Raw genomic sequence first — 56951 nt, forward strand, 5'->3', positions numbered from 1 at the left:
ATCTCCTTCGGCGACGGCTCCTATTCGCAGCCGGCCTGGTCGCCGCGCGGCGACTACATTGCGTTCACCAAGCGCCGCGCCGGCGGCTTCGCCATCGGCATCATGAAGCCGGACGGCTCGGGCGAGCGCATCCTGACGGAGGGCTTCCACAACGAGAGCCCGACCTGGGCCCCCAACGGCCAGTACATCCTGTTCTTCCGCGATCCCGGCGGACAGGCCGGCGGCAAGCTCTACATGGTCGACATCACCGGCCGCGTGGAGCAGCCCGTCTCGACTCCGTCCTTCGCGTCCGACCCGACTTGGTCGCCGCTCCTGAGCGAGGCACGGTAGAGGAAAGCAACGGAATGACGGACGGGGCGCCTCGGGGCGCCCCGCTTCGTTTCGGCGGGTCAGGCGCCGCGCGGCGCCGCCGTGCCGGTGCTCACCTCGTCCTTGTGGCCCTTCAGCTTGAAGGCGAGGACCAGGAGCGTGATGCCGAAGACCAGCGCGTACGCGCCGAGCCACCAGGTCAGCACCACGGCGCCGACGAGCGGGGCGATGAGAAGCGCAACGCCGAACAGCACTGACACGATGCCGCTGAAGATCAGCCAGCCGCGGCCGTAGGCCGGATCGAGCTTGAAGGCCGCCACGACCATCAGGACGCCGGTGATCAGGGACCACACGGCCATGAGGGTGATGAAGAACACCACCGTCAGGCCCGGCCAGATGAAGGCCACGATGCCGGCCAGGATGTCGACGATGCCCTCCAGCACCAGGAGGCCCCACCGCTGGTGGTTCGAGGCCGCCCTCACGGCGGCCACGATCGCGAAGATACCGTCGACCAGCATGTAGGCCGAGAAGAACAGCACGAAGGACAGGAGCGTCGCCCCCGGCCAGAAGAACGCCACGAGGGCGAACAGGATGGCGAAGACGCCGCGCAGGGCAATCGCCCACCAGTTCTGCGCCAGGAGGGCGCTCATCGCCTGGGCGCGGTCGAAGGATTCACGAGGATACGAAGTGCCTGTAGCCATGGTCCTCTCCCTTCAGGGGCAACTGCTGCCCCAGCGTTAAAGGCATATATTCCAACGCCCTGGCTTGGAAGAGGGTTCTCCTATTCGGCGGGAGACACCTTGTTCTCCTTGGCCTGGGCTAGTCTTCGCCTCAGCTCCAGCTTGCGCCGCCGCAGGCGGACCCGGCGCTTGAGCCGGAAGGCCCGGATCAGGAGCGCCATGCCGAACCAAGCGAGTCCGATGACGATCGGCGACACGACCAGGACGGGGAAGAGGGTGATGAGGACGGCGAGCGCCAGAAGCGCGAAGCCGATGATGGCGACGCTGCTGGCCTCCGTCGCGGTGAGCGAGCGGGAGCCGACCGCCTTGCCGATGCTGCCGCTGAGCGCCAGGGCGCCGGCCGCGATCCGGCGCACGCCGCCCCTCTTGTGGCGCCGGGTCCGTCGCGAGCGCATGTTCTTGGCCTGCCGCCGTCGGGACTGCCAGCCGGGGACGATCTCGGTCGCGTTGGCGAGGTCCTCCAGGTACATGGCCTCCATGGCCTCGCCGAAGGTCGGGTCCTCGACCACCACGTCGAGCTCCCAGTTGGTAGCCCAGCTGGCGAGGTTGAGGTTCGTCGAGCCGACCCGGGCCCAGCGCCCGTCCGCGACCGCGGTCTTGGCGTGGAGCATGGACCCGTTCCACTCGTAGACCCGGATGCCGGCCTCGATCAGGGAGCGGTAGCCCGCCCGGACCACCGGCTGAAGGGCCGGCACGTCGCTCGATCCCGGCACGAGGAGCCGCACGTCCACCCCGTCGCGGGCCGCCTCCGCCAGCGCCTGCACGTAGGAGGTGGTGGCGACGAAATAAGCGTCCGTGAGCCAGAGGTTGCGCTGGGCGGTGGCGGCGATGAACTGGTCGAGCCGGTAGGCGCGGAACATGCCCGGCTGGCCGGAGATCACCCGCGCCGGGACGTCGCCGGCGGTCGGGATCCGGGCCGCGTCGGCGATCTCGTCGCGCGGCAGGGGAGGGCCGGCGATGGCCCAGCTTTCGGCGAAGGCCATGTCGAGATCGGCCACAACCGGCCCTTTGAGCGAAAGGCCGGTGTCGCGCCAGGGCTCGGCCTCCTTCCCGTCCCAGCTGTCCGAGATGCACAGGCCGGACACGAAGCCGATCCGGCCGTCCACGGTAATGAGCTTGCGGTGGTTGCGCCGGATCCAGAACGGATTCGTCAGGCGCGGCGGGTTGAAGACCCGCACCTCGATTCCCGCCTGCCGCAGCCGCCGCCAGAAGGGCGGCAGCGCCCGCCAGGCCGACCCGAGCCAGTCGTAGAGCACCTTCACCGTCACGCCCGCCCGGGCGCGCTCGATCAGGGCCTCGGCGAAGAGGCGGCCCGTATCGTCGTTGGCGATGATGAAGTTCTCGAAGTGGATGACCCGTTCGGCCGACGATATGGCCTGGAGCCAGGCCGGGTAGTTTTCCTTGGAATCGCGCAGGAGCGCGACGGCGTTGCCGAGGCGCAGGTCGCTGTCGGCGATGCGCGCGAAGGCGCGCTCCAGGCGGAAGTCGCCGGAGCCGTGGGGGCGGTGTCTGCCCAGGGACGCGAGTTGAGCGGTTGTGGTGTCCATGACCTGTTAACGCGCGAGGCGGCCTTTCGGCCATCCCAATGTCAAGCTAGCGCCATCCCGCTCCGGAAGCGAGCTTGGCCGCCACCTCTTTGCCTCATTCACTCCCGATTAACCTTGAGACCAAGTTCTCCTACTTGGTGTCGATTCACCTTGTTCTTCAACCCTCCATCAAGGTTGACGGAACCCTCCCTTAACCATCGCCCAGTATAGAAAGACACAACGTTCGGCAGACGTATGTGTAAGGAGTATTGCCATGATGACATTGCGCGCCGTCAAATTCGCGGCCGCCATCGTCCTCGCCCTCGGGGCGGCGGCGTGTTCGTCCAACAAGGATGGTATGGCCGATGGCGCCGCGGGCGCCGGCGGCTTCGGGGCCGGTGGGCCGGCGACCCCGGGCAGCGCCCAGGACTTCGTGGTCAATGTGGGCGACCGCGTCTTCTTCGAGACCGACCAGACAGACCTCACCCCCACGGCCGTGGCGATTCTCGACAAGCAGGCCCAGTGGCTGAGCCGCTACGCCAACTACACCTTCATCATCGAAGGCCATGCGGACGAGCGCGGCACCCGCGAGTACAACTTCTCGCTCTCCGCCCGCCGCGCCCAGAACGTCCGCGACTACCTCGTGTCGCGCGGCGTCAGCGCCTCGCGCCTGCGCACAGTGTCCTACGGCAAGGAGCGCCCGGTGGCGGTCTGCAACGACATCTCCTGCTGGTCGCAGAACCGCCGCGCCGTCACGGTCCTCAATGCAGGTGCCGGAGCGTAAGGCCGGCACCGGACTTCGGTGGAGACAGTCGGGCGCCGCCACATTATCGCCGTGGCGGCGCTTATGTGTTATCGGCACGGTCGCTTAAGGGGCCTCAACGGTATCCATGATGTTTCGTCGTCTCTTTGTCTGCTTCGCCTTCGTCACGGCCTTGGCCGCTCCCGCCGCCGCGCAGGACGCCGCCGATGCCATCGTGCGCATCAACCGGCTCGAGAGCCAGTTCCGGCAGATGTCGGGACAGATCGAGCAGCTTCAGTTCGAGAACCGCCAGCTCAAGGAGCAGCTCCGCAAGTTCCAGGAGGACGTGGAGTACCGCTTCCAGGAAAGCCGCGGCGGCTCCGGCTCCAGGGCGGCTCCGCCGCCCGCCACGACCACGCCGCGCCCGGCGCAGCCGCAGCCTCAGGCCACGCCGCAGCTCCAGCGGCGCAGTGATGTCTTCGATCCGTCGGAGGCACCGGATGCTCCCGGCGCCCCGCGTCCGCTCGGGACCACCGCTCCCTCGGTCCCGCTGGCTTCTGCCGATTCCGTGAGCCCGATGCCGATGCCCAGCGGCGCCATCGACGGCATCGGCGAGCTGATCGAGGAAGAGGAGGGGGCCGGCGGCGCTCCGCTCGACCTCGCCCCGGCGAGCCGCACGGCCGCGATCCCGCAGGCGCCCGCCGCCGTCGCTCCCCGCCCGGCTCCCAGCGTGGCGGCCACCAGCGTCGGGGATCCCCGCTCCGATTACGAGACCGCCTATGCCTATCTCACGCAGCGTCAGTACGACGAGGCCGAGATGGGTTTTCGCCGTTTTCTCCAGTCCAACCCGCGCGACAAGCTGGTGCCGGAGGCCTCCTACTGGCTCGGCGAGACCTACCTCCAGCGCGGCCGCTACCGCGAGGCGGCCGAGCAGTTCCTGAACGTCACGACGGATCATCCCAACGCCGCCCGGGCGCCTGACGCGCTTCTGAAGCTCGGCGTCTCCCTCAACGGGTTGGGCGCCCGCGACCGCGCCTGCGCCGTCTATGCGGAAATCGACCGGAAGTACCCCCAGGCATCGGCCCAGGTGCGGCAGGGGCTCGAGCGCGAGCAGAAGCGCGCCAAATGCGCGTGAGCGGACCGCTCGCGAGCCGCCGCTGACGCGTGACCTTACCTCCACAGTCACCCTCTTCCTTTTCCGGCGAGACGCTGGACCGGCTTTTTTCGTCTCTTGAGGAAGCCACGGCCGTCATGGTGGCCGTGTCCGGCGGCCCCGACTCGATGGCCCTGATGCATCTCCTGGCGCGCTGGCGCGCTGCTCGGTCCGGGCCTCCCCTCGTCACCGCCACCGTCGATCACGGCCTGCGTCCCGAATCAGCCGACGAGGCGCACCTCGTCGCCCGTGAGGCGGCCGCCTTGGGTCTGGCGCACCGGACCCTCGTCTGGACGGGGGCGAAGCCCGCCACCGGCCTGCAGGAGGCGGCCCGTGAGGCGCGATACGGGCTTCTGGTGGAACTCGCCCGAAGTGAAGGGGCATCCCACCTGGTGACGGCCCATACCCTCGATGACCAGGCCGAGACGGTCCTGATGCGCATGGCGCGCGGGTCCGGCCTCGCCGGGCTCGCGGGCATGCGGGCCGAAAGGGAACTGGACGGCCTCATCCATGCGCGCCCGCTCCTGGCCTGTCCCAAATCGGAACTCGTGGGGCTCTGCGAGTGGGAGGGGTGGGCTTTCGTGACCGATCCGTCGAACCAGAACGAGCTCTTCGCCCGGGTCCGCTGGCGGCGGATCATGCCGGCCCTCGCCGAGGAGGGCCTGACGGCGGAGCGCCTCGCGCGCCTCGCCGAGCGGGCCGCCCGGGCCGAGGAGGCGCTCGACGCCAAGGCCGCGGACGCCCTGGTGCTCGCGGGCGCCGAGCGGGAGGGGGAGGAGCTCGGCTTCGATGCGGGCCGGCTCGCCCGGGAGCCGTTCGAGATTGCCCTGCGCATGCTGTCTCTGGCCCTCGCGGGGATCGGATTGTCGCTCGATTCCAGCCGCCTGCACCGGCTGGAGGTCTGCACCCGCCGCCTTCGGGAGGCTGCCAGGGACGGGGAAGCCCTCCGCCTCAGCATCGCGGGTGCGCTCGTGCAACTGGACCGAAGCCGGCGGCTCGCGATCCGGCCGGAGCCGCCGCGCCGGCGGGGACGTTAACGGATTTCCTTAGCTAAATGCCTCAATCCGACGCCCCATGCCCGCCTCATTCCCTTGGCAAGGGTGAACGGTGTGCCTACATTGAGTTTAGCCGCGTGAGGGATGGCCTCGCGCTCAATCTCCCTCTGGGGCAGAATCTGATCCGATGAATTCAAATTTCCGCAACTTCGCCTTGTGGGTGGTCATCTTTCTCCTGGTGCTGGCGCTCGTGACACTGTTCCAGAGCCCCGGCCATCGGAGCGGCGGCGGCGACATTGCCTATAGCCAGCTTCTGAGCGAGGCGGATGCCGGGCGCATCTCCAACGTCGTCATCTCCGGCCCGGAGATCAGCGGCACCTATACGGACGGCCGAAGCTTCACGACCTATGCGCCGAACGACCCGATGCTGGTGTCGAAGCTGCAGCAGAAGGGCGTCCAGATCACCGCCCGTCCGCAATCCGATTCCACCCCGTGGTTCATCGCCGTGCTGATGAACATCCTGCCGATCGCCCTGTTCATCGGCGCCTGGGTGTTCCTGTCGCGGCAGATGCAGAACGGCGCCGGCCGCGCGATGGGCTTCGGCAAGTCGAAGGCCAAGCTCCTGACCGAGGCGCATGGCCGCGTGACCTTCGAGGACGTGGCCGGCATCGACGAGGCCAAGGAAGACCTCCAGGAGGTCGTCGAGTTCCTGCGCGACCCGCAGAAGTTCCAGCGCCTCGGCGGCCGGATCCCGCGCGGCGTGCTGCTCGTCGGCCCTCCCGGCACGGGTAAGACCCTGACGGCCCGCGCGGTCGCCGGCGAGGCCAACGTGCCGTTCTTCACTATCTCGGGCTCGGATTTCGTCGAGATGTTCGTGGGCGTGGGCGCGTCCCGCGTGCGCGACATGTTCGATCAGGCCAAGAAGAACGCTCCCTGCATCATCTTCATCGACGAGATCGACGCGGTCGGCCGCCATCGCGGCGCGGGCTTAGGCGGCGGCAACGACGAGCGCGAGCAGACCCTCAACCAGCTCCTGGTGGAGATGGACGGCTTCGAGGCCAACGAGGGCGTGATCATCATCGCGGCCACCAACCGGCCTGACGTGCTCGACCCGGCGCTCCTGCGCCCGGGCCGCTTCGACCGCCAGATCGTCGTCCCCAACCCGGACGTGGTCGGCCGCGAGAAGATCCTGCGCGTCCACGTCCGCAAGGTGCCGCTGGCTCCCGACGTGGACCTGAAGGTCATCGCCCGCGGCACCCCCGGCTTCTCGGGCGCGGACCTGATGAACCTCGTCAACGAGGCGGCGCTGCTGGCGGCGCGGCGCGGCAAGCGCATCGTCACCATGCAGGAGTTCGAGGACGCCAAGGACAAGGTCATGATGGGCGCGGAGCGCCGCACCCTGGTCATGACCGACGACGAGAAGCGCCTGACGGCCTATCACGAGGCCGGCCACGCCATCGTGGCCCTGAACGTGCCGGCGACCGATCCGGTCCACAAGGCCACGATCATCCCGCGCGGCCGCGCGCTCGGCATGGTCATGCAGCTGCCCGAGCGGGACAAGCTGTCCATGTCCTACGAGCAGATGACCTCGCGGCTTGCCATCATGATGGGCGGCCGCATCGCCGAGGAGATGATCTTCGGCCACGACAAGGTCACCTCGGGCGCCCAGTCCGACATCGAGCAGGCGACCCGTCTCGCCCGCATGATGGTCACCCGCTGGGGCTTCTCGCCGGAGCTGGGCACGGTCGCCTACGGCGAGAACCAGGAGGAGGTGTTCCTCGGCATGTCCATGGGACGCCAGCAGAACATCTCCGAGGCCACCGCCCAGAAGATCGACTCCGAGGTCCGCCGCCTGGTGGAGGCCGGCCTCAACGACGCCCGCCGGATCCTGACCGAGAAGGCCCACGACCTCGAGGCTCTGGCCAAGGGCCTGCTCGAGTACGAGACCCTGACCGGCGACGAGATCCGCAACCTGCTCGACGGCCAGCCGCCGATCCGGGATTCGGGCGAGACGGTCACCCCGGTGCGCGGCTCCGCCGTGCCCACCGCGGGCCGCGGTCGCCCGCGGGAGACGGATGGTGGCATGGAGCCCCAGCCGCAGGCTTAAGGAGGCCTTAAAGGAAAGTTCAAGACGCCCGCCCGCAAGGCGGGCGTTTTTCTTGGCTTACCTCCAGTTTTCATTTCAATCCGGCCGACGCCTTTGGCATTGTAACAATCGCTCATCACTTGTGATGGAGCCCATCGCCCTCGAAGCCTTGACCCGATCCGGCGGGATTGCTTTGAGATTACCAAAGCGCAAGCGGCGCTACGGAATGCGGAGACACGACTCGTGCGAAAATACTTTGGGACTGACGGCATCCGCGGCCGGGCCAACGGCGTCATCACGCCGGATCTCGCCATGAAGGTGGGCCAGGCCGCCGGGCTTCTCTTCCAGCGCGGCGAGCACCGGCACCGGGTCATCATCGGCAAGGACACCCGGCTGTCCGGCTACATGATCGAGAACGCCCTCGTGGCAGGCTTCACCTCGGTCGGCATGGACGTGCTGCTCCTCGGCCCGATGCCGACTCCGGCGGTCGCCATGCTGACCCGCTCCATGCGCTGCGACCTCGGCGTCATGATCTCGGCCTCGCACAACCCTTACGAGGACAACGGCATCAAGCTGTTCGGCCCCGACGGGTTCAAGCTCAACGACGACGTCGAGATGGAGATCGAGGCGCTGATCGACTCCGACCTGACGCAGCGCCTGTCCGGCTCCGCGAAGCTCGGCCGAGCCAAGCGCATCGAGAGCGCCGACGCCCGCTACATCGAGTTCGCCAAGCGGACCCTGCCGCGCCAGCTCGACCTGGAGGGCATGCGGGTCGTGGTCGATTGCGCCAACGGGGCCGGGTACAAGGTCGCGCCGGAGGCTCTCTGGGAGCTGGGCGCCGACGTGATCTCCCTCGGCGTGGAGCCGAACGGCTTCAACATCAACCAGGACGTGGGCTCGACGGCTCCGGACGCCCTGGTGCGGAAGGTGCGGGAGGTCCGGGCCGACGTGGGCATCGCCCTCGACGGCGACGCCGACCGCGTCCTGATCGTGGACGAGAAGGGCCAGAAGGTCGACGGCGACCAGCTCATGGGCGTCGTGGCCCGCTCCTGGAAGGACGACGGCCGCCTGACCCAGTCCGGCATCGTCGCCACCATCATGTCCAATCTGGGCCTCGAACGGTATCTCGGCGGCCTCGGCCTCAACCTCGTGCGCACGGCGGTCGGCGACCGATACGTGCTCGAGCACATGCGCGCCCACGGCTTCAACCTCGGCGGCGAGCAGTCCGGCCACATCATCATGTCGGACTACACCACGACCGGCGACGGCCTGATCGCGGCCCTCCAGCTGCTGGCGGTGGTGAAGCGCTGCGAGCGCCCCGTCTCGGAGGTGTGCCACTGCTTCGAACCCCTGCCGCAGGTGCTCAAGAACGTGCGCTACAAGTCCGGCAAGCCGCTGCAGGAAACCTCCGTGGTCCAGGCGATCGAGGCCGGTCGCGAGCGGCTCGGCGCTCATGGCCGCCTCATCATCCGCCCGTCGGGCACGGAGCCGGTCATCCGCGTGATGGGCGAGGGCGACGACGGCGACCTCGTCAACCGGGTGGTGGACGACGTGGTGGAGGCGGTCACCCGCGCGGCGAGCCAGAGCGCGGCGCCCGCGGCCATCAAGGGCGCCGCCTGACCTCCCATCGGTCTTCCTGAAAGCGAAAGGCGCGGGTTTCCTTCCCGCGCCTTTCGCTTTAGAAGGCCACGGCGCAGCCCTGCGGCCGGCGGCGCGTCATGCCTCGCGCCAGCGGTACTCGAGCGTCTCTCGGAATGCGAAGCGGTTCAGGTGATCCTCGATGACCTTCTGCATCCGGATCCGTGTTTCCTCGTCCGGGACGCTCAGCCTGATGGTGAGCCGGTCCGGCTCCGCCGACAGCTCGGCCTTGCGGTTCTCGTCGAACGGAATGGTGCTTGCGGTCTCGTCGTAGGTTACGTCGAACTTGTGCGACCAGTGCTTGCTGAGCTGCTGCAGATAGCGGCTGGCGTGCTGCGTCGGCACGCCCGCTTCGGATACGATCACGGGCTTTCTCCTTGAAGGCGGAGGCGGCATGGCCGAGGCTCCCGCTGCCCGATGCCGCCCCACGCAGGATTTTATAGGCCGTGCTGCGCCAGCATGCCCAGGGCTTCTGTGTGGGACCAGCCATGCAGCCGCCCTGGTCATAAAGCGATAAGGATAAGAATTAAGCTTAACGTTCTCTTCACACCCATAAGATACGAAATATCGTGTCCGCCGTGCTCATGGCGGCTTGGGTCCTTTCGAGTGGAGTAGAACGCCCATGAAAACGATCAAGATCGCGGTCCTGAGCGGTCTTCTCACCGCATCCGCCTCGGCTGCCGCTGTCGCGGCCGACCTGTCCTCCCGATCCGTCTTCTCGCCGGCGCCCGTGCTGAGGGCGAGCCGGAACACGACCGAAACCTGGTACCTGCGCGGCGACATCGGCTACGTGGCGCCGAAGCGTCCGGAAGCGGATTTCTCCGCCGGCCCCCTGACCGGCGACTTCATCCGCGAGAGCCTCGACAACAGCGCCCGCGTCGGCGCGGGCGTCGGCTATCGCTTCCACCAGAACGTCCGCGCGGACGTCACGGTCGACTACTTCAACTCCCGCTTCAAGGGCGTCGCCCCGACGCCCACCTTCGCGGCCGCATTGATCGCCGACAAGGGCCTGTTCCAGTCCACCGCCGTCATGGCGAACGGCTATATCGACCTCCCGACGGGCGCAGGCATCACGCCCTATATCGGCGCGGGCCTCGGCATGGCGCACAACGTCTTCTCCGACTACTCGCGGATCACGTACGACGCCGCGACTGGCACCGAGACGTTGCAGCGCCTCACCGGCAGCGACGACAACCGCTTCGCCTGGGCGCTCATGGCCGGCCTCGGCGTCAAGCTGTCCTCGAACTTCTCCCTCGACCTCGGCTACCGCTACCTCAGCGTCGGCGACATCAAGACCCGCGCCTTCGATCTCGGGGCCGGAGCCGACATCGAATCCATCGGCACGCACGAGGTGCGGGTCGGCGTCCGCTACGGGCTGTGACCGTGACGGCCGGCGGCGGCCGGCGCGAGGCTCCTGGGGGAGCCTGCGTCGGCGCCCGCGCTGCCCGGCCGGGGAAACGGGACGTTAAGGTTAACGCTCTCTTCATCGGCCGCGACTATACCCGATGGGCCCCGGGCCTCGGTCCGAAGCCTCTGAATGAAGAAGTGTGTTTTTGATGGATCTCGTCAGGATAACCGTCGCCGCCGCCTTCGTGACCGCCGCGCTTCCGGCCATGGCGGCGGATCTCGACGATCTCCTGCCTCCGGCACCCGTGCTGGACGAGGAGGCTCCGGCGAGCTGGTACCTGCGCGGGGATATCGGCGCCGTGCGCCGCGAGACCCGTGAGGCCGACATCTTTGCGGCGCCGTTCGTCGGCCGGTTCACGCAGGACGGCATCGCCGACAGCGGCCTAGTCGGCGCAGGCATCGGCTACCGCTTCAGCCCGATGCTGCGCATGGACGTGACGCTCGACCACCGCTTCGACGCCCGCTTCAGGGGCGCTGCGGCGGCGCCCGTTTTCGCCGGCGGTTCGTTCCTCGACCGGGGACGCCTGCAATCCTCGACCCTTCTGCTGAACGCCTACGTGGATCTGGGGACGTGGAACGGCCTCACGCCTTACTTCGGAGCAGGCGTCGGCGTCGCGCGCTCCACCCTGTCACGCTACGCCCGCATTACGACCGATCCGGCCGGCGCCGTCACGGCCTGGGAGCCGATCGCCGGCGACAGCGACAGCAGCTTCGCCTGGGCACTGATGGCCGGTCTCGGCTACGAGGTGTTGCCGGGCCTCGCGCTCGATGTCGGCTACCGCTTCGTCGGGCTCGGCACGGTGAAGACCCGCCACCATGGCCTCGGCAGCGGGGCCGAACTCGGGCAGGTCGGCGCCCACGAGGTGCGGCTCGGCCTGCGCTACATGTTCGATTGAAACCTGACGCAAGCCTCAGCCAAGCTTCCGGTTGAGCGTTAACCATCCCTTCACTAAATTCCTTGGCGAATCAGCCAGGAGGGATCGGTGCCAGGAATTGTCAGCCTCGAGAATCGCCTCCCCGCGCTTTGGCAGACGAGCCCGGCCCCGCAGGTGGGCGTTTCCGCAGAGCCCGCGCCGGTCGTTGCCGGGCCCGAGCGGACCGAGCCGCTCGGCCAGCCCGTCAACCTTGCGATCGGCCACATCCTCATGAATGCCGAGAGCCTGATCGCCTCCGTGACCGGCCTGAAGCCGCAGCAGGTGCATCTCAGCGTCAATCTCGCGCGCTACGAATTCTAGCGTCAGGCTCAGCCCTCAGGCCTCTTCCTCATCTGCCAGCTTGTCCAGCACCTTCTCGGGCGCCACGTGCCGCTCGAGCTCCTGGAGGCTCGGGTCGTGGGCTTCCTTGATGCCCAGCCGGTCCGCAATGGCGATAGTCAGCGACAGCAGCCGCGTGATCTCGTGCTCCGACAGGAGATTGGTCTGGAGGTCGAGCTCGGCCCGCTTCTCCGACTCGGCCGCCGCCCGGTTCTGGCTGATCAGCACGAAGGTCGACAGGAAGATCGCCTCGACGGAGGCCACCGTCGCGAGGATCACGAAGGTGGGATCGAACGGTTCGACCCCGGGAACGAACCCGACATTGACGGTGATCCAGACCGCGACCAGCGCCGCATGCAGATAGACGAAGATCATGCTGCCGGAGAACCGCGTGATCGCGTTGGCGAGGCGCTCCTGGAAGCCCGCCTGCCGCTCCTTCTCCTGCCGCTTCTGCCGGAGCACCTCGATGTTGCGGTCCAGCACCGTCGCAAAGCTGCCCGGCTTCAGGGCGCCCGTGCTCGGCGTCTCCTTCGCGGAATCGGGGTAAGGCTCGTTCCGGATCTCTCTCACGCGACCTGTCCATGGGCGTTGCGTCGGAGTCTTCCAACGCTCCGCTTGGCCGGGAGTTCACCGGACCGATGTCGCAGGCCCGGCGGGCAGGGGAGGGGCCCACGCCGCCTCGCGGCTACTCCGCCGGATGGGGCGGCGGCGCGTGCTTCTCGCCGTGGGGGGCGAAGCCCGTCTGGGCCCGCATCTTGTCGATCAGCTCGCTCACATAGGTGGCGGGCTTGGTGTAGCCGCCGATGAGGAGGTAGATCGACGGCACCACGAGCACCGTGAGCAGGGTCGAGAGCGTCACGCCGCCCACGATCACCGACCCGATGGCGTTGCGGGCCTCGGCGCCGGCGCCGGTCGACCAGGCCAGCGGGATCGCGCCGCCGATCATGGCGATCGACGTCATGAGGATCGGGCGCAGGCGCAGCACCGAGGCCTCGATCACCGCATCGCGCACCGAATAGCCGCGCTCGCGCAGCTGGTTCGAGAACTCCACGATCAGGATGCCGTTCTTGGTCATCAGGCCGATGAGCAGGATCATGCCGATCTGGCTGTAGATGTTCAGCGACTGTCCCGTGAGCGCCAGCGCCGCCAGGCCGCCGGTGACCGCCAGCGGCACCGTCAGCATGATGATGAACGGGTTGATCCAGCTCTCGAACTGCGCCGCGAGCACCAGGAACACCACGAGCAGCGCCATGCCGAACGTGATGTAGATGGCGTTCGACGAGTCGCGGAAGTCCTTCGACTGGCCCGTATAGCCGATGCGCGCCTCGGCCGGCAGGTTGTCCCGCACGATCTGCTCGAGGGTGTCGAGCGCCTGGCCGATGGAGATGTCGGGCCGCAGGGCCGACTGGATCGTGATCGAGCGCAGGCGGTCGAAGCGGTTCAGCGTCTGCGGCGCGGCGGATTCGACGAGGCTCACGAAGGACGAGAGCGGAACGAGCTCGCCGTTCGCGGCGCGGATGAAGGTGTTCGTGAGGTCGTTCGGGGAGGCGCGGTCCTCGGCGCGCCCGCGGACGATCACCGGATATTCCTCGCCGCGGTTGACGAAGGTCGAGATCTCGGTCTCACCGAACATCAGCTCGAGCGTCCGGCCGATCTCCTCGATCGAGACCCCGATGTCGGCGGCGCGCTGCCGGTCGATCCGCACGCGGATGTCGGGCTGGGATTCCTTGTAATCGGAGTCCATGTTGATGAAGTAGCCCGTCTCCTGGGCCTTCTGCATCACGATATCGCGCCATTCGCGAAGGGTGTTGTAGTCGGGTCCGCCGAGCACGAACTGAACCGGCTGGCCCGTGCCGCGCTGGCCGAGGGATCCCGGATTGATCGGGAAGGCGCGGGCGCCCGGGAAGCTGGTGATCTTCCCGTAGAGCTCCTGGGTCAGCTGCTGCTGCTTCATGGTGCGCTTTTCCCACGGAACGAGACGCACGATGATCATGCCCGCATTGACTGGCGAGGGCCGGGCGAAGCCGGGAGCCACCTGGCTCGTGATCGAAGCAACGATGCCGCGCTCCTGATAGGGCAGGAGCTGCTGCTCGACCTCCTTCACCCGCTCGCGGGTGTAGTCGAGGCTCGCGCCTTCGGGCGCGTCGATGCGGATGAGGATGGCGCCGCGGTCTTCGGTCGGGGCGAACTCCTTCGGCAGCGTCTGGAACAGCCCGTAGGCCGAGAGGGACACGACGACGCCCATGGCGAGGATCACGAGCGGCGCCTTGAGGGCCCAGGACAGGATCCGGCGGTAGACGTTGTTCATGCCGTTGAAGAACGGCTCCGTCATGGTCTGGATGCGGCCGTGGGCCGGCACCATCAGCTTCGAGCACAGCATCGGCGTGAGCGTGCGGGCAACGACGCCGGAGAAGAAGATCGCGGCCGCCAGCGTGATGGCGAACTCGCGGAACAGGCGGCCCGTATTGCCGGTCATGAAGGCGAGCGGCACGAACACCGCCATGAGGGTGGCGGTCGTCGCAATGACCGCGAAGCCGATCTCGCGCGCGCCGTCGAAGGAGGCGAGCAGCGGCGGCTGGCCTTCCTCGATGCGGCGGTGGACGTTCTCGATCTCTACGATCGCGTCGTCCACCACGATGCCGATGGCGAGCACGATGGCGAGCAGGGTCAGCACGTTGATGGAGGCGCCGAAATAGGCCATCACCATGAAGGCCGCGATGATGGAGACCGGGATCGCCACCATGGCCACGATGGTCGAACGCCAGTCGCGCAGGAAGACCAGGATCACCAGGATCACGAGAACGAGACCCTCGATCAGGGTCTTCAGCACGCCGTGGATCGAGGCGCTGATGAACTGGCTCTCGTCGTAGGAGACCTCGGCCGTGGTTCCGGGAGGCAGGGAGGATTTCAGGTTCTCCAGCTCCTCGCGGACGCCGTCCGCCACCGCGAGCGTGTTAGCCGTGGACTGGCGCACGATGCCCAGACCGATGGCGGTCTTGCCGGATTCGTAGAACTCGAAGCGGGTGTCCTCGGCGCCGACTTCGATCTTGGCCACTTCGCCGAGGCGCACGAGATAGCCGTTCTTGTTCGAGACGATGACCTGCTCGAAGTCCTGCGGCGTGGAGAGGCGGGAATCCGTCTTGACGGTGAACTCGCGCTGCGCGGATTCGATGCGCCCGCCCGGCAGCTCCACGTTCTGGCGCTTGATGGCGCTCTCCACGTCCTGGACCGTCAGGCCGCGCGCGGCCAGCGCCGAACGGTCGATCCAGATACGCATGGCATAGCGCCGCTCGCCGCCGAGATACACGTTCGCGACCCCCGGCACCGTGGACAGGCGGTCGACATAGACGCGCTTGAGGAAGTCGCTGAGCTCCAGCGCGTCGTAGGTCGACGACGTGACGCTGATCCACATGATGGCGGAGGCGTCGTTGTCCACCTTCCGGATCACCGGCTGGTCGGCGCCGTCCGGCAGGCGGCCCACCACGCGGAAGACCGCGTCGCGCACGTCGGAGGTCGCGGCCTCCGGATCTCGCGAGACGTTGAACTCGATCGACACCGACGAGCGGTCGTTCTGGCTCTGCGAGCGGATCTGCTCGATGCCCTCGATGCCGGCGACCGCGCCCTCGATGACCTCGGTGACCCGGCTCTCGATGACCTCGTTCGAGGCGCCGCGATAGATGGTCGAGACCGACACGACCGGACGGTCGACGCTCGGATATTCGCGCACCGGCAGGTTGATGACCGATGCGAGGCCGCCCACGATCAGCAGCAGGCTGACCACGACGGCGAAGACGGGGCGACGGATGAAGAGGTCGGAAACCTGCATGACTGCTCAGCTCTTGAAAGCCGGTTGAAACGAAAAGCTCCCGCCGTGGCGGGAGAGAAATCAGTTGCGCTCGGCCGCGACAGCGCTGCCGATGGCCTGCGGCAGGTTGAGCGAGCTGCGCGAGGGCTGCTCCCGGTTCGCCGCCGGCGCGGGCTGCTGTGCGGGGGCGCCGGTGCCGACCGGCCGGGCGTTGACCTCGGCTCCCGGACGCACGCGCTGGACGCCGAGCACCACGATGGTCTCGCCGGGCTGCAGGCCCTCCACGACCTCGACCTTGCCGTTCTGGCGCTGGCCGATGCGGATCACGCGGCGCTCCACCTTGCTGTCCTTCACCGGATAGACGAGCTGGCGAAGGCCTTCGCTGACGATGGCCTCTTCGGGGATGAGGACCGCATCGTCCTTCGTGGTCACCTCGAGGCCGACCGACAGGAACATGCCGGGCTTGAGCGCCTCGTCCGGGTTCGGGAACTCGGCCGTCAGCTTGACGGTCCGGGTCGCGACATCGACGCGCGGATCGATGGTGGCGACCGTGCCCTGGAAGCGGCGACCCTGATAGGCCGCCGAGCTGGCGTTCACCACCTGGCCGGGCTTGAGCCGGCCGAGCAGGTTCTCGGGCACCGCGAAGTCGAGCCTGACCTTCGAGAGGTCGTCGAGGGACGTGATCCGGGTGCCGGGAGAGATGTAGGCGCCGAGCGAGACCGAGCGGGTGCCGACCCGGCCGGCGAACGGGGCCCGGATGGTGAGCTCCTCGAGCCGCGCCTCGGCGCCGCGGCGCTGGGCCTGGGCGGATGCGATTGAGCCTTCGAGCGACTTCATCTGAGCCGTCAGGTCTTCCACCTGGGCTGTCGTGCCGGCGCCGGTGCGGCTCAGGGCCTGGGCGCGTTCCAGCTTGATGGCGACCTCGTTCCTGAGCGCCACGGCGCGATTGGCCTCGGCGATGGCCTGCTCGATCTCGGCCTTGCGCTCGGCGGCGTCGAGTTGCACGAGAGCGTCGCCCGCCTTGACCTTCTGGCCCTCCTCGAACCCGATCTCGGTGATCAGGCCCGCAGTCTTCGCCGTCACGGTGATCGATTCGAAGGCCCGCACCGTGCCGACCGCATCGCGGGTCTCCACGATCCGGCCCGTCTTCACAGTATCGACCTCGACCGTCGCCGGACCCGAGGGACCGCGTCCGCGGGCCGGGCCCGCAGCCTTCGCGGCTGGTTGGGCGAAATAGGAGCCGACCACCGGTGCCTTCGCCAGGTAACCGCCCTGATAAGCGTACCAGCCGCCGAACCCTGCTGCCCCCAGCACGGCAATGACGGCAAGCTGACCAGACACACGCATGCTCGCTCCTTGAAGCCCTACAAAATTCCGGAGGTTTCCTAGCACAATATAGGCCAGGCGCACGGACCATACTGCAAGGAACACGATGTTTTGTATTACGATTTCGTAATCTGCCGCGGATACTTCGGACAGTGGTGATGACGACGAAGTCATCCTGCCCAAGGGGAAGTCATCTTGACCGCCTCCGGTTCCTCGGGCATACCGGTCGGCGGGAGACCCCTCCCCACCGAGGGGCGCCCATCTGGAAGGATGGACTAACATGACAGAGATGCCCGCCGCGCGCCCCCGCGCGCCTTTCTTTTCGTCCGGCCCCTGCGCGAAGCGCCCCGGATGGTCCCTGCAAAACCTGAAGACCGAATCCCTGGGCCGCTCACATCGCGCGAAGCTCGGCAAGGCGCGCCTGAAGCTGGCGATCGACCTCACCCGTGAGGTGCTCGACGTCCCGGCGGATTACCGTATCGGCATCGTGCCCGCCTCGGACACCGGCGCGGTCGAGATGGCCCTGTGGTCGATGCTCGGCGCCCGTCCGGTCGACATGCTCGCGTGGGAGAGCTTCGGCGAGGGCTGGGTCACCGACGTGGTCAAGCAGCTCAAGCTCGACGACGCCCGCGTCATCACGGCTCCCTACGGCGAGCTTCCCGACCTGGCCCAGGTCGACACCAAGAACCGCGACGTGGTCTTCACCTGGAACGGCACCACCTCCGGCGTGCGCGTGCCGAATGCCGACTGGATCGCGGCCGACCGCGAAGGCCTGACCATCTGCGACGCCACCTCGGCGGCCTTCGCGCAGAAGCTCGACTTCTCCAAGCTCGACGTGGTCACCTTCTCCTGGCAGAAGGTGCTCGGCGGCGAAGCCGCGCACGGCATGCTCATCCTGTCGCCCCGCGCCGTGGAGCGCCTCGAGACCTACAAGCCGAACTGGCCGCTGCCGAAGATCTTCCGCATGACCAAGGGCGGCAAGCTCATCGAGGGCATCTTCCAGGGCGAGACCATCAACACCCCGTCCATGCTGGCAGTCGAGGACTACATCGACGCGCTCGAATGGGCGAAGTCCATCGGCGGCCTGAGCGCCCTGGTGGCCAAGGCCGACGCCAACGCCAAGCTCGTCCTCGACTGGGTCGCCAAGACCCCGTGGATCGCTAACCTCGCCCAGAACCCGGCCACCGCCTCCAACACCAGCGTGTGCCTCGTGATCGCCGACCCGGACGTGGTCGCCAAGGGGCCCGAGGCCGTGGCGCAGGTCGCCAAGGGCATCACGGCGGCTCTGGAGAAGGAAGGCGTGGCCCTCGACATCGGCGCCTATCGCGATGCGCCTCCCGGCCTGCGCATCTGGTGCGGCGCCACCGTCGAGCGGTCCGACCTTCAGGCTCTGACGCCTTGGCTCGACTGGGCCTTCGCGCAGGAAAAGGCGAAGCTCGCGAAAGCGGCTTGATGCTCTCGTTCCCTCCCCCTTGCGGGGAGGGCCAGGGTGGAGGTCGCAAAGCCAGAGCGCGACCGGAGCCACCCTCGCAGAGACGAGCTGCAAGCGCCCGTCCTGCACGCTTCACCCTTTGACGTCTCACCCGGTGGGGCCACCCCCACCCCCGACCCCTCCCCGCAAGGGGGAGGGGAGCTCAAGGTGCAACCATGCCCGCTCCCCGCGTACTCATTTCGGACGCCCTTTCGCCCGCCGCCGTACAGATCTTCAAGGACCGCGGCATCAAGGTCGACTTCCAGCCGGATCTCGGCAAGGACAAGGACAAGCTCGCCGCCGTCATCGGCCAGTATGACGGCCTCGCGATCCGCTCGGCCACCAAGGTGACGGCCAAGATCCTCGAGCAGGCCCAGAACCTGAAGGTGATCGGCCGCGCCGGCATCGGCGTCGACAACGTCGAGATCCCGGCCGCCACGGCCAAGGGCATCATCGTGATGAACACGCCCTTCGGCAACTCGATCACCACCGCCGAGCACGCCATCGCCATGATGTTCGCGCTCGCCCGCCAGATCCCTCAGGCGGACGCCTCGACCCAGGCCGGCAAGTGGGAGAAGAATCGCTTCATGGGCGTCGAGCTGACCGGCAAGGTGCTCGGCGTCATCGGCTGCGGCAACATCGGGTCGATCGTGGCCGATCGCGGCATCGGCCTGCGCATGAAGGTCGTCGCCTACGATCCCTTCCTGTCGCCGGAGCGCGCCATCGAGATCGGCGTCGAGAAGGTCGAGCTCGACGAGCTCCTGCGCCGCGCGGACGTCATCACGCTCCATGTGCCGATGACGGAGAAGACCAGGAACGTCCTGTCGGCGGAGAACATCGCAAAGACCAAGAAGGGCGTGCGCATCATCAACTGCGCCCGCGGCGGCCTCGTGGACGAGAACGCCCTGCGCGCGGCGCTCGATTCCGGCCACGTGGCCGGCGCCGCCTTCGACGTGTTCAGCGAGGAGCCCGCGACCACCAACCCGCTCTTCGGCCATCCGAACGTGGTCTGCACGCCGCATCTCGGCGCTTCGACCTCGGAGGCGCAGGAGAACGTGGCGCTCCAGGTCGCCGAGCAGATGTCGGACTACCTGCTCCAGGGCGCGATCCAGAACGCCGTGAACTTCCCGTCGATCACGGCGGAAGAGGCCCCGCGCCTGAAGCCGTTCGTGGCGCTCGCCGACAAGCTCGGCTCCTTCCTCGGCCAGCTCACGGAAGCGCCGATCAAGGGCATCCGCATCGAGTACGAGGGCGACGTCGCGGAGATGAACACCCGCGCGCTCACCTCGGCGGCCGTCACCGGCGTGCTGCGTCCCTTCCTGCAGGACATCAACATGGTGTCGGCGCCCGTGGTGGCCCGCGAGCGCGGCATCACGGTGGAAGAGGTCAAGCGCGAGCGCGCCGCACGCGACTACGAGAGCTTCATCCGCATCGTGGTCGACGCCGAGGACATGTCGCGCCACGCCGGCGGCACCGTGTTCCAGGACGGCAAGCCGCGCGTCACCGAGATCCGCGACATCGCGGTCGATGCCGAGTTCGCGCCGAACATGATCTACGTCCGCAACGACGACAAGCCGGGCTTCATCGGCCGCTTTGGCACCCTGCTCGGCGAGTCGGGCGTGAACGTCGCGACCTTCGCGCTCGGCCGCGACAAGCCCGGCGGCGACGCGATCTGCTTCGTGTCGGTCGACGAGCCGGTGACGGACGATCTCCTGCGCAAGATCGAGGAGATCCCGCAGGTCAAGCGCGCCCGCGCCGTGCGCTTCTAGTGGCAGAGAGGCCCGCCATGCCGTCAGCTCCCTCGCAGCGCTTCGTCCTAACGCTCGCCTGCGCGAACCGCCCGGGGATCGTCGCCGCGGTGGCGGGCCACCTGTCGCAGGCGGGCCTCAACATCCTCGACGCCCAGCAATACGACGACACGCAGACGGATCGCTTCTTCATGCGCGTCGTGTTCGATCCCGTCGCCGGCGAGGTCGCGCTCGACGACCTCAAGCGCGATTTCCTGCCGCTCGCGGACCGCTTCGGCATGGTCTGGACCTTAAGCGATCCAGGCACGCCGCGCCGGGTCATGCTGATGGTCTCCCGGTTCGACCATTGCCTGGCCGATCTCCTCTACCGCTGGCGCATCGGCGAGCTCGCCTTCGAGCCCGTCGGCGTCATCGCCAACCACCCGGCCGAGACCTACGGCCATGTGGGCCTCGGCGACATCCCGTTCCACCATCTGCCCGTGACGCGCGACACCAAGCTCGAGCAGGAGGCGAAGGTCTGGGAGATCATCCGCGACTCGGGCGCCGAGCTCGTGGTGCTGGCCCGCTACATGCAGGTGCTCTCCGACGGGCTCACCGCGAAGCTCGCGGGACGCTGCATCAACATCCATCACTCGTTCCTGCCGGGCTTCAAGGGCGCCAAGCCCTACCACCAGGCCCATGCGCGCGGCGTGAAGCTTATCGGCGCGACGGCCCATTATGTGACCTCCGACCTCGACGAGGGCCCGATCATCGCCCAGGACGTGGAGCCGATCACCCATCGCGACACCCCCGACGACCTGGTGCGCAAGGGCCGCGACATCGAGCGCCGGGTGCTCGCCCGCGCGGTGCGGCACCACCTCGAGGACCGGATCATCCTGAACGGCTCGAAGACGGTGGTGTTCGCGGATTAACGCTTCCGCTCCGCCAGCCAGATCCCCCCGAGCACGAGGCCCAGGCCGAGCGCGTGGTAGAACGCGAAGGGCTCGCCGAGCAGGACCACGGCCAGCAGCGCGCCGAAGACCGGCACGAGGTTCACGAACAGCCCCGCCCGCGCCGGTCCGATCAGCTCGACGCCGCGGATGAAGAAGATCTGCGCCACGAGCGAGGGCAGGAGGCCCACATAGAGCAGGACGAGCCAGCCCTTCGGGGTCGGCCATTGCACGGTCCCGGTCGCGATCTCGAAGGCGAGCAGCGGGATCGACGACAGGAAGGCCACGATCGCGAGCGCCGTGAAGAAGACGAGTCCCGAGACCGCAGGGCGCCGGCGCAGGGCAAGCGTGTAGCCCGCATAGAACACGCAGGCGATGAGCGTCCACACGTCGCCGATGTTGAGCGCCAGCGCCCGCAGGACCTCCCAGCTTCCCTTCACCGACACGAGGACGACCCCGAGCAGGGTCACGACCATGCCGAGCACCTGCAGGGGCACGACCCGCACGCCGAAGAGCAGCACCATACCGATCAGGACGAGCACCGGGATGGAGCCCTGGAAGATCGTGAGGTTGACGGCGCTGGTGTGGTGGGCGGCCACGTAGAAGAGCCCGTTGAAAGCCGTGAAGCCGAAGATGCCCATGAGCACCGTGCTGAGCCACTTCTCCTTCAGGACGGGCCATTCTGCCACGAGCTGGCCGCCGGTCAGGGGCGCCATGACAGCGACCACGATCACCCACCGCATGGCGGTGAGCGCCATGGGCGAGATCTCCCCGACCGCGAGCCGCCCGGCGATGGCGTTCCCGCCCCAGAACAGCGCCGTGAGGCTGAGCAGCAGGTAGGCCTTGCCGAACAGCCACCCCCAGAGCGATTGCACGATTTTCATGGGGCGCAGACCTCACAGCGCTTGCCGCCGGCCGCGGTTCGGGTAAACCGGCGCCGAGCAGAGGCGGGGAAAGCTATGGCCTTAAGGTTCCTGGTGGTCGAGGGCAATACGCGTGGTGCAAGGCAGGCCCACAAGGACGGCTATGGTCTCATGCCGTCCGAGTCCTATGCGGCGGTGCTCCAGGACATCGCCGCCGACGCGGTCTGCGACCTCGCCTTCCCGGCCGACGAGGGCGCCAACCTGCCGGATGCGGCCGGGCTCGAATCCTATGACGGCATCGTGCTGACCGGCTCCCATCTCAACATCTACGACCGCACGCCCGAGATCCTGCGCCAGATCGACCTCATGCGGGCGATCTACGCCTCCGGCACGCCCGCCTTCGGCTCCTGCTGGGGCCTCCAGGTGGCGGCCGTGGCGGCGGACGGCGACGTGCGGGCGAACCCGCTCGGGCGCGAGGTCGGCTTCGCGCGCCGGCTCACGCCGACGGAGGCCGGGCGCGTGCATCCGATGCTGGAGGGCCGCCCCGGCGCCTACGATGCGCCGGCGATCCACCTCGATATGGTGACGGTGACGCCGGGCGACACCACGATCCTGTCCACCAATGCGGTCTCGGCCGTGCAGGCGGCGGAGATCCGCCGCGACGGCGGCGTGTTCTGGGGGGTGCAGTACCATCCCGAATTCAGCCTCGGCGAACTCGCCGTGATCCTCGGGCGGCGGACCGGGATCCTCGTCGAGGAGGGATTCTGCCGGACGCCGGAGGAGGCGGTTGCCTATGCGACCGACCTGAAGCGTCTGCACGAGCGGCCGGACGACGTCGCCCTGGCCTGGCGTCACGGCGTCGATGCGGAGGTGCTCGATCCGGTGCGCCGAACCCGGGAGATCCGCAACTTCGTCGAGCACCGGGTGCGGCCGGAGAAGAGCGCCCGCGGACGGGCGTGACCCTCAGTTGCGCAGGCCCGGAGCCTCCTGGCCCGTGCGCGCGACGTACTCGGTGTAGCCGCCGCCATATTGATGGATGCCGTCGGGCGTGAGCTCGAGGACGCGGTTCGACAGGGCCGCGAGGAAGTGGCGGTCGTGCGAGACGAAGAGCATGGTGCCCTCGTAGCGCGAGAGCGCCTCGATCAGCATCTCCTTCGTGGCCATGTCCAGGTGGTTCGTCGGCTCGTCGAGCACGAGGAAGTTCGGCGGGTCGTAGAGCATCCGGGCCATCACGAGCCGCGCCTTCTCGCCGCCGGACAGCACGCGGCACTTCTTCTCCGCGTCGTCGCCCGAGAACCCGAAGCACCCGGCGAGCGTGCGCAGGGAGCCCTGGCCCGCCTGCGGGAACGCGTCCTCCAACCACTGGAACACGGTGCGGTCGCCGTCGAGCATCTCCATGGCGTGCTGGGCGAAGTAGCCCATCTTCACGCTGCCGCCGACCGCCACCGTGCCGTCGTCGGGCTCGGTGGCGCCCGCCACCAGCTTCAGCAGCGTCGATTTGCCGGCGCCGTTGATACCCATGACGCACCAGCGCTCCTTCCGGCGCACCGCGAAGTCCAGGCCCTCGTAGATGCTGCGGCTGCCATAGCGCTTGTGGACCTTCTTCAGGCTGACCACGTCCTCGCCCGAGCGCGGCGCGGGCTGGAACTCGAACGCCACCGACTGACGGCGCCGGGGCGGTTCGACCCGGTCGATCTTCTCCAGCTTCTTCACCCGGCTCTGCACCTGGGCGGCGTGCGAGGCGCGCGCCTTGAAGCGTTCGATGAACTTGATCTCCTTGGCGAGCATGGCCTGCTGCCGCTCGAACTGCGCCTGCTGCTGCTTTTCGTTCAGCGCGCGCTGCTGCTCGTAAAACTCGTAGTCGCCCGAATAGGTCGTGAGCGTGCCGCCGTCGATCTCGATGATCTTGTTGACGATGCGGTTCATGAAGGCGCGGTCGTGCGAGGTCATGAGCAGCGCGCCGTCATAGCCCTTCAGGAACGACTCGAGCCAAATCATGCTCTCGAGGTCGAGGTGGTTGCTCGGCTCGTCGAGGAGCATCACGTCCGGGCGCATCAGGAGGATGCGGGCGAGCGCCACGCGCATCTTCCAGCCGCCCGAAAGGGCGCCCACGTCGCCGTCCATCATCTCCTGGCTGAAGCCGAGGCCTGCGAGCACCTCGCGCGCCCGCCCGTCGAGGGAATAGCCGTCGAGCTCCTCGTAGCGCGCCTGCACCTCGCCGTAACGTTCGATGATCCGGTCGAGGTCGTCGGCCTTGTCGGGGTCGACCATGGCGGCCTCGAGCGCGCGCAGCTCGGCCGCCACCTCGCTCACGGGGCCTGCCCCGTCCATCACCTCGGCGACCGCGCTGCGGCCTTCCATCTCGCCGACGTCCTGGCTGAAATACCCGATGGTGACGCCGCGATCGACCGAGACCTGGCCCTCGTCCGGCTGCTCGTCACGGGTGATCATCCGGAACAGGGTGGTCTTGCCGGCGCCGTTGGGTCCCACGAGCCCGATCTTCTCTTCCTTCTGGAGAGTGGCGGAGGCCTCGAGGAAGAGGATGCGATGGCTGTTCTGCTTGCTGACGTTCTCGACGCGAATCATGGGCCTTGTGCCTGAGGGGGTTGCGGCGGCCTTATGGCATGACAAGGGCCCGGCGGCGAGCGCCCCGGTCAGGACAGGCGGACGCAGTGCGACGCCTTCTTGTCGATCGCCGATGACGGCCCGGAGGGGCCGGGGATTTCAGGGGGAGGGCAGGAGATCGCCGCCGGCGTCGGTGGCCAGGGGCAGGGCGATCTCTCGACTGCCGGATGAGGGAATTGGCGCCCCGAGGCCGGCTTGCCCTAAGGGCAGGGCCGGTATCTCGAGGATCTTGCGTTGCCGGGCGGCGCACGTCGCGTGCGCCTCCGGCTTGCGACCGGCTAGCCGATCTGATCGAGGATGATCGCGCGGATTTCCTCGCGGGTCAGGCCGCTGGACAGCGGCTGCCACGGCGTGGGGGCCTTGCGCGACGGCTTCTTCGGCAAAGGCTGCAGCAGCATCTTTACCGGCTTCTTCTGAGTGATGGTTTGCATGATGTCCTTCAGCGGCTTCGGTCCCGGACCGCGCGGCTGTTGTTTGTTGTTGAGGTCGTCGAACGCGGAGCAAACGACGAATGCGCCGGGAGGTTCCACGGCAAGCGAACTTTCAAGGTGCGGAGAGCAGGCTCGGCGCTCGATCAGGAGCTGTGCTGGAGCAGGCCGAACATATCGGTTGGCTGAATGCAATATGGCCGAAGTGACCCGACATTGCAAGGATAAAACTGCAAAAGCGAAAATAAAACCGCGTGTTTTGATGAATTCCGGATGATTTTTCCTTCGAACATCCATTGGATTTTTTGTTGTTTTCGCTCGGAATTTTCAGGTCGTGGGAAAGTTTTTGGCTCGTTCGGCCTTGTCTTTGCCTTTTTCAGGGCTTACATCACCTTCATCGACATTTGGCCGGACAATCGGGCCGTTACGCCTTGGCACGCCAGGCGCACGTTCAGACGCTCTTCCCAAACATCGACGAACCGAGGATGCGGTCGCGCTTCTGCGCGCCTTCGCCCTCACGTGCACTGATGCAAAGACAAGGACTATCCCCATGAACACGGGCACCGTGAAATTCTACAACGACCAAAAGGGCTTCGGCTTCATCCAGCCGGACAACGGCGACAAGGACGTGTTCGTCCATGCCACGGCCCTCGAGCGCGCCGGCATCCGCGGCCTCCGCGAAGGCCAGAAGGTCTCCTTCGACACCGCCGAAGACCGCCGCAGCGGCAAGGTCGCCGTCAACAACATCCAGACGGTCTAATGATGTTGGGCGCGTAACATAAGCGCTCGATGCGAAGCCGCTCCCGGGTGGGGCGGCTTTTTCTTTTCAGACTGCCATCGACGGATGGCGAACCGGCGAGGACGCGATGTACACGTTTCGAAAAGCCGCTCCGGCACGATCGGTGATGTTCCTCGTGAGCTATGACGATGCCCGCACGGCCTATCTCTGGGTCGACAATCCCGTCCAGGCGGGCGACACCCGGGCGGTCGACCTGATCGCTCGCGCCCAGCAGGAACAAGGCACGCTGCCCAGAGGCAAGATCACCAGCATCAGGCGTATCCGGTGATCGTCTCGCGCGCGGGTTGACGAGCGCAAAGAGGCTCAACGCCGTTCAGGCCCTTTCCGAGCTCGGCATTCCGTCCGTTCACGCAAACGCCAAGGAGATCGACCCATGTCTCACAAGTTCAAGGTCCGGCAGATGGTCCGGATGAAGCAGCCGGCTCATTTCGAAGCCCGGACGAGCTCCGACGGCGTCTACGAGATCGTGCGCCTCATGCCGTCCGACGAGACCGGCGAGCCGTCATATCGCATCAAGTCCGCCACCACCGAGAGAGCCGTCCGGGAGAGCGAGATCAGGGCCACCTGAGGGGCTCCGTGAACGGCGTTCCGCGCATTTCCCGAGGTCCGTCGCCGACAGCGCGGCGAGCCGAATTTTCCCATCAGCCAGAAAGGACATCCCGTGCAGGTTTTCGTCAGAGAGAACAACGTCGACCAAGCTCTTCGCGCGCTTAAGAAGAAGATGCAGCGCGAGGGCATCTTCCGCGAGATGAAGGCGCGGCGCGCCTATGAGAAGCCGTCTGAGAAGAAGACCCGCGAGAAGGCGGAAGCCGTGCGGCGCGCCCGCAAGCTCGCCCGCAAACAGGCCATCCGCGAGGGCTTGATCGCAGCCCCGAAGCGCCCCGCACGCCCGGGCCGCGGCGGTCCCGTCCGCGCCCCCCGTCCCGCCGCTGCGGCGCCGGCCGCCGAATAAGCTCATTCCGCCTCGTGCGGAGTGGTGGGCAATCGAGGTGCCTCGCCGTGGCAGCGACCATGTTTTGATTCCTGTTTCGTCCTTGACGGTTGCTACAAGCTAGTGGTGGAAATCTGACACTAGCATCCACCCGTAAGGGCAAAACGAGGAGACAGCTCATGGCCGTGAGGCGCATCGTTGCCAACTTGTCAGTCGACCGGATCGATGCCGCAAAGGCCTTCTATGGCGACGTGCTTGGGATGGACGTTGCTATGGACCTCGGGTGGATCACGACGTTTGCGGCTGATGGCAGCATGACGCCGCAGATCAGCGTGATGACCGAGGGCGGGTCGGGAACGCCCGTGCCCGACGTCTCCATAGAGGTCGATGATCTACCCGACGTTCATCGGAAGATGCAGGCCGCAGGGTTCAATATCGAGTACGGCCCGGCGACTGAGCCGTGGGGTGTAACGCGCTTCTACGTCCGTGATCCGTTCGGGCGCCTGGTCAACATTTTAGTCCATCGATAGCGAGTGCAATCACGGCACCAAGCGCTGCGCCCCTCACCTCAGGGAGAGGCGGGGGCGTGGCGTCAATCTCGCCCGTCATCCCAGCTTCGCGACGCAGGCTCAGAATGACGGCGGGTGTTTTTCTGTTCTCGTTTTGTTCTTAATACTCGTGCCAAGCTGGGCTATATCGTGTCTGTCCGGTCCCCGAGGGCGCGCTCGGGAGGCGTCGTGATCCGTGGGGCCGGACACAGTCCCGCGGCAGCCGGTACGCAGCCGCGTTCGACAGGAGGCCCGGACTTAAGCCTTGGGACCGGAGCCGGTCGCAGACCCGGCCGCCCACGGGGCGGCGTCCGTCTGCGGCGCCTCTCGGACCAGCGCTGCCTGTTACGCCTGAAAGAACCGTGCGAAGGGCCATCCGGCTCTTCACCTCACCCACCACCCTTCGAGCCGGATCGCCTCTCGCCCCCCTCGACTGCTCCAGGTCGGCCGCCAACGGGCCCCGGGCCCGCTCACCCGTGATCTTTGCCAGCCCACCTGTGTCATCCTGGCGGTCCGCAGGACCGGGACGGGGATCCGCCTCCAGCCCGGTGCATGGGGCTTGCCATACCTTTGTGCCGATCGTCGTGTGAACATCCCCGCGAGACCATGGGTCATGCCGCGATCGGACGTGCGGAAAAGGCGTCTTCGTCCTTGACCTCGCGCTTCCGATCCACCATGAGGGTTTGCAAGGTTTTTCCCCAGCCCTGGCCTTGCGCCAGGGCTTTTTCATGTGAGGCTAGAGCGATGGCGAACGTGGTTGTCGTAGGCGCCCAATGGGGCGACGAGGGCAAGGGCAAGATCGTCGATTGGCTGTCCGAACAGGCGGACGTGGTCGTGCGGTTCCAGGGCGGGCACAATGCCGGCCACACCCTCGTGATCGGCGGCAAGGTCTACAAGCTGTCGCTCCTGCCGTCGGGCGTCGTGCGCCCGGGCAAGCTCTCCGTCATCGGCAACGGCGTCGTGCTCGATCCGCATGCGCTGGCCAGCGAGGTCGAGCGCCTGAGCGAGCAGGGCGTGTCCATCACCCGCGACAACCTGCGCGTCGCCGAGAACGCCACGCTGATCCTGTCGATCCACCGCGAGCTCGATGCGCTGCGCGAGAGCGGCAGCGCCGGCACCAAGATCGGCACCACCAAGCGCGGCATCGGCCCGGCCTACGAGGACAAGGCGGGACGCCGCGCGATCCGCCTCATGGACCTCGCCGATCTCGCGTCGCTGCGGGACAAGATCGACCGGCTGCTCACGCACCACAACGCGCTGCGTCGCGGCTTCGGCCTCGACGAGTTCTCTCCGGAAGCCATCTACGAGGAGCTCGCCTCCGTGGCCCCGAAGGTGCTGCCCTACATGGATGCGGTGTGGCGCCTGCTCGATGAGGAGCGCCGCGCCGGCAAACGGATCCTGTTCGAAGGCGCCCAAGGCGCGCTGCTCGACGTGGACCACGGCACCTACCCGTTCGTCACCTCCTCGAACACGGTGGCCGGCCAGGCCGCGACCGGCTCCGGCCTCGGCCCGGGCGCAGTGGGCTACGTGCTCGGCATCGCCAAGGCCTACACCACCCGCGTCGGCGAGGGGCCGTTCCCGACCGAGCTCTTCGACGAGACTGGCGAGCTGATCGGCCAGAAGGGCAAGGAGTTCGGCGTCGTCACGGGCCGTAAGCGCCGCTGCGGCTGGTTCGACGCGACCCTCGTGCGCCAGACGGTCCGCACCTCCGGCATCGACGGCATCGCGCTCACCAAGCTCGACATCCTCGACGGCTTCGAGACCATCAAGATCGGCGTCGGCTACAAGCTCGACGGCCAGACCATCGACTACTTCCCGGCGAGCCAAGGCGCCCAAGGTCGGGTCGAGCCCATCTACGAGGAGATGGAAGGCTGGAGCGGATCGACCGCGGGAGCGCGCTCCTGGGCGGATCTTCCGGCGCAGGCCATCAAGTACGTGCGCCGCGTCGAGGAGCTGATCGGCGCGCCCGTGGCGGTTCTCTCGACCTCGCCCGAGCGTGACGACACAATCCTCATGAAGAACCCGTTTGAGGGTTGACGACAGGACCGCTCCGGGCCATCCCAAGAGCGCAATGGCAGATTACTATCCCCTCATCGCCCGCGCGGTCGAAGGCTTGTCGGACCGGTCGCCCGAGATGCGGCGCGCCGTCTACGAGCGCGCCCGCTCGGCCCTCATCGGACAGCTCGAGACCCTGGATCCGCCCTTGTCGGAGGCAGAGATTCAGCAGGAGCGGATCTCGCTCGATGCTGCGATCGCCCGGGTCGAGGCTGATCACGCGCCTGCGCCGACAAAGCCGAACGTGCCCCTGTCGAGCGCGGCCGTCCTGCGCGAGAGCGCACGACTCGCACCGGACGAGCCGCCGCCGGCCGCCACGCCTCATCGCGGCGAGCCCGACGAGGTGGAGGACGTGCGCGAGGAGGCCGCGCCTGAGCGGCCGCGCATCGAGAGTCGTCCGCATCCGGGAATCCAGGGCGGCAAGCGGACGCGCACGATCATCCTCGGGGTGGTGCTGGCGCTGGTGATCGCAGCGATTGCCGTGCTGGCCTATGTGAACCGGAACAGGCCGGATGAGGTCGTCGCTGAAGCGCCCGTGGCGGAAGCTCCGCCGCCCGCCGCTCCCGAGACCGGCAAGAACAACGAGCGCGTAGGCGTGCAGACGCCTGCTCCGGCGCCCGCGCCGCAGCAGGCCGCGCGCCAGGATGTCGGCGTGGCGCAGCGCTCGGTCTTCTACGAAGAGGATCCGGCCAATCCCCAGGTTCCGAAAGCGCAGGTCGGCCGTGTGGTCTGGCGCCTCGAGGACGTGAATCCCGGCCAGGGCCAGGCGCTCGAGCGGGCCGTGACGGCGAATGTCGACGTTCCCGACGCGGGCCTGACCATGAAGATGGTCCTGCGCCGCAATACCGACACGACCCTCCCGGCGTCGCACACGGTGGAGCTCACCTTCACGACCCGGGCGGGCGAAAGCGGCCGCGTCATCCGGGACGTGGGCCTGCTCCAGTTCAAGAACGAGGAGGCCGCGCGCGGCACCCCCATCGCCGGCCTGCCAGTTCCCGTGCGGGAGAACCTCTTCCTGATCGGGCTGTCCAACCTGCCGAGCGACGTGGAGCGCAACACCGAGCTCTTCGTGCGCCGCAACTGGATCGACCTGCCGGTCCGCATGGCCTCGGGCCAGCGCGCCATTCTCAGCTTCGAGAAGGGCACCGCCGGCGAGCAGATCATCACCAGCGCCTTCTCGCAGTGGCAATAAAAAAGCCGCGGTCACGCCGCGGCCTTTTGGGAGCGGTCCAGCCTTCCTGAGGCTAGACCGCTGCCTCGCTCGTGGTCTCGATCTGGGCCAGGTTCTTTCGCACCGCCTCCTGGATCTTCTCGAAGGCCCGCACCTCGATCTGGCGGACGCGTTCTCGTGAGACGCCGAACTCCGTGGAGAGATCCTCCAGGGTGATCGGGTCGTCCGACAGGCGCCGGGCCTCGAAGATGCGCCGCTCGCGCGGGTTGAGGACCGAGAGGGCGCTCCTCAGGGCCTGAAGCCTGTTCTGGCCTTCCTCCTCCTCGACGAGCACCTGCTCCTGGCTCTGGCCCTGGTCGACGAGCCAGTCCTGCCACTCGCCTTCGCCTTCCTCGCGTAGCGGGGCGTTGAGGGACGCGTCGCCACCGAGGCGGCGGTTCATGTCGACCACATCCTGCTCGTTCACGCCGAGCTGGGTGGCGATCTGCTTCACCTGATCCGGGTGCAGGTCGCCCTCCTCGAGAGCGGAGATGCGGCCCTTGGCCTTACGCAGGTTGAAGAACAGCTTCTTCTGGTTCGCGGTGGTGCCCATCTTCACGAGCGACCACGACCGCAGGATGTATTCTTGAATCGCGGCCTTGATCCACCACATGGCATATGTGGCGAGGCGAAAGCCCTTGTCGGGCTCGAAGCGTTTGACGGCCTGCATCAGGCCGACATTCCCTTCGGACACGACCTCGCCGATCGGCAGGCCGTAGCCGCGATAGCCCATGGCGATCTTGGCCACGAGCCGCAGATGGGATGTCACGAGCTTGTGGGCGGCTTCGCGGTCTCCATGCTCGCGCCATCTCTTGGCGAGCATGTACTCCTCATGCGGCTCAAGCATGGGGAAGCGACGGATTTCGTCGAGATAGCGCGAAAGGCCCCCTTCATTGGCAAGCACGGGTAGCGCTGCAGCCATCGTCTTTTCTCCTCCTTTGGCTCCCTCGCACAGAGGCAAGCCTGAGGCGGCCCCCTCAGCTGGCTGGCCGCCCTTGCTAATATAAGCGGTCCAACCTTGTCAGAATAGAGGCTTCAGGCTTCAAGACGTGGTCAACGCATGAAGTCCGCAAGGGTGCCGGCAGGGCCGGGATTTGCGACGGATTGACTCAGTCGCGAAGCGCTTCGAGGAGGGCCTCCATGTCGGGCGGCAAGGGGCTCTCGAAGCGCAGGAACTCGCTGGTCCGGGGATGTTCGAAGCCGAGCACGGCCGCATGCAACGCCTGCCGTCCCAAGGCTTTCAGCGCCGCCTGCTGCGCTTCGGACAGCCGGTTCGCTTTCGTCTTGAACCCAGCTCCATAGGTCAGGTCGCCCAGGAGCGGATGACCGAGATGGGCCATGTGGACGCGGATCTGGTGGGTCCGACCCGTCTCCAGCTCGCAGCGGACGAGGCTGGCCACGGGCGCCCCCGGAGGCAGGGGCTCGATCACTTCATAGTGAGTGATCGCATAGCGGCCGCGCTCTTCCGGTACGACCGCGATCTTCTCCCGATTGTGGATGCTGCGGGCGAGTGCCGCCTCGATGGTGCCGCGCGGCCTGTCGGGCACGCCCCAGACGAGGGCTAGGTAAGCGCGTTCCAGGGGACCGCTCCGGCCATGGTCGGCGAACTGGGCAGCCAGTCCCTGATGTGCGCGGTCGTTCTTGGCGATGACCAGGAGGCCGGATGTGTCCTTGTCCAGGCGGTGGACGATCCCGGGCCGCTTCACGCCGCCGATGCCGGAAAGGCTCTCGCCGCAATGGGCGATCAGCGCGTTGACCAGGGTGCCTGAGTCGTGACCGGCCGCCGGATGGACTACGAGGCCCGCGGGCTTGTCGATGACGATGAGATCGTCATCCTCGAAGACGATGTCGAGCGCCATCGCCTCTCCCTGCGGCTCGGCCGGCACCGGCGGCGGCACCACGAGAGCGATGCGGGCGCCGCCCGCCACCTTCCGGCTCGGGTCGAGCGCATGCGCGCCGTCGACCGTGACCTGACCGTCGCGGATCAGCGCCTGGAGCCGGCTGCGCGACAGGTCGCTCCAGAGCTGCGCCATCACGCGATCCAGCCGCTCCGGCGCCGCGCCGTCTTCCAAAGTCCATTCCCGCTGCGTCTCGTCGCTCACCGCATCCTCGTTCGTGCAAAACCTTTCGCTTTTTTCAGCGAAAGGACTTGAAGGGTTCTGCAAGGCTCGTTATACGACCCACCTCAACCGCGCTAGCTCCCTTCGTCTAGCGGTCTAGGACGTCGCCCTCTCACGGCGAAAACAGGGGTTCGAGTCCCCTAGGGAGCGCCACTCTTCTGAGTGGATCGCCTGGAGCGCGCGGTCACTCACCCAAGATTTAGAGCATGTGCGCAGGTTCAAGGCCTGCCGTTCGCGCCGTCGCTTTTGCGTGCGAATGACGGGTGCGGCATCCCATGGCCTGGCATGCCCGAGCCCTGTCGCGAGAGACTGTCGGTGCCCGTCAGTCCTGCAGGAGGGCGATGAGACCTTCGTCCGCTCTCAAGCTTACCTGCCCATCGAAGGGCTCGTCGTCGCGGTCGAGGAAGGTCGACAGCACGACATGCCCGTTCGCTCCGACCGGCAGAACGAGCGTATGCGGCCGATGCCCCAGATTCAGCGCCACCACAAAGCGCTCCGACCCGTGCCGGCGCTCGTAGGCCAGCATGTCGCCCTGCGCCTCCACCGGAACGTAGCGCCCGACGCTCAGCGCCAGGTGCTGCCGCCGCAATGCGATCAGGCGGCGGTAGAGCGTCAGGATCGAGGTCGGGTCCTTCGACAGCGCCTCCACGTGGCACTGCGTGAAGGTCGGGTCGAGCGGGAGCCAGGGCCTGCCGGTGGTGAAGCCGCCCTGGGCCGAGCCGTCCCAGTGCATCGGCGTGCGCTCCGGATCCCGGCTCAGTCCGAGCCCCGGCTCGTTCTTCTCCCACGGGTCCTGAACGGCGTCTTCGGGAATCTCGACTTTGCCGATCCCGATCTCGTCGCCGTAGTACAGGGTCGGCGTGCCTCGAAGCGTGAGGAGCAGCATCGCGGCGACGCGCGCCTGCTGCTTGCCGATGCGGGCGCCGATGCGGGGCTGGTCGTGGTTGCCGAGCACCCAGTTGGGCCAGCCGCCGTCCGGGATCGCCGCCTCGTATTCGTCGATGAGGGCTGCAATCTCGCGCGCATTCCACGCCGTCTGAATGAGCTGGAAATTGAACGGCAGATGCGCCCCTGAAAGATCCTGGCCGTAATAGGTGACGAGGCGCTCCAGCGGCAGGTAGATCTCGCCGATGAGAACACGCTCCGGATATTCCTCGAGCACGCGGCGCATCTCGCCGACGACCTCGTGCACCTCCGGCTGATCGGCGGAGTGGACCTGCAGGAAACGGTTGATCTCGGCCTGGCTCGGTTGATAGGCGACGTTCGGCGGATTATCGCGGAACTCGGCGTCCTTGATGAGGTGCCAGATCACATCGACCCGGAAGCCGTCGACGCCGCGATCCAGCCAGAACCTCAGCGCATCGTACATCGCCTGCCGCACCTCGGGATTGCGCCAGTTGAGATCCGGCTGCTCCTTCAGGAAGGCATGGTAATAGTACTGACCCGTGGCCTCGTCCCACTCCCAGGCCGGGCCGCCGAAATTGCTGATCCAGTTGTTGGGCGGGCCGCCATCCGGGGCCGAATCGCGCCAGATGTACCAGTCCCGCTTGGGGTTCGTCCGCGACGAGCGGCTTTCCGCAAACCAGGGATGCTGGTCAGACGTGTGGTTCGGGACGAAGTCGAGGATCAGCTTGAGGCCCCTCGCGTGGGCCGCTTCGATGAGGCGGTCGAAATCCTTCATCGTGCCGAAGATCGGATCGATCCCGCAGTAATCGGCCACGTCGTAGCCGAAATCCGCCATGGGCGAGGTGTAGATCGGCGAGATCCAGACCGCATCGACTCCGAGCGAGACGAGGTAGTCGAGCCGCTGGCGGATGCCCGCCAGGTCGCCGATGCCGTCGCCATTGCTGTCTTGAAACGAGCGGGGATAGATCTGGTAGACGACGCCGCGCTTCCACCACGTGGTCTCAGGCATGAATGTCGCTCCGCTGCTGGAATGGGAAATCGCCGGAGAGGCAACGAGGGGCGAATTCCGCAGCCTCCCATCGGTTCCCTGAGGCTCCCGCCACCTCGGCTCGGCGCCCTGAAGCGAGGACGGAACACCGCGAAGTCCACCATCCTCCGACAGCGGTAACCTTGATGGGAGTTCCCGGATGGAAACAAGCACAGGCCCAGCTTGCACGGAACCCGCAGGAACCTATAAAAACTAAGGTCTCGCTTTGCCTTGGGTCGACCGAGCGGGCTAAGGAGCTTGCATCGTGAACCCGGGCCATCACCCGCCGTCAGCAAACATCGAAGGCCATCAATGGCACTGGTCAAGACGTCCGAACTTTCCGGCAAGGGCAAACCGCGTCCTGTGAACGGCGAGAATCCCGCTCCCGCACCGGCCCAACCCCCTCAAAAGGGTGCAGGAGGGCAGCGCCGGGCCCTTGAGCGCGTCAGAGCCCGTCAGCAGAAGGCGGCGGAGCGGATCGGCGCCGCCACGGAGGAACTGGCGAGCGGGGTCACGGAAGCTTCATCGGCGGCCGAGGAATTGCGGCGCTCCATGGAGCAGATCGCGAGCGGGGCGGAGGAAGCCGCAGGCGCCTCCCAGCAGTCGCTGTCGGCGATCGTGAGCCTAGCGGCTGCATTTTCCGATGCCCGCCGACACGCCGAGGCTTCCAACACGAGGATGGCGGCGCTTCAGACCCTTCTGATCGAGACGGGCGCTCAGATCGATACGTCCGTCGCGGCGGTCGAGGCCAATGCAATGCGTCAGCAGAGCATGGTCGAGATCATCTCCCATCTCGAGGAACAGGCGGCCGACATCGGCGAGATCACCCGCACGGTCGGCGACATCTCCGATCAAACCAACCTTCTGGCGCTCAATGCGGCGATCGAGGCGGCCCGGGCCGGAGACAACGGCCGGGGCTTCGCCGTAGTGGCCGACGAGGTGCGGGCCCTGGCCGGCACGTCGGAGAAAAGCGCGCAGGACATCCAGACCCTGACCGAGGGCATCGTCAGCGAGGTTCGCTCCGTGGCCGATCGGGTGAGGGGGACGTCGGAGGCTGCGTCCGGCCAGGCCCAGGTCGGTCGCGCCGTGGCGGCTTCGTTGGACAAGATCCGCGCCGATGTGGCGCAGCTGGCCGAGGGAAGCCAACTGATCCTCGTCGCCTCCGTGGAGGCCGACGCGGCCATTCGCGAGGCGCAGCGCGGCGCGGAGCAGGTTGCCAGCGCGGCCGAGGAGCAGGCGGCCGCCGCGGCCGAGGCCCAGCGGGCCGTCCAGCAGCAGAGCGTCGCTCTAGACCAGAGCCAGCAGAGCGCGCAGTCCCTCGCCACCCTGGCGGATGATCTCCAGGCCGGCGCGTCAGGGGCTTCCGGCGCCGAGCAGGTCGGCTCCGCTGCCGAAGAGCTCTCCGCTGCCATTCAGGAGATCTCCGGCGCCGCCGGCGAGATCATGACTGCCGTCGATCAGATCAGCCGGGGAGCGCAGATGCAGGCTGCGGCCACCCAGCAGGCCAATGCGGCCATGGAGCAGATCGAGCGGGCGACGGGCTCCTCGCGGGATGTGGCGGGCGCATCGGTCAAGCGCATCGATGCCTTGGCGACGGACCTTCAGGAGAACCGGGCCGCCATGCTGCGCCTGGCTACAGGTGTCGAGGGCTCCCTGCGGGAGACCCGGGCCGTCATCGGGCTGATGGAAGGACTGGATCAGTCCGGCCGCCGCATCGAGAAGATTGTCGACGGCATCGCCCTCGTGGCCGTCCAGACCAACATGCTGGCGGTGAGCGGCTCCATCGAGGCCGCCCGCACCGGCGAGGCGGGACGCGGCTTCGCCATCGTGTCGGGCGACATCCGCAATCTCGCGCGGGATGCGTCGGACAACGCCGACCGCATCAAGGATGTGGTTCGCCTGATCCGCGACCAGATTGCCGTCGTGCGGCGCGACCTAGAGCAGAGCACCGCCGTTGCCGAAGCAGAGGTTGCGAAGAACACCCTGACGGCCGAGCGGCTCGGCGCGGTGGAGGCCGACGTCGACGAGATCCGGCACGGCAGCGCCGCCATCCTGTCGGGATCGGACACGATCCTGTCGGCGGTCCGTGAGGTCCGGCTGGGCACGCAGCAGATCGCGGCCGTGGCGGAACAGGCCGGGAGCGCTGCCGCCCAGGCTGCGGCGGCGGCCCGGCAGCAGGCGCGAGGGGCGGAGGATCTGGCGGCCGCCATCGAGGAGATCGCCTCCCTGGCGGATGAACTCCAGTTCGCGGAGTCGTGACACCATGGCCGAAGCGGCCTTCTCTGCCGTCGCGCAATCGTTCCTGACCGTGCAGGTGGGGGGCGAGCGCTTCGCCATTCCCGCATCGGACGTCGCCGAGGTGATCCGCCCTCCCGCCGTGACCCGCGTGCCGCTGGGGCCCGCGAGCCTCGTCGGGGTCGCGAACCTGCGGGGCGCCGTGATGCCGGTGGTGTCGCTGCACAGCCTGCTCGGCGTCGAGAAGAAACCCTCCGCCAATGCCCGCGTCGTGGTGGTCGACCGGGGCGCTCCGGTCGGTCTCATGATCGATGGCGTTGCGTCGTTGGACACGTCCGGCGACGGCGATGCGCCTGCCCGGATGATCGACCTCGATGCGCTTCTCCTGCGCGACTTCGGCCGCTTCGCCCGCCGGTCCAGGCACGGACAGGATGCTTCCGCCAATGCGTTTCGGGAGCAGTCCGATGCGGCCCGCGACGAAACGGCTCTCGTGTGCTTCGTCGTAGGCAATCAGGACTTTGCGCTGCCCTTGGCATCGGTCCACGAGGTCGTGGCGATTCCCTCCGGCATCACGGCACTCCCGCAGGCCGACGCCGTGACGCTCGGCGTCATGGCGCTCCGCGGGCACCTGCTGCCGCTCCTGTCGCTCCGCGCGCTCCTGGCACTGCACGCCGGCGGACGGACCGGGAGCAGGGCGCGCGTCGTGGTGGTGCGCATCGGCGCCGGGCTGGTGGGTCTTGCGGTCGACGGCATGAAGGAGATCCTCCGCGTTCCGTCGGACGACATCGATCCCGTTCCGGCGATCCTGACCCGGGGCAGCGCGGAGGCCCAGATCCAAGGAATTTGCCGCCTCGAGGGCGGAAAGCGGCTGGTGTCGATCTTGTCCACAGAGCATCTGGTTCGCGACCAGGCCCTGACGGAGCAGATCCTGTCGCGAGCGGAGAATGACCACGCCATGGGCACGAGCAGCGATCCGTCGGAAGCCGACGAGCAGTTCATCGTCTTTCGGCTGGGCGGGGAGGAATACGGCCTCCCGGTCGCATCCGTCGATGAGGTGGTGCGCATGCCGGAGACCCTCGCACGATTGCCGAAGGCCCCGGATTTCATCGAAGGGGTCATGAACCTGCGCGGGCGCGTCCTTCCAGTGATCGATCAGCGGAGACGCTTCCGGTTCGAGGAGCGGGGAGAGCGGCGGCGCGAGCGCGTCGTCGTCGTCAGGATCGAACACATGCTGGCTGGGTTCGTCGTCGACGGCGTATCGGAGGTGCTCAGGATCCCCCAAAGCCTGCTGCGCCCGACCCCCGATCTGGCCGGCGGCGGCGCCCAGGCCATCGACCGCGTCGCCAACATCGAGATCGAGGGACGGATGATCCTGCTGCTCAATCCGCGCGAGCTGCTGGACCGAGCCGAGAAGGATCTTCTGGCGGCGATGGACGGCGACAACCCGGAGCGGCCCGCTTCGTGATCCGGCTGCTCATCGTCGATGACTCACCCCTGATGCGCCGTCTCCTCGGCAACGTCTTCGCCGCCGAGGGCGACTTCGAGATCGCATTCGCCCGCAATGGCGCCGAAGCCCTGGAGCGTCTGCGGGACTTCGAGCCGGACGTGATCACGCTCGACGTCCACATGCCGGAGATGGACGGCATCGCGTGCCTCGACCGGATCATGCTCGAACGCCCATGCCCGGTCGTGATGGTCTCATCCCTGACGGAGGCGGATGCGAGCGTCACTCTCGAGGCTTTCGCTCTGGGAGCCATCGACTTCATCACCAAGCCCGAGCGCGCGATCTCCCTGGAAATCGAGACGCTGGCGCCAAAGCTCGTGGAAAAGGTTCGGGCCGCATCCCGAGCCCGCCTTCCCGGAAGCCTGCGGCTGGCCGAGCGGGTTCGGCTGCGCAGTGGGCTCGGAGGATCCGATGCCGTCAGGGTGCCTCGGCGGCGCGCTCCTGCCCCGCCGAGGAAGCGGACCGTCAAGGCGGGGTCGACCTCTGGCCTGGTTCTCGTCGGCACGTCCACCGGGGGGCCGCCGGCCCTGGATGCGCTCCTCTCGCGGCTGCCGGTAGGCTTCCCCTGGCCCGTCGTGGTGGCCCAGCATATGCCGGGCTCGTTCACCGGCCCCCTTGCCCGGAGGCTTGACAAGCTCTGCGCCCTCTCCGTCACGGAGGTCGCGAGCCCGATGCCCCTGACGGCCGGTACGGTCTATATCGGAAAGGGCGATGCCGACGTGATCGTCGGCCTGCGTTCTACAGGTCCCGTCGTGATGGCGGCTCCCTCGCTGCCGGAGTACCGCTGGCATCCGAGCGTGGATCGCCTGGTGGAGAGCGCCATGGGGCATTTCGCGCCCGAAAGGCTGATCGGCGTGCTGATGACCGGGATGGGCACCGATGGGGCCGAGGCCATGTCGCGGCTGCGCAGCCAGGGCGGCCGGACCATCGCGGAATCGGAAGAGACCGCGGTCGTCTGGGGCATGCCGGGCGATCTCGTCCGGCGTGGGGGTGCGGAGATCGTCGCGCCCCTGGAGCAGATCGCCGATCGGGTCTTGGACATGGTGGAGCGCTCATGAGCAGGCTCCCGGCCGCTTCCGGAAAAGCGTCGGTTCTCACGGCGGACGAGATCCGTCGTCTGTGCGAATTCCTCTATCGCCGCACAGGAATGATTTTCGGCGAGAGCAAGCGCTATTACATCGAGAGGCGCGTCGCCGACCGAATGGCCTCTTCCGGGTTCCGATCCTTTCCGGCCTACTTCTCCCACGTCGAGGCCGACGAGGGGGAGGTAGAGCTTCTGATCAACATCTTCACGGTGAACGAAACCTACTTCTACCGCGAGGAGCATCAGCTCCGCTGCCTCGGCCGATCGCTGCTGCCGGACATCGTGCGGCATCGACAGCCCGGAGATCTCGTCCGGATCTGGTCGGTGCCTTGCTCGACGGGAGAGGAGCCTTATTCGATCGCGATCTGGCTGCTCGAGAACTGGCCGATGGTCGACGCCTACCACATCGAGATCGTCGGGTCCGACATCGATACGCGAGCCCTCATGGAGGCCGAGGCCGGCGATTACGGCGAGCGCGCGCTCTCCCGCCTGCCGCCCGACGTGATCGAGCACTACTTCGAACCGTCCCATGACGGGCATCGCAGGCTGATCCAGGATCTGCGGGAATCGGTGAAGTTCACCGCAACCAATCTGGTGGACGCGGCATCGGTGGCGGAGCAGGGCCGCTTCGACATCGTCTTCTGCCGCAATGTCCTGATCTATTTCGACGACGCCTCCCGGCTTCTGGCCGCGAACAACCTCTACGACGCCATTAATCCCGGCGGCTATCTCTGCCTCGGTCACACCGAGTCGATGACCCGCATTTCCAAGAGGTTCACACTTCGCCGCTTCGAGGATGCGATCGTCTATCAGCGCCCGGAGGAGGGACCGTGATGGATGACCTTCTCCAGCACTTCATCGTCGAGGCACGCGACCTGGTTCAGCGGGCAACGGACGACCTCATGGCGCTCGAGAAGGATCCGGCTGCGGCCGGGCACCTGGATGGCGCCTTCCGGGCCGTTCACACGCTCAAGGGCTCGGTCGGCCTTTTCGATTTCGCCCCGATGGGACTGGCGCTCCACGCGGCCGAGGATCTTCTCGGAGCCGTCAAGGCGGGGCAGGCCAGGGCCGAGAGCCAGATGATCGACACTCTGCTCGACTGCATCGATCAGGTGGAGCGCTGGGTCGATGTGATCGAGCGGGACGGGCAACTGCCGGCCGGTGCAGCCAGCGAAGGATACCGCCTTGCGCAGGCTCTCCGCTCCCTCCTCGACCGTGAAGGTCCGGCTCGCTCGGAGACTGCGGCCTCCGATGGCGAGCCCGGATGGGTCGAGGCGCTGATCGACGCGAACGCCGCTCTGGTTGCGACGAAGCCGAAGGATGCACCGCTCGTCGCCCTCCGCTACACGCCACGGTCGGATTGCTTCTTCGCCGGCGACGACCCGATTGCTCTTCTCCGGGCGGTGCCGGATCTCGTCGCCGTTCGACTCACGGAGAGGGATCCCTGGCCGCCCGCGGGAGAGATCGACCCGTTCTCGTGCAATCTCACGATCGAAGCGCTGTCGGGGGCAGGGCTCGACGAGGTCAAGGCGCCGTTCCGCTTCCTGCCCGACCAGGTGACGTTTCACGAGATCGCCCGCGCCGGCTGGGCTGATGCGTCGGAGACGACAGCCGACAATCAGGCCGACGTCATTTCGGCCGGCGCGCGCGGCCAGCGCATGCTGCGGGTCGATCCTGCCAGGGTCGACCGCCTCGCGGATCTCGTGGGCGAGCTGATCATCGCCAAGAACGCCCTCACGCATCTGGCCGGCGAGGGAGGCGAGGGATCGGGGCGCAAAGGCGCCTCGCGCGGCGTCCAGGCCGGCCAGGCGGCGATCGACCGTCTCGTGGCCGAGATGCACAGCGCCGTCATGGACATCCGCATGATGCCCATGCGCGACGTCTTCCGGCGCTTTCCACGAGCGGTTCGCGAGACCGCCGGTCAGCTGCACAAGGCCGTGGATTTCTCCATGGAGGGTGAGGACGTCGAGGCTGACAAATCGGTCGTCGAGGGATTGTTCGAGCCGCTGCTCCATGTTCTGCGGAACGCCGTCGCGCACGGTGCCGAGCCGGAGGTCGTCCGCCGGGGTGCCGGAAAGCCGGTCCGGACCCAGGTCGTGCTCCGGGCCCGCCGCGAGGGCGACAGGGTCATGGTCGAGGTCGAGGACGACGGAGGCGGGATCGACCCTGCGGCCATCCGGCGCGTCGCGCGAGAGCGCCATGTGGCGTCGGACGAGCGGATCGGGCGAATGAGCGACGACGAAGCCGTCGAGCTGATCTTCGCGCCCGGCTTCTCGACAGCCTCGGAGATCACCGATCTGGCGGGGCGCGGGGTCGGGATGGATGCGGTGCGATCCGCCATCGAGCGCCTCGGCGGGCAGATCGGCGTCCAGAGCGTCCCGGGGCGCGGCACGACGATCAGGCTTTCCCTGCCCCTGACCATCGTCATGACGAAGGTGATGGCGGTCCGCGTCGGCGGCGAGCGCTACGGGATCCCGCTCGAGGCGGTCGTGGAGACTGCGTCAGTGCCGAAATCCCGCATCCTCCCCGTCCAGGATGCCGAGGCCTTCGTCCTTCGGGACAGAACGTTCCCGCTTCTCCGGCTCGGAGATCTGCTGGAGCTCCCCCGGACCGAGGCGCCGGATGCCGGCGTGAAGACCCTGGTCATGTCCGTTGGAGGCGAACGGGTCGGGATCGCGGTCGACGGCTTCTCGGACACGATGGACGTTCTGATGCGTCCCATGGACGGCATTCTCGCCGGCATGCCCGGGGTCATGGGGACGACCCTGCTCGGGGACGGCAGCGTTCTGATGATCCTCGACATACCGGAGCTGATCGGATGAGCGTGCGCTTGAACGGCAACGTCATCGTGCTGGAGGGGCCGTGCCGCGTCGAAGATGCCGAGCCCTTGCTGGGATGGCTTCAGGCCGACGGAAGCCGCGTCGTGGAGCTGACGGCGGTCGAACACCTTCACACGGCGGTCGTCCAGGTGCTGATGGCCCTGCGGCCCGGCATCAGGGGAACAGGAAACGACGCGTTCGTCCGCGACTGGATCGTTCCCGCTCTGACGACACCCGAGCCCGCCGACACAATGACGCAGGAGGGCTGAGCAGTTGTCATTCTCCCTGCATACACTAAAAGAACCGAAAGACCTTTCTCCGAGCCGGGCCAACCCTTCCGGGCAGCCTCCTCTGTGGCGGAGCACCTGAGTGGCAACAACTGTTCTGATCGTCGACGATAGCAAGCTGGCCCGCATCGTCGCAGCGAAAGCGCTGGCTTCGCTCCAGCCCGACTGGGAGCGCGTGGAGGCCGGAAACGCCCACGAGGCTCTCGAGATCCTGCGGGGCAGGAAGATCGATCTGGCCATGATCGACTTCAACATGCCGGACAAGGACGGGCTCGAACTGGCAGCGGACATGCGGACCATGCACCCGATGATGCCGATCGCGGTGATCACGGCCAACATCCAGGACGAGGTGATTGCCCGGGCGCGGGCCGTGAATGCCACGTTCGTCAGCAAGCCCCTGACGGAGGACGGCCTGCGAGGGTTCGTCTCGGGCGCCGCGCTGCGTCTGCGCTCGAGCGGCGCGTAGCGCCATGGCGCAGGTTGTCGCCCTGACCGAACTCGAACGCGATGCGCTGACGGAACTCGTCAATATCGGCGTCAGCCGGGCTGCTTCCAGCCTGCGCAAGATGGTCGGCGAGGAAGTGCTGCTTTCCGTGCCCTCCATCGAGGTCATGAACCCGCACGACGCGGCCCGGCTGATCGGGGAGCGTGAGATCGACGACCTCGTGGCCATCCAGCAGCAGTTCGAGGGCGCATTCTCCGGCCGAGCCCTGCTGATCTTTCCCGAAGCGACTAGCCTCGACCTCGTCAGGGCGATCATCGGGGACGACGTGCCTCCCGATCAGATCGCCGAGATGGAGCAGGAGGCCCTGGCCGAAACGGGGAACGTGATCCTGAACGGCTGCTTGGCGACCATGGCCAACATGCTCAAGCGGTCCCTGAACATCTCGCTGCCGGAGGTCATCCGCGGGGACGGGGCGAGGCTGTTCGCATCGTCGCAGGAGTCCTCGAACGACGGCCTGGTGCTGTTCCTCTATATCAACTTTTCGGTCCGCAATCGCGATATTCGGGGTTATATTGCGATGCTGATGGATCTGCCGTCCCTCTCTGCGTTGAAGGAGCTTATCGCAAGTTTCATCCTTCGGGTTGTCGGCGACGAGGCTTAGACCCAGATGACCGAGAACGATCCCTCGAGCAGACCGCAGCAGGCATGACCGTCCAGGAGTTCCCGCGAGGCGAGGTGAGACGGGCGCTTGAGGAGGCTTCCTTGGAGCTGCGCCGGACGGCTGGCCCCATCTTCTCGGCCCTGGAGCGATCCGGGCTCCCGATGATCGCGACGAACCCGCGGCTGCCGGACAATCCCATCATTTTTGTCAACGAGGCGTTCTGCCAAGTCACCGGCTACCTGCCCGAGGAGGCTCTGGGCCAAAACTGCCGCTTCCTTCAGGCGCCGGAGACCGATCAGGATACGGTCACGCTGATCCGCCAGGCGATCACCTCCGGTCGGGCAGTCTCTGTCGAGCTTCTGAACCGGCGCAAGGACGGCTCGCCGTTCTGGAACCACCTGTTCATCACCCCGGTCAGCAGCGAGGCCGGAGACCTCTTGTTCTTTCTCTCGACGCAGGTCGACGTCACCCCGAAGCACAATGCGGAGAAGACGCAGGCGGCGCTCGTCGCAAGCCAGCGGGAGCTCGACCGCACCAATGAACGGCTGCGACTGACGCTCACGGTTGCCGGTACGGGCGGGTCCTGGGACTGGGACATCCCGAACCGGCGTCTGACCGCGGATGCGCGCTTTGCTGCGCTTCATGGCCTCGACCAGGCGGACGCGGTGAACGGGCTGCCGCCCGAGGCATTCTTCAAGGCGATCCATCCGGATGACCGCCTGCGGATCCGCCTTGCGGTCGCTGGCATCCTGAACGGGGCGGAGATCTTCTCGAAGGAGTATCGCCTCCTGGCGCCCGACGGGACGGTGCGCTGGGTGCATGCCCGCGGCCGCTGCCACTTTGCCGACAACGACGAACCGGTGAGGTTCACCGGCGTCGTGCTCGACGTCACGGAGCAGAAGCATGTCGAGGAGCGCCTGCGGATCGCCCAGAGCGCCGGCGGCGTCGGAACGTTCGAATACGTGGACGGCTTTGCGACGGTCAGCGTTTCCGACGAATTCTGCCGCCTGCTGGGGCTCCACCCCACGGGCGATCTGCCTGTCCGCACGATCAATTCCCTGGTCATCCAGGGCGATCCCGCCATCGTCGAGCAGGGGGCTACCCCGCATGGTTCGTCCTACGTGGAGTTCCGGATCCGGCGCGCGGACACCATGGAGCCCCGCTGGCTCGCGCGCCGGGGCGAGTACGTCAGCGATGCGGAGACGGCGGGGCTGCGCTTCATCGGCGTGATCTACGACATCACCGCCGCCAAGCGGTCCGAGGAAACCCTGCGCGAGCTGAACGAGAAGCTGGAGAGCAGGGTGGAGGAGCGCACCCGGGAGCGCGACCGGCTCTGGAGCCTCTCGAGCGACCTCTTCAGCGTCTGCGACGCCACCGGCCGCCTGAAGGCCGTCAACCCGGCCTGGACCGAACTGCTGGGCTACACGGAAGACGAGGTCGTCGGATCCCGGTTCGACCGATGGATCCACCCTGAGGACTCGGCCGCGAACGAGGCGCTCGTCCTTGCGATGAAGCGCAGGGAGCCTGTGCGCGACTTCGATGTGCGGGTGCGCGCGAAGGACGGTTCCTACCGTTGGATCAACTGGACCTTCGCGCCTGCCGGCGACGTGTTCTACAGCGTCGGCCGCGACGTCACCCAGCGCAAGCAGCTGGAGGATCAACTTCGCCAGAGCCAGAAGATGGAAGCCGTCGGCCAGCTGACCGGCGGCATCGCGCACGACTTCAACAACCTGCTGACCGGCATCGTCGGCTCGCTCGAGCTTCTCCAGACGCGGCTGGCGCAAGGCCGCACCGAAAGCCTGGAGCGCTATGCCAAGGCCGCGAGCACCTCGGCCAATCGCGCGGCTGCGCTCACGCACCGGCTCCTCGCCTTTTCCCGCCGGCAGCCTCTGGATCCCAAACCGGTCGATGCCAACCGCCTCATCGGTTCCATGGAAGAGCTTCTTCGCAGGACGATCTCCGAGTCGATCCGGCTCGAGATCAGGCCATCGAACGGCCTTCCGATGACGTTGTGCGATCCGAACCAGTTGGAAAGCGCCATTCTCAACCTCGCGATCAACGCCAGGGACGCCATGCGGTCGGGCGGGATGCTGGTCATCGAAACGGCCATCGCGCAACTGGACATGACCTCCTCGGGGGGCGACGGGGATGTCGGCCCCGGCCCGTACGTGACGATCCGGGTTTCGGATACGGGAACCGGCATGCCGGCCGACGTTCTGGCTCAGGCGTTCGATCCGTTCTTCACCACCAAACCGCTCGGTGAGGGAACGGGCCTCGGCCTGTCCATGGTCTACGGCTTCGCCAAGCAGTCGGAGGGGCATGTCCGGATCGAGAGTTCGGTCGGCGCGGGAACGAGCGTGACGATGTACCTGCCTTCGTATAGCGGCGAGGTCGCGGACGCTGCCGCGGGCCCGGCATCCCACAGACCCCACCGGGCCGAAGATGGCGAGACCGTCCTGGTCGTGGAGGACGAGCCGGTCGTCCGATCGCTCATCCTCGAGGTCCTGGCCGAACTCGGCTATCGGGCCCTTGCGGCGGTGGACGGTCCGTCGGGCCTCAGGGTGCTCGAGTCGAATCAGCGCATCGACCTGCTCGTCACCGACGTGGGGCTGCCCGGTCTGAACGGCCGCCAACTCGCCGACCACGCCCGTCTGACGAGGCCCGGCCTCAAGGTGCTCTTCATCACCGGCTATGCCGAGCAGGCCGCTATGGCGTCCGGCTTCCTCGCCTCGGGAATGGAGATGATCACGAAGCCGTTCGCCATCGAGGATCTGACATCCCGGATCCGGGACATCATCGAGCGATCCCGATAAGGGCGAATTTTCGCGTCCGGGGCTGTGCGGTCAGGCCTTCCCGCCGCTGCCGATATCCGTCGACGGCGCGCGCTCGGGATGGCTCCCGCCGCCCTGTCGCCTGAGGGCGTTCTCGCAGCGGTCGATATGATCGGCAGCGCGCTGCTGCATTTCCTGGACCGTGTGACACGGAGTACGGACGTCCTGCTGGCAGAATGCGCAGATCATAGGCTCATCTCCTCAATTGGAATAGAAAGGGTAGGTGGCGGCGAAATCGCGGATGAGATCGGTCTTGCTGGGACGTCAGGTCGTCGGCCCGGCAGTCGGCTCCGTTGAGAGCTGCGATCCGTGCGGGGTCCTATTCCGGCCTGGAGCGGTCGCCCGGCTTCGGGGCATCGGACTGTCCGAAGCCCTTGCGCTGATCGTTCCCGGTGATGCTTCGGTTGCTCCGCGATCCGTCGCTCGGCTCCTCGTGATCAGGGCTGCTCTGGCCGGGATGAACGATGCTGGTGTTGAGGCTCTGCTCCGCCAAGCCTTCGGTCCGGTCGAGATCCTTGCCGATCATGACCGAGCAAGGCCCTGAATGTCGGGTCTGGTCGAGCCGCTCACGATGCCGTACCGGTGCCGGAGCGCGTTCTCGCAGCGATCGACATGGTGCGCGGCCCGCTGCTGCATGTCCTGTGTGCTGTGGCAGGGGTTCTCGACATCCTGCTGACAGAATTGGCATCTCATCGCGATCTCCCTTCCGGCATGATCATCGGGCCAACGTCCGCAGGAAGACGGGGTTCCGGACGGCGCCCGAGCGGAAGGCTGGTCGCCCAGGCGATGGAATCCCATAGGCCGTCGGCATCGTGTTCACACGTTCGGCGAGGCCATCGCCAAACCCGCAGCATCGAATTTTTAGGAATTTAGGTCTGACAAATGCCCTTGCGGCAACTCGACCTTAACTTATCGGCTTTTGAATTGATGGTGCGGAATCCGTCGAGGGTTGGGAAACATGTCCATCAAAGCCATGGGAGCGGCCGTTTGCGTCTGCATCGCCGTCCTGCTTTCCATCATCTTCGGACGGGATCTTCAAAGGGAATTTGCCGCCATCTCCCAGGCCGAGCAGATCGAACGGGCCACGCAGCTCCGCCAGATCCTGGGGCATGCGACGATCGAACTCTCGATGGAGCGTACACTGACCCAGGTTGCGCTCACGCTGCGCGAGCCGATCACAGCCGAACTGCGGAAGCGGCTCGACGGGCAGCGAGCGCAGTTCGATGCGGCAGCCGCGCGGCTCCAGGAAGCGGCCAAGGCTTCCGGATTGGCCACGCAGGACTTCACGACGGGTTTGGATCAGGCGATCGGCAAGGTTGCCGGCCTCAGGCAGGAAATCGACGGTGAGGTCACGAAGACGGCTTTCCGGCGAGGCAAGGAGCGCACGCACCTTCTCGTGCCGGAGATGAAGGCTCTGACCCGCACCCTGTTCGACTACGGCGCCTATCTCGACGTCAGAAACGCTTCCGTCCCGTCGGGAGTCCTTCACGGCCTCAACGTTCAGAAGCTCGGATGGGAGCTGCGCGAATATGCCAGCCAGGACCAGACGTTCTTCTTGATCGCGAGCGCCGCCCGCTCGCCCATGGACGCGGTAGCCGTCAAGGATGCGGAGATCAGCTTCGGCAAGGCCGAGGAGGTGTTCAACGTCGTGCGCCTGTCGTTGAAATCGTCCGAAGCGACCCAGCAGGAGCGGGACATCGCCGATGTGCTGCAGACGCAGCTCTTCGGAAGCTATCAGGCGCTCAGGGCCAACATGCTCGAAGCATCGGCCACCGGGTCGTTCCCGCTGAGCTTCGATGCCTTCTACGACCAGTCGGGCAAGCTGCTCGAGCCGGCCCTCGACCTCTCGGAAGCCGGCGCTGCCGTGGCTGTGCTGTCAGCGAAGGACAGCCTCGATCAGGCCCGCCGTGCGATGGTCCTGCTCATGCTCGGCGGTGCCGTCACCCTCGTGTGCGTCGGTGCCCTGGTCTGGTTCGTCAACTTCCGGGTCGCCCGCCGGCTCGACATCGTGACAGGCCTCGTCCAGCGGCTTGCGAAGGGCGACCTTTCCATCGATCCCCGCCGCTACAGCGGACGCGACGAGATCGGGCGCCTGGCGGCGGCGCTCGAGGTCTTCAAGGCCAATGCCCAGGAGGTCGAGCAACTCCGTACGCTCCAGGACCAGACGCGTGAGCAGGCCGAGGTCGAGCGGCGCACGGGCCTGCTGATGATTGCGGACGCGCTGGAGCAGGAGGTGAACCACACCGTCAGCGCCCTTGCCGACGCGGCGCAGCAGGCCGAGGCCGCCACGCGGACCGTCGCCGCCTCGGTCGAGATCACGGCGGGCCAGTCCCTGTCCGCCGCCGCCGGTTCCCAGCAGAGCACGGAGAGCATCGATGCGGTCGCGCTTGCTACCGAGGAGCTGACACGTTCCTCCGTCGAGGTGACGGCCCAGATGAGCCGGGCCGCAGCCGTCGCCCGGCAGGCGTCGCAGATGGCCAGCCAGACCAACGCCACGGTGGGCGAGCTCGCGCAGGCGGCGCAGCGGATCGACAACGTGGTCAAGATGATCGCCGAGATCGCTTCCCAGACCAACCTGCTCGCCCTCAACGCCACGATCGAGGCGGCGCGAGCCGGGGAGGCGGGTCGCGGCTTCGCCGTCGTGGCAAGTGAGGTGAAGACCCTGGCGGGCCAGACGGCTCAGGCGACGGAGGAGATTTCCGCCCAGATCGCCGCCATGCAGACCAGCACCGGTCACGCGGTCGCGGCGGTCAGCGACATCGGGCGTATCATCGGCGAGATAGACGCCATCTCGGCCTCGATTGCGGCCGCGACCGAGGAGCAGGCGGTCGCGACGCGGCAGATCGCCGGCAATGTCAGCCAAGCGGCGCAAGGGACGCGAGAGGTCTCGCAGAACGTGGCGAGCGTCAGCGCCGCCGCTACGACGGCCGGCGAGGCGGTCCACCACGCCGCCGGCGCCGTCGAGCAGATCCGGGAGCAGGCCGATGCCCTGTCCGCGGCGGTGGGCGGCTTCCTGGGTCGTCTCAGGGTCGCCTGATCCGCAGGAGACGGGAGCAACCCTCCCATTCATCGGCGGCTATGGCCGGAGCCTCGGCACGGACGTTATAGGCAGGTGAACCCTGCCATTCCAAGGTTGCCCAGATCGTGCATTCACCCGGCCCTTCCTCGTCCGCAGAGATGGATCTCGCGGACGAGCAGCTGATCGACGCCGAGATCGACAGCGCTCCGCCGCCGCCTCCGACCAGGGCCCATAGCCTGGCGGCTCGGATCCTGCTCGGCGCGAGCCTCGTGCTGATCGCCTTCAACCTGCGGCCGGTCTTCTCGAGCCTGTCCGTGCTGCTGCCGGAGATCATGCAGTCCACGGGCATCTCTCCGTCGAGTGCCAGCCTGATCACGACTCTGCCGGTGCTCTGCCTCGGTCTCTTCGCGCCGATCGCGCCCGAACTGGCACGGCGCTTCGGGGCCGAGCGCACGATTCTCGCAATGCTCGCTGTCCTGGCGCTGGGAACGGGAATGCGGGGCCTCGCCACCGTGCCGGCGCTGTTGGCGGGATCCGCTTTCGCCGGCGCCAGCATCGCGGTCGTCAACGTTCTCCTGCCCGGGCTGGTGAAGCGGGACTTTCCCACTCACGCGGCCATGATGACAGGTCTCTACACCATGGCCCTCTGTGCGGGCGCCGCAGGCGCCGCGGGCTTCACGGTGCCCCTGGAACACATCCTCGGCGGTGAGTGGCCGTACGCACTTGCGATCTGGGCCGCTCCGGCCGTCGTCGTCTTCCTGCTCTGGACGCCGCAGGCGATACGGTCCAAGGCTGCTCCGCGGCGGACGATGCCGCACGGTCCCGGCCTCTGGCGCGATCCGCTCGCGTGGCAGGTCACCCTGTTCATGGGGCTGCAATCGGCGCTCGCCTATTGCGTCTTCGGCTGGCTCGCGCCGATCCTGCGGGAGCGGGGGCTCGATGCCGTTACGGCTGGCGCCGTCGTGTCCGTCTCGGTCCTGATCCAGATGCTGGCTTGCCTGATGGTGCCGTCGATCGCCGTCAGAGGACGCGACCAACGGCTCATCAATGTGCTGCTCGTGGGAGCTGCGGTCGCCGGGCTCCTGGGCTGCCTCTTCGCACCTCTCTCGACCGTCTGGTTCTGGGCCGTGCTCCAGGGCTCGGGCCAGGGCGGCCTGATCGCGATCGCCATGACCCTGATCATCCTGCGCTCGCCGGACGCGCACGTGGCCGCCCACCTCTCGGGCATGGCGCAGGGCGTCGGCTACGTGCTGGCCGCCTGCGGTCCGCTCGTCGTCGGGTTTTTGCGCGACTGGACGGGCAGCTTCGACGCCGCAGGCCTCATGTTCGTCGCGGTCGGCGTGACGGCGGCTTCGTGCGGCCTCGGCGCCGGCCGTGCCCGGCAGGTCGGCGCGAGGGGCTGATCCGCCTCAGACGCGCTCCAGCGCCTGGGTCAGATCCTCGAGCAGATCCTCGCGATGCTCCAAGCCGGTGGAGAAGCGCACAAGTCCGTCCGGAATGCCCATGTCGGCGCGGATTTCCGGCGCGAAGCGCTGGTGTGTCGTCGTCATGGGGTGCGTGACCAAGCTCTTCGCATCCCCGAGATTGTTGGAGATACGGATCAGCCGCAGGGCGTTCATGAACCGGAAGGCGCCGTCCTTCCCGCCCTCGACCTCCAGCGCCAGCATGGTCGAGCCGCCGCTCATCTGACGCCGGATCAGGTCGGCCTGCGGGTGATCGGGGCGCCCCGGAAAGGTCAGGCGCCGCAGCTTGGGATGATCGTGCAGGGCATCGGCCAGGAAGCCGGCCGTCGCCGTCTGGCGTTCCACGCGTAGCGACAGGGTCTCCAGCCCTTTTAGGAGAACCCAGGCGTTGAACGGCGACAGGGTCGGCCCGGTCATGCGCAGGAACTGCTGCACCTTGTTCTCGATGAAGTCGGCGGATCCGAGGATCACGCCACCCAGGCATCGACCCTGGCCGTCGATGTGCTTGGTGGCGGAATAGACGACGCAGTCGGCGCCGAGCGCCAGGGGCTTCTGCCACAGGGGCGTCGCGAAGACGTTGTCGACGGTGAGCGTCGCGCCGGCCGTGTGGGCGATCTCCGCTACCCCTTCGATGTCGATGATCTCCAGGCTTGGATTGGATGGGGTCTCCAGCAGGAAGGCCTTGGTCTCGGGCCTCACCGCCTCCCGCCACTGATCGAGGTCGCGTCCGTCCACCAGGGTGCAGCCGACGCCGAAGCGCGGGAGCAGGTCCTCGACGATCCAGCGACAGGATCCGAACAGCGCCCTTGCGGCGACGACGTGATCGCCGGCCTGGACCTGTCCCATCATCGCGGCGGTGACGGCGGCCATGCCGGTCGCGGTCGCGGCGGCCATCTCGGCGCCTTCGAGCGAGGCCATGCGCTCCTCGAACACCGTCGTGGTGGGATTGGTGTAGCGGGTGTAGCTGTATCCGGTTTCCTCGTTCAGAAACCGTCGCTCAGCCGTCTCCGCGTTCTCGTAGATGAAGCCCTGCGTGAGAAAGAGCGCTTCGGAGGTTTCGCCGAACGGCGTACGCTCCTGACCCTCGTGCACGAGGCGGGTTTCGAGGCGGTAGTCGGGACATCGAGGCTTGGTCATGGGGGAACATTAATGTTGTTCTTTATAAAGAACAATCGTTTTTTATGGGGGAAACATCCCTAAAAGGAGAACAGAAGCGATGCTCCCCCTCATTCGCGGGAGCACCGCCGCTTCGATCAGTTCCCGATCGCCACGCCCTCCCGCCTGCTGTCCGCACCGCCGACGAGCCCGGCCGGGGTGACCACGATCGCGTGGATGCCCGAGTTCTGGTCGATCAGCTTGACCTCATGTCCCTTGGCCTCGAGGGCCGTCTTCCAGCCTTCGGCCTCGGTGCCGGCTTCAAGCTCCGTCGGCCCGTTGCGGCTGCCGAAATTGGGGAGGTCCACCGCGACCTGCGGATCGAGTTTCCAGTCGAGGAGGCCTACGAGAGTCTTGGCCACATAGTTGATGATGAGGCTTCCGCCGGGCGACCCGACGACCGCATAGAGCTTGTTGTCGCCGTCGAGGACGATCGTCGGCGCCATGGAGCTGCGCGGGCGCTTTCCGCCCTCGACCCGGTTCGCCACCGGCTTGCCATCATCCTCAGGCGCAAAGGAGAAGTCCGTCAGCTCGTTGTTGAGCAGGAAGCCGCTCTTGGTCATGAGCCGCGAGCCGAACCCGTCCTCGATGGTGGTGGTCATCGAGACCGCATTGCCATTCCGGTCGACGATGGACATGTGGCTGGTGCCGAACTCGATCCCGTCCGAGGGGCCCCAGAGAAAGGTCTTCTGGAACGGCGGATCGCCGGGCTTGGCCTTGCCCATGGACTTGTTCGGGTCGACGAGGGCCGCACGGCTCTTGAGGTATCCGGGATCGGTCAGGCCCTTCACCGGCACGTTCACGAAAGCCGGATCCGCAATGTAGAGGGCGCGGTCCGCGAAGGCGAGGCGTCCGGCCTCCGCCATCCAGTGGGCAGCCTCGGGCCCGGGCTTCATGGCGGCCATGTCCTGGGTCTCGAGGGTGCTCATGATCTGCTGCACCGCAACCTGCCCGGAGCTCGGCGGGCCCATGCCGCAGATCCTGTAGGTCCGGTAGGGCCCGCAGACGGCAGCCCGCTCCTCGACCGTATAGCCCTTGAGGTCGTCGAGGGTCATGTCGCCCGGGTTGGAGGGGTGCCCGGTCACGGTCGCGACGATGTCCTGCGCGATCTCGCCGGAATAGAAGGCTTCGGCGCCCTTTTCGGCGATGCTGCGCAAGGTTTGAGCGAAGGCGGGGTTCTTCAGGATCGTGCCGACCTTCTTCGGGGTTCCGTCCGACTCGTAGAAATAGGCGCGGGCGACGGGGTCGTTCTGAAGGTACTTTTCCTGGGTCAGGAGGCCGTTGAGACGAGGCGAAATGGCAAAGCCGTTCTCGGCCAGGCGGACCGCCGGCTCGATCACGTCCTTCCACGGCAGCTTGCCCCAGTTCTTGTGGGCTCTTTCCAGCAGGCGAACCGTTCCGGGAACTCCGACCGAGCGCCCGCCGACCACCGCGTCGTAGAACTTCATCGGCTTGCCGTCCGGACCCAGAAAGCGCTCGGGCTTCGCGGCCGCCGGGGCCTTCTCTCGCCCGTCGAGCGTCGTCATGGTGGATCCGTCCCAGAACACCAGGAAGGCGCCGCCGCCGATGCCCGAGCTCTGGGGCTCGACGAGGTTCAGCACCAGCTGGACCGCTACGGCCGCGTCGACGGCGCTCCCGCCGGCGGCCAGGATCTCGCGCCCGGCCTGGGCGGCCAGGGGGTTGGCGGCCGCCACCATGTCCTTCGTGGTGGTGACGACCGACTTCGCGGTGCGGCCGGTCGGCGCCTCGGGAGCCGGCGCGACCGGCTGGGCGAGGGCAGGCGACAGCAGCGAGGCTGTGGCCAGAAGGCCGAACCAAACGAGGCTTGGCCGCTGAACGTCCCGATCTCTCATGTGCCGTCTCCCTCCGATTCCCGCAGCCTGCCGAGGCTGCTCGAAAGGGAGCCTAACAAAGGAGAGCGCGAGGACGCCATCGTCATTCGGCGATCAGGTTGTGCGGAAAAGAACATACTCCTGCCGTTGTGTTCGCCTATTGGTCGATTCGCGGCGAGGAATAACAGAGGAGGACATCGTGCATTCATATAATGTTTTTCGAAGTACCCTCCCGGATGGCCTGTGCTGCGCCGTTCCCGAAGAACGCTCGGTGCCGGCCTTTGTGACCGGTCCCCATTGGTGCTTCGACGGCCGGGTCGAGGGATCCGATGTGCCGCTCGGCTTCGACCGGGACGCGGCCGCGACGGGCGTGCGCTTCAATGGCTTCTATCTCTTCGCCAGCTTCCGGCGAGAGACGGTGGAGCACTAGTTCTTGCTTGATATGATTGCGGCGTGCCGGGCCGAGTGGCTGCCCGGCATGCCAGCCCCGACCTGAACGCAGCTCTTTTGCATGGGCGAGGTCTTGATCTCCGGCGGCGCTTGCAATCTATCATGGTGACCATCGTGCGCGCCGCTTCCTCCCATTCCGTTTCCATGCCGTGAATTCTTCTTTAGCCCTCATCTGGACGATTACGGCTGCGACGACGCTTCTCCAGGCGGCAAACGGTCTGCTCCAGGCCCTGATGCCTTTGCGCATGCAGTCGGAGGGTCTGTCGGTCTCGGCCATCGGCACCGTGGCGGCGGCTTATGGCCTCGGTTTCTCCTCCGGCTGCTTCCTGGCTCCATCCTTCATCCGGCATGTAGGCTACATCCGCGCCTTCGCGAGTCTGGCGGCCATCGCGGCCGTGGTCGTGCTGACCATGACACAGGCCCATTCGACCCTGGCATGGGCGCTCCTTCGCGGGCTAACAGGCGTCACCTTCGCGTGCATCTTCACCGTGACCGACGGGTGGATCAGCGCCCGCGCCGTGTCGAGCCATCGCGGGCGCATCCTGTCGATCTACATGATCTGCACCAAGATCGCCCTGATGCTCTCGCCGCTCGCCATCGGGCTCGGGAGCATCGTGACGGACGGGCTGTTCATGGCGATCAGCGCCGTGATGTCCCTGTCCCTGCTCCCCATCGCGGCGACGACGACGGAAGAGCCGCCGGCGCCGCGCAGCGTCCGCATCCGCGTCCGGAGCCTCTTCGTCGCGGCCCCGTCGGCGGTCGTGGGAGCTTTCGCAGTCGGCCTCGTCAACGGACCCGTCATTGCCATCACGCCGGTCTTCGGCACCAGCATCGGGCTGAGCCAGGAAAAATCGGCCGCCCTGCTGTTCGCCCTCCAGGCCGGCAGCCTCGTCATGCAATGGCCGCTCGGCTGGCTCTCGGACCGCTCGGACCGGCGTTATCTGATCGCCGGGCTTGCCGGCGGCACGAGCCTCGTGTCGTTCCTCATTCTCCTGGCGAGCGCCGGAGGAGGGCAGATGGCGATCCTGCTAGGCTTCGCGGCCTGGGGCGGGCTGGCGCTGTGCATCTACTCCGTCTGCGTCGCCCATGCCTGCGATATCGTCGATCCGGGCCAGATCGTCTCCACGGTCGGGTCGCTGCTGTTCTCCTGGGCGGTCGGCGTGACGATCGGGCCGCTCTTCGGCGCGCTGGCCATGGACCTGATGGGCCCCAGGGGCCTCTTCATCTACTCGGCCGTGATCTCGTTCCTGCTCATGACGTTCATCGTCGTCAGGATCAGGATCCTGCCCCGGCCTCCGGGCAAGGGCGGGTTCGTGGACGTGTCGCCCACGATATCTCCCACGGCCGTGATGGAGCCGCGTCTCGATCCGAACATAGATGCGGAACCTGCCGCCCCCGCCGACGAGCCGCAACCGGAGCCGGCCGCGTCAGGCGAGGCGGAGAAACCGCCTCACAAGTCGACGCCGGCGACCGCGACGGCCGAGACGTTCTCGTAGCGGTTCAGACGCTTGTCGATCATATCGTCGATCTTCTCGTAGACTTCCGCCACCGTCAGCTGGCGCGTCTTGCGTCCCGCCTTGGCGAAGAACAGGGCCCGGTTCGCCTTGGCGGCTCCGGGGAACACCCGCGGCGCGCTTTGCTTCGGCTTGGAATCGACCAGCGCCATGAAGCGTCCGGCACCATCGACGCCGAAGAAATGGGACAGGTAGAACTCCGACCGGCTGATCGTGCGCCCGAGCTTCTCCTCGATGCGGGCGCGATCCCGCTTCTTCATCTCGGCCGCCATCAGCGCCGAAATATACGGGTTGTGGCGCAGTCCGAGGATGTGCTCCCGCATGGAGTCGTCCGCGACGGCAAGCTCCCCGTTCACGCTCCTGATCGCCTGGGCCTCGGCCGACAGGCCATGCTTGGCCCCGAAGGCGCGTACGACCTCAAGCCAGGTGCCGGTGACGAACTGATACAAGCCCTGTGCCGACGAGGTCGATGCCTTGTTGTCGGGAATGAAGCTCGATTCCTTGTCGGCCAGCGCCATCATGTAGACGGGGTCGACTCCGGTCTCGGAGGAGGCGCGCAGCACGGCGTCGACGATCCAGCGCGGAACGCGCATCACGTCGAAGCTGAGATAGTCCTCCTGGATCTCGATGCCGCCGTCTTCATCCTCGCTGCCTTCCGAGGCCGGCGGGGAGGTGAGCGGCATCGAGGTGATGATGTCCCCGCGCAAGTCCTTCGTGTCGGCCGGCTCGAAGGGAACGAATGCCTCGAGCGGGTCGTTGGCAGAAGAGATCAGAGTGCCGTTCCGGGCGATTTCCGGCGATGCGGCAGTGTAGGCCTCCTGAGCCGGAGCGGTGGTTGCAGCGCTCGCTGGTCCCGTTGCGGCACTGGCCGTCGCAACGGTCAGGCATGCGCCGAGACCGATGGTCGTCGTCAAGCGGAGCAGGGCCTTTATGCCCCGCGAGGCCCCGCGCGACGGGTTGGCGCTGCGCGGCTGAAGCCAGAGAATGTTTTCGTCGTTCTGGAGACAAGATG

At 67.1% G+C, this 56951-nt stretch carries 50 protein-coding genes, 1 tRNA gene and 1 pseudogene (1 of these 52 cut by a window edge); 35 read left to right on the forward strand and 17 right to left on the reverse strand.

Translation table 11 applies throughout. The features are described 5' to 3' along the window. Positions 1–330, forward strand: partial view of a Tol-Pal system beta propeller repeat protein TolB gene (tolB, locus tag DES45_RS18565; RefSeq protein ID WP_114771518.1) — the end only. The gene continues 999 nt to the left of window position 1, outside the view; the window shows 330 of its 1329 coding nt (coding positions 1000–1329); its start codon lies beyond the left edge, outside the window; its stop codon occupies positions 328–330. Between the two features lie 59 nt (positions 331–389). Here tolB and DES45_RS18570 read toward each other — a convergent pair whose 3' ends face one another. Together DES45_RS18570 and DES45_RS18575 are read right to left on the reverse strand one after the other, a co-directional pair. Further along, on the reverse strand, positions 390–1010 hold the full coding sequence (locus DES45_RS18570; RefSeq protein ID WP_114771519.1) for an HdeD family acid-resistance protein: 621 nt from the start codon (positions 1008–1010) through the stop codon (positions 390–392). Between the two features lie 80 nt (positions 1011–1090). Further along, complete coding sequence (locus DES45_RS18575; protein WP_114771520.1) at positions 1091–2596, reverse strand: phospholipase D-like domain-containing protein; 1506 nt, start codon at positions 2594–2596, stop codon at positions 1091–1093. A gap of 253 nt (positions 2597–2849) precedes the next feature. Between DES45_RS18575 and pal the strand changes: the two genes are divergently transcribed. From pal to glmM, 5 genes are all read left to right on the forward strand, one after another. Further along, positions 2850–3359, forward strand: a complete 510-nt coding sequence (gene pal, locus DES45_RS18580) for a peptidoglycan-associated lipoprotein Pal (RefSeq protein ID WP_114771521.1) — start codon at positions 2850–2852, stop codon at positions 3357–3359. A gap of 109 nt (positions 3360–3468) precedes the next feature. Next, the gene (gene ybgF / locus DES45_RS18585; RefSeq protein ID WP_114771615.1) at positions 3469–4452 is read left to right on the forward strand and encodes a tol-pal system protein YbgF; all 984 of its coding nucleotides are present in this window, start codon (positions 3469–3471) and stop codon (positions 4450–4452) included. Positions 4453–4568: 116 nt separating this feature from the next. After that, positions 4569–5507: a tRNA lysidine(34) synthetase TilS gene (gene tilS, locus DES45_RS18590; RefSeq protein ID WP_114771522.1), complete on the forward strand. Its 939-nt coding sequence runs from the start codon at positions 4569–4571 to the stop codon at positions 5505–5507. A 145-nt stretch (positions 5508–5652) separates the two neighbouring features. Continuing rightward, entirely contained in the window at positions 5653–7572 is a 1920-nt protein-coding gene (gene ftsH, locus DES45_RS18595; protein ID WP_114771523.1) for an ATP-dependent zinc metalloprotease FtsH, read from the forward strand. A gap of 222 nt (positions 7573–7794) precedes the next feature. Then, positions 7795–9171, forward strand: a complete 1377-nt coding sequence (gene glmM, locus DES45_RS18600) for a phosphoglucosamine mutase (RefSeq protein WP_114771524.1) — start codon at positions 7795–7797, stop codon at positions 9169–9171. A gap of 96 nt (positions 9172–9267) precedes the next feature. Here the strand turns inward: glmM and DES45_RS18605 are convergent, their stop codons facing one another. Then, complete coding sequence (locus tag DES45_RS18605; protein ID WP_114771525.1) at positions 9268–9555, reverse strand: DUF2218 domain-containing protein; 288 nt, start codon at positions 9553–9555, stop codon at positions 9268–9270. 256 nt (positions 9556–9811) lie between these two features. Here DES45_RS18605 and DES45_RS18610 point away from each other — a divergent pair, with 256 nt between their 5' ends. From DES45_RS18610 to DES45_RS18620, 3 genes are all read left to right on the forward strand, one after another. Then, positions 9812–10570, forward strand: a complete 759-nt coding sequence (locus DES45_RS18610; protein WP_114771526.1) for an outer membrane protein — start codon at positions 9812–9814, stop codon at positions 10568–10570. A gap of 175 nt (positions 10571–10745) precedes the next feature. Further along, positions 10746–11492 carry an outer membrane protein gene (locus tag DES45_RS18615; protein ID WP_114771527.1) on the forward strand — a complete coding sequence of 249 codons (747 nt, stop codon included), beginning with the start codon at positions 10746–10748 and terminating at the stop codon, positions 11490–11492. Positions 11493–11579: 87 nt separating this feature from the next. Further along, the gene (locus DES45_RS18620; protein ID WP_114771528.1) at positions 11580–11831 is read left to right on the forward strand and encodes a hypothetical protein; all 252 of its coding nucleotides are present in this window, start codon (positions 11580–11582) and stop codon (positions 11829–11831) included. Positions 11832–11846: 15 nt separating this feature from the next. On the opposite strand, the gene DES45_RS18625 is transcribed toward DES45_RS18620, so the two are convergent. The 3 genes from DES45_RS18625 to DES45_RS18635 all read right to left on the reverse strand — a co-directional run bounded on the left by DES45_RS18625 (position 11847) and on the right by DES45_RS18635 (position 17001). Next, a complete protein-coding gene (locus tag DES45_RS18625; RefSeq protein ID WP_425374295.1) occupies positions 11847–12410 on the reverse strand; it encodes a DUF1003 domain-containing protein in 564 nt (187 codons plus the stop codon). Between the two features lie 124 nt (positions 12411–12534). Continuing rightward, complete coding sequence (locus DES45_RS18630; protein ID WP_114771529.1) at positions 12535–15675, reverse strand: efflux RND transporter permease subunit; 3141 nt, start codon at positions 15673–15675, stop codon at positions 12535–12537. Positions 15676–15735: 60 nt separating this feature from the next. After that, entirely contained in the window at positions 15736–17001 is a 1266-nt protein-coding gene (locus DES45_RS18635) for an efflux RND transporter periplasmic adaptor subunit (RefSeq protein ID WP_170151559.1), read from the reverse strand. A 259-nt stretch (positions 17002–17260) separates the two neighbouring features. On the opposite strand from DES45_RS18635, the gene DES45_RS18640 reads away from it, so the two are divergent. The 3 genes from DES45_RS18640 (at position 17261) to purU (ending at position 21110) form a co-directional block, all read left to right on the forward strand. Further along, on the forward strand, positions 17261–18433 hold the full coding sequence (locus tag DES45_RS18640; RefSeq protein ID WP_114771531.1) for a phosphoserine transaminase: 1173 nt from the start codon (positions 17261–17263) through the stop codon (positions 18431–18433). Between the two features lie 194 nt (positions 18434–18627). Then, on the forward strand, positions 18628–20220 hold the full coding sequence (gene serA / locus DES45_RS18645; RefSeq protein WP_114771532.1) for a phosphoglycerate dehydrogenase: 1593 nt from the start codon (positions 18628–18630) through the stop codon (positions 20218–20220). Positions 20221–20237: 17 nt separating this feature from the next. Then, positions 20238–21110: a formyltetrahydrofolate deformylase gene (gene purU / locus DES45_RS18650; RefSeq protein WP_114771533.1), complete on the forward strand. Its 873-nt coding sequence runs from the start codon at positions 20238–20240 to the stop codon at positions 21108–21110. Here the strand turns inward: purU and DES45_RS18655 are convergent. Beyond that, a complete protein-coding gene (locus DES45_RS18655) occupies positions 21107–22012 on the reverse strand; it encodes a DMT family transporter (RefSeq protein ID WP_114771534.1) in 906 nt (301 codons plus the stop codon). The two genes, purU and DES45_RS18655, sit on opposite strands and share 4 nt — an antisense overlap. 75 nt (positions 22013–22087) lie before the next feature. Between DES45_RS18655 and DES45_RS18660 the strand changes: the two genes are divergently transcribed. Next, on the forward strand, positions 22088–22951 hold the full coding sequence (locus DES45_RS18660) for a type 1 glutamine amidotransferase (protein ID WP_114771535.1): 864 nt from the start codon (positions 22088–22090) through the stop codon (positions 22949–22951). A gap of 3 nt (positions 22952–22954) precedes the next feature. On the opposite strand, the gene DES45_RS18665 is transcribed toward DES45_RS18660, so the two are convergent. Together DES45_RS18665 and DES45_RS24820 are read right to left on the reverse strand one after the other, a co-directional pair. Beyond that, entirely contained in the window at positions 22955–24577 is a 1623-nt protein-coding gene (locus DES45_RS18665) for an ABC-F family ATP-binding cassette domain-containing protein (protein WP_114771536.1), read from the reverse strand. A 317-nt stretch (positions 24578–24894) separates the two neighbouring features. Next, entirely contained in the window at positions 24895–25341 is a 447-nt protein-coding gene (locus tag DES45_RS24820; protein ID WP_147282445.1) for a hypothetical protein, read from the reverse strand. Positions 25342–25594: 253 nt separating this feature from the next. On the opposite strand from DES45_RS24820, the gene DES45_RS18675 reads away from it, so the two are divergent. From DES45_RS18675 to DES45_RS18700, 7 genes are all read left to right on the forward strand, one after another. Then, on the forward strand, positions 25595–25804 hold the full coding sequence (locus DES45_RS18675) for a cold-shock protein (RefSeq protein WP_114771538.1): 210 nt from the start codon (positions 25595–25597) through the stop codon (positions 25802–25804). Between the two features lie 106 nt (positions 25805–25910). Beyond that, a complete protein-coding gene (locus DES45_RS24825; RefSeq protein ID WP_147282446.1) occupies positions 25911–26111 on the forward strand; it encodes a hypothetical protein in 201 nt (66 codons plus the stop codon). 105 nt (positions 26112–26216) lie between these two features. After that, positions 26217–26411 (forward strand): hypothetical protein, encoded by a 195-nt coding sequence (locus DES45_RS18680; RefSeq protein WP_114771539.1) that lies wholly within the window; start codon positions 26217–26219, stop codon positions 26409–26411. Between the two features lie 93 nt (positions 26412–26504). Beyond that, positions 26505–26795, forward strand: a complete 291-nt coding sequence (gene rpsU / locus DES45_RS18685; RefSeq protein ID WP_114771540.1) for a 30S ribosomal protein S21 — start codon at positions 26505–26507, stop codon at positions 26793–26795. A 158-nt stretch (positions 26796–26953) separates the two neighbouring features. Then, the gene (locus DES45_RS18690) at positions 26954–27304 is read left to right on the forward strand and encodes a VOC family protein (RefSeq protein WP_114771541.1); all 351 of its coding nucleotides are present in this window, start codon (positions 26954–26956) and stop codon (positions 27302–27304) included. 762 nt (positions 27305–28066) lie between these two features. Next, positions 28067–29359 carry an adenylosuccinate synthase gene (locus DES45_RS18695; protein ID WP_114771542.1) on the forward strand — a complete coding sequence of 431 codons (1293 nt, stop codon included), beginning with the start codon at positions 28067–28069 and terminating at the stop codon, positions 29357–29359. Between the two features lie 34 nt (positions 29360–29393). Then, positions 29394–30569, forward strand: a complete 1176-nt coding sequence (locus DES45_RS18700; protein ID WP_114771543.1) for a histidine kinase — start codon at positions 29394–29396, stop codon at positions 30567–30569. A gap of 52 nt (positions 30570–30621) precedes the next feature. On the opposite strand, the gene rpoH is transcribed toward DES45_RS18700, so the two are convergent. Together rpoH and DES45_RS18710 are read right to left on the reverse strand one after the other, a co-directional pair. Continuing rightward, positions 30622–31509: an RNA polymerase sigma factor RpoH gene (gene rpoH / locus DES45_RS18705; protein WP_114771544.1), complete on the reverse strand. Its 888-nt coding sequence runs from the start codon at positions 31507–31509 to the stop codon at positions 30622–30624. A gap of 187 nt (positions 31510–31696) precedes the next feature. After that, positions 31697–32689: an RluA family pseudouridine synthase gene (locus DES45_RS18710; protein WP_114771545.1), complete on the reverse strand. Its 993-nt coding sequence runs from the start codon at positions 32687–32689 to the stop codon at positions 31697–31699. 95 nt (positions 32690–32784) lie between these two features. Here DES45_RS18710 and DES45_RS18715 point away from each other — a divergent pair. Beyond that, positions 32785–32860: transfer RNA gene (locus DES45_RS18715), tRNA-Glu, on the forward strand. 169 nt (positions 32861–33029) lie between these two features. On the opposite strand, the gene DES45_RS18720 is transcribed toward DES45_RS18715, so the two are convergent. After that, complete coding sequence (locus DES45_RS18720; protein ID WP_114771546.1) at positions 33030–34622, reverse strand: alpha-amylase family glycosyl hydrolase; 1593 nt, start codon at positions 34620–34622, stop codon at positions 33030–33032. A 789-nt stretch (positions 34623–35411) separates the two neighbouring features. Here DES45_RS18720 and DES45_RS26355 point away from each other — a divergent pair. The 10 genes and pseudogenes from DES45_RS26355 to DES45_RS18765 form a co-directional block, all read left to right on the forward strand. Next, positions 35412–35801, forward strand: a pseudogene (locus tag DES45_RS26355) (methyl-accepting chemotaxis protein); the annotation flags it as partial. Positions 35802–35804: 3 nt separating this feature from the next. Continuing rightward, positions 35805–36899, forward strand: coding sequence for a methyl-accepting chemotaxis protein (locus DES45_RS26360; RefSeq protein ID WP_425374296.1), 1095 nt, complete (start codon positions 35805–35807; stop codon positions 36897–36899). A gap of 4 nt (positions 36900–36903) precedes the next feature. Continuing rightward, positions 36904–38340, forward strand: a complete 1437-nt coding sequence (locus DES45_RS18730; RefSeq protein ID WP_170151560.1) for a chemotaxis protein CheW — start codon at positions 36904–36906, stop codon at positions 38338–38340. Continuing rightward, a complete protein-coding gene (cheB, locus tag DES45_RS18735; RefSeq protein WP_114771549.1) occupies positions 38337–39437 on the forward strand; it encodes a chemotaxis-specific protein-glutamate methyltransferase CheB in 1101 nt (366 codons plus the stop codon). The genes DES45_RS18730 and cheB overlap by 4 nt, the downstream gene beginning before the upstream one ends. After that, entirely contained in the window at positions 39434–40297 is an 864-nt protein-coding gene (locus tag DES45_RS18740) for a CheR family methyltransferase (protein ID WP_114771550.1), read from the forward strand. Before cheB ends, DES45_RS18740 begins: the two co-directional genes overlap by 4 nt. Further along, positions 40297–42285 (forward strand): chemotaxis protein CheA, encoded by a 1989-nt coding sequence (locus DES45_RS18745; protein WP_114771551.1) that lies wholly within the window; start codon positions 40297–40299, stop codon positions 42283–42285. Before DES45_RS18740 ends, DES45_RS18745 begins: the two co-directional genes overlap by 1 nt. Further along, a complete protein-coding gene (locus DES45_RS18750) occupies positions 42282–42551 on the forward strand; it encodes a hypothetical protein (protein WP_114771552.1) in 270 nt (89 codons plus the stop codon). Before DES45_RS18745 ends, DES45_RS18750 begins: the two co-directional genes overlap by 4 nt. 100 nt (positions 42552–42651) lie before the next feature. Further along, positions 42652–43035 (forward strand): response regulator transcription factor, encoded by a 384-nt coding sequence (locus DES45_RS18755; RefSeq protein WP_114771553.1) that lies wholly within the window; start codon positions 42652–42654, stop codon positions 43033–43035. A 4-nt stretch (positions 43036–43039) separates the two neighbouring features. Next, positions 43040–43675 (forward strand): chemotaxis protein CheX, encoded by a 636-nt coding sequence (locus DES45_RS18760; RefSeq protein WP_114771554.1) that lies wholly within the window; start codon positions 43040–43042, stop codon positions 43673–43675. A 161-nt stretch (positions 43676–43836) separates the two neighbouring features. Beyond that, on the forward strand, positions 43837–46488 hold the full coding sequence (locus DES45_RS18765; protein ID WP_245571795.1) for a hybrid sensor histidine kinase/response regulator: 2652 nt from the start codon (positions 43837–43839) through the stop codon (positions 46486–46488). A gap of 30 nt (positions 46489–46518) precedes the next feature. Here DES45_RS18765 and DES45_RS25230 read toward each other — a convergent pair whose 3' ends face one another. Both DES45_RS25230 and DES45_RS18770 read right to left on the reverse strand, forming a co-directional pair. Then, a complete protein-coding gene (locus tag DES45_RS25230; protein WP_170151561.1) occupies positions 46519–46695 on the reverse strand; it encodes a hypothetical protein in 177 nt (58 codons plus the stop codon). 130 nt (positions 46696–46825) lie between these two features. Next, on the reverse strand, positions 46826–47032 hold the full coding sequence (locus DES45_RS18770) for a hypothetical protein (protein ID WP_114771556.1): 207 nt from the start codon (positions 47030–47032) through the stop codon (positions 46826–46828). Between the two features lie 432 nt (positions 47033–47464). Between DES45_RS18770 and DES45_RS18775 the strand changes: the two genes are divergently transcribed. Next, positions 47465–49543: a methyl-accepting chemotaxis protein gene (locus DES45_RS18775; RefSeq protein WP_114771557.1), complete on the forward strand. Its 2079-nt coding sequence runs from the start codon at positions 47465–47467 to the stop codon at positions 49541–49543. 107 nt (positions 49544–49650) lie between these two features. Next, a complete protein-coding gene (locus DES45_RS18780) occupies positions 49651–50928 on the forward strand; it encodes a CynX/NimT family MFS transporter (protein WP_173949867.1) in 1278 nt (425 codons plus the stop codon). A gap of 6 nt (positions 50929–50934) precedes the next feature. Here DES45_RS18780 and metZ read toward each other — a convergent pair whose 3' ends face one another. Together metZ and ggt are read right to left on the reverse strand one after the other, a co-directional pair. Next, positions 50935–52125, reverse strand: a complete 1191-nt coding sequence (metZ, locus tag DES45_RS18785) for an O-succinylhomoserine sulfhydrylase (protein ID WP_114771559.1) — start codon at positions 52123–52125, stop codon at positions 50935–50937. 116 nt (positions 52126–52241) lie between these two features. Beyond that, a complete protein-coding gene (gene ggt / locus DES45_RS18790) occupies positions 52242–53996 on the reverse strand; it encodes a gamma-glutamyltransferase (RefSeq protein WP_114771560.1) in 1755 nt (584 codons plus the stop codon). 178 nt (positions 53997–54174) lie between these two features. Here ggt and DES45_RS18795 point away from each other — a divergent pair, with 178 nt between their 5' ends. Further along, on the forward strand, positions 54175–54405 hold the full coding sequence (locus DES45_RS18795; RefSeq protein ID WP_114771617.1) for a hypothetical protein: 231 nt from the start codon (positions 54175–54177) through the stop codon (positions 54403–54405). Between the two features lie 169 nt (positions 54406–54574). Then, positions 54575–55921, forward strand: coding sequence for an MFS transporter (locus DES45_RS18800; RefSeq protein WP_147282447.1), 1347 nt, complete (start codon positions 54575–54577; stop codon positions 55919–55921). Here the strand turns inward: DES45_RS18800 and DES45_RS18805 are convergent. Then, positions 55876–56853, reverse strand: coding sequence for a transglycosylase SLT domain-containing protein (locus DES45_RS18805; protein ID WP_114771562.1), 978 nt, complete (start codon positions 56851–56853; stop codon positions 55876–55878). The genes DES45_RS18800 and DES45_RS18805 overlap by 46 nt on opposite strands. Between the last annotated feature and the right edge of the window lie 98 nt (positions 56854–56951).

The sequence above is a fragment of the Microvirga subterranea genome, assembly GCF_003350535.1.
Lineage (GTDB): Bacteria > Pseudomonadota > Alphaproteobacteria > Rhizobiales > Beijerinckiaceae > Microvirga > Microvirga subterranea.

Excerpts from the sequence above, each read along its gene's own strand:
- DES45_RS18570 (WP_114771519.1), bottom strand. The coding sequence starts at position 1,010 with ATGGCTACAGGCACTTCGTATCCTCGTGAATCCTTCGACCGCGCCCAG.
- DES45_RS18640 (WP_114771531.1), top strand. The coding sequence starts at position 17,261 with ATGACAGAGATGCCCGCCGCGCGCCCCCGCGCGCCTTTCTTTTCGTCC.
- ggt (WP_114771560.1), bottom strand. The coding sequence starts at position 53,996 with ATGAGAGATCGGGACGTTCAGCGGCCAAGCCTCGTTTGGTTCGGCCTT.
- DES45_RS18775 (WP_114771557.1), top strand. The coding sequence starts at position 47,465 with ATGTCCATCAAAGCCATGGGAGCGGCCGTTTGCGTCTGCATCGCCGTC.
- DES45_RS18745 (WP_114771551.1), top strand. The coding sequence starts at position 40,297 with ATGGATGACCTTCTCCAGCACTTCATCGTCGAGGCACGCGACCTGGTT.
- DES45_RS18765 (WP_245571795.1), top strand. The coding sequence starts at position 43,837 with ATGATCGCGACGAACCCGCGGCTGCCGGACAATCCCATCATTTTTGTC.
- DES45_RS18660 (WP_114771535.1), top strand. The coding sequence starts at position 22,088 with ATGGCCTTAAGGTTCCTGGTGGTCGAGGGCAATACGCGTGGTGCAAGG.
- DES45_RS18720 (WP_114771546.1), bottom strand. The coding sequence starts at position 34,622 with ATGCCTGAGACCACGTGGTGGAAGCGCGGCGTCGTCTACCAGATCTAT.
- DES45_RS25230 (WP_170151561.1), bottom strand. The coding sequence starts at position 46,695 with ATGATCTGCGCATTCTGCCAGCAGGACGTCCGTACTCCGTGTCACACG.
- purU (WP_114771533.1), top strand. The coding sequence starts at position 20,238 with ATGCCGTCAGCTCCCTCGCAGCGCTTCGTCCTAACGCTCGCCTGCGCG.
- DES45_RS18575 (WP_114771520.1), bottom strand. The coding sequence starts at position 2,596 with ATGGACACCACAACCGCTCAACTCGCGTCCCTGGGCAGACACCGCCCC.
- DES45_RS24825 (WP_147282446.1), top strand. The coding sequence starts at position 25,911 with ATGTACACGTTTCGAAAAGCCGCTCCGGCACGATCGGTGATGTTCCTC.
- metZ (WP_114771559.1), bottom strand. The coding sequence starts at position 52,125 with ATGACCAAGCCTCGATGTCCCGACTACCGCCTCGAAACCCGCCTCGTG.
- DES45_RS18730 (WP_170151560.1), top strand. The coding sequence starts at position 36,904 with ATGGCCGAAGCGGCCTTCTCTGCCGTCGCGCAATCGTTCCTGACCGTG.
- DES45_RS18700 (WP_114771543.1), top strand. The coding sequence starts at position 29,394 with ATGGCAGATTACTATCCCCTCATCGCCCGCGCGGTCGAAGGCTTGTCG.
- DES45_RS18665 (WP_114771536.1), bottom strand. The coding sequence starts at position 24,577 with ATGATTCGCGTCGAGAACGTCAGCAAGCAGAACAGCCATCGCATCCTC.
- DES45_RS18695 (WP_114771542.1), top strand. The coding sequence starts at position 28,067 with ATGGCGAACGTGGTTGTCGTAGGCGCCCAATGGGGCGACGAGGGCAAG.
- DES45_RS18615 (WP_114771527.1), top strand. The coding sequence starts at position 10,746 with ATGGATCTCGTCAGGATAACCGTCGCCGCCGCCTTCGTGACCGCCGCG.
- DES45_RS18655 (WP_114771534.1), bottom strand. The coding sequence starts at position 22,012 with ATGAAAATCGTGCAATCGCTCTGGGGGTGGCTGTTCGGCAAGGCCTAC.
- pal (WP_114771521.1), top strand. The coding sequence starts at position 2,850 with ATGATGACATTGCGCGCCGTCAAATTCGCGGCCGCCATCGTCCTCGCC.
- DES45_RS18770 (WP_114771556.1), bottom strand. The coding sequence starts at position 47,032 with ATGATCGGCAAGGATCTCGACCGGACCGAAGGCTTGGCGGAGCAGAGC.
- DES45_RS18750 (WP_114771552.1), top strand. The coding sequence starts at position 42,282 with ATGAGCGTGCGCTTGAACGGCAACGTCATCGTGCTGGAGGGGCCGTGC.
- serA (WP_114771532.1), top strand. The coding sequence starts at position 18,628 with ATGCCCGCTCCCCGCGTACTCATTTCGGACGCCCTTTCGCCCGCCGCC.
- ftsH (WP_114771523.1), top strand. The coding sequence starts at position 5,653 with ATGAATTCAAATTTCCGCAACTTCGCCTTGTGGGTGGTCATCTTTCTC.
- tilS (WP_114771522.1), top strand. The coding sequence starts at position 4,569 with ATGGTGGCCGTGTCCGGCGGCCCCGACTCGATGGCCCTGATGCATCTC.
- DES45_RS18740 (WP_114771550.1), top strand. The coding sequence starts at position 39,434 with ATGAGCAGGCTCCCGGCCGCTTCCGGAAAAGCGTCGGTTCTCACGGCG.
- DES45_RS24820 (WP_147282445.1), bottom strand. The coding sequence starts at position 25,341 with ATGGATGTTCGAAGGAAAAATCATCCGGAATTCATCAAAACACGCGGT.
- DES45_RS18630 (WP_114771529.1), bottom strand. The coding sequence starts at position 15,675 with ATGCAGGTTTCCGACCTCTTCATCCGTCGCCCCGTCTTCGCCGTCGTG.
- rpoH (WP_114771544.1), bottom strand. The coding sequence starts at position 31,509 with ATGGCTGCAGCGCTACCCGTGCTTGCCAATGAAGGGGGCCTTTCGCGC.
- DES45_RS18675 (WP_114771538.1), top strand. The coding sequence starts at position 25,595 with ATGAACACGGGCACCGTGAAATTCTACAACGACCAAAAGGGCTTCGGC.
- DES45_RS18690 (WP_114771541.1), top strand. The coding sequence starts at position 26,954 with ATGGCCGTGAGGCGCATCGTTGCCAACTTGTCAGTCGACCGGATCGAT.
- ybgF (WP_114771615.1), top strand. The coding sequence starts at position 3,469 with ATGTTTCGTCGTCTCTTTGTCTGCTTCGCCTTCGTCACGGCCTTGGCC.
- DES45_RS18610 (WP_114771526.1), top strand. The coding sequence starts at position 9,812 with ATGAAAACGATCAAGATCGCGGTCCTGAGCGGTCTTCTCACCGCATCC.
- DES45_RS18760 (WP_114771554.1), top strand. The coding sequence starts at position 43,040 with ATGGCGCAGGTTGTCGCCCTGACCGAACTCGAACGCGATGCGCTGACG.
- DES45_RS18680 (WP_114771539.1), top strand. The coding sequence starts at position 26,217 with ATGTCTCACAAGTTCAAGGTCCGGCAGATGGTCCGGATGAAGCAGCCG.
- DES45_RS18635 (WP_170151559.1), bottom strand. The coding sequence starts at position 17,001 with ATGCGTGTGTCTGGTCAGCTTGCCGTCATTGCCGTGCTGGGGGCAGCA.